The organism is uncultured Shewanella sp. (assembly GCF_947501665.1).
GTDB lineage: Bacteria > Pseudomonadota > Gammaproteobacteria > Enterobacterales > Shewanellaceae > Shewanella.
Window position 1 is genome coordinate 57,672 of record NZ_CANMWS010000013.1, and the last position, 57,671, is coordinate 115,342.

Consider the following 57,671-nt stretch of genomic DNA (forward strand, 5'->3'; position numbering starts at 1 on the left):
GTACAATTAACGCTAATGTGTAACAAACAAAGAGCGGCATAAATACCACCTTCATATAAATAAACACTAACGAAAACATGACAATTGTTAACAGCATCTTTACCGCTTCCCCCCAGTAAAAAGTCTTAATGACCTTTGCTGACGCACTCGCTCCCGTATGGGAAAAAGCGAGGGTTGCGAATACAAAATTAGGAAGCACAGCAATAGCAGCACCTGCTAGAGCAGAATAACCAAACTGGGCTCCCCACATCGCGAAAAAGAAAATTGAAGCAGTTACAGCTACCGCCGCCTGCATCATCACCAACTTGTAGGCTGATCGCCGGCCACGACGCGCTAAAATCTTACTCAACTTACCTCCTCCGCATTAGTACTTTTTGTTATCGAAAATCGAATGATAGTCATTCTTATAAACGCGATGGACAAAAAGCTTGCGAAAGTATACCGTTTCGGCACTTCAAAGCAAGTTTAACTGAATAAAATTGGAGACTTTTAACGTGATCCATGTCAAAAGTCCGAAATGATAAGATTAACAATTGTTACAAAGTTACATAATATAGCGTTAACTTGGCCTTTTTAGCCAATTTTCTCGATAATTCCATCGAGTTCTGCTAAATCTTGGTAATTTATTACCAATTTTCCTTTACCTTTTTTATTATGAGTAATTGACACTTTCGCACCTAAGCGTTCAATTAATTGGTTCTCTAAGCGGTAAACATCATGATCTTTATCCTGCTTATTGACTTTTTCGGTAGGAGTTAGCGTTTTATTCACTAATCGTTCCGTTTCCCGTACTGTCAATTCTTTAGAAACCACCAATCTTGCTAAAATCGTTTGTTCATCGCCTTCAATAGCCAATAAAGCACGGGCATGGCCCATATCAATATCACCATATTCCAACATTTTTTTAACGGCATCATTTAAGCTATTTAATCTAAGTAAATTAGACACAGTTACACGGGATTTTCCTACTGCATCGGCAATTTGTTGATGGGTTAATTCAAACTCATGCAATAATCGATGCAACGCCATCGCTTCTTCCATCGCGTTTAAATCTTCGCGTTGAATATTTTCAATTAATGCAATAGACATAGCCGCTTCATCGGCCACTTGTTTAACAATACAAGGAATGCTTGATAACTCGGCTAATTGAGCTGCGCGCCAACGCCTTTCTCCAGCAATAATTTCATAATTTGTGGCTGAAACCTTTCTCACCACAATAGGCTGAATAATACCTTGATTGCTAATCGACTTTGCGAGTTCTTCCAAGGCTTCAGGTGACATATCTTTTCTGGGTTGATATTGCCCAGGGATTAATAGATCCACATCCAAATTAATCAATGATTCTTGTTGTGTATTGATTTTTTCAATATCATCATGCACCACACTGCCTGATTGAGTATTAGCTGACTGCTCAACACTTTTACTGGTACTTAATAGTGCATCGAGTCCTTTACCTAAACCTCTTTTCTTTTGTGTCATAGTATTCCCTTAAGCTTGCTTGTTGCTCGCTTGATCATCGGCACGACGAATAATTTCCCCAGCTAAAGCAAGATAGGCTTTTGCTCCAGCACTGGATTTTTCATAATACATGGCAGGAGTGCCAAAACTAGGGGCTTCAGCCAAACGGACATTGCGAGGAATAACGGTACGATAAACTTTTTCACCAAAGTGCTGTTTTAACTGATCTGACACATCAGTAGAGAGACGATTACGTGGATCGTACATCGTTCGTAAAATACCTTCGATATGCAAACCAGGATTCACCATACTGCTGAGTTGTTCAATGGTTTCTTTTAAGGATGTTATCCCTTCCAATGCATAATACTCACACTGCATGGGAACTATAACAGAGTCCGCAGCGGACATCGCATTAACAGTCAACATGTTTAAAGAAGGTGGACAATCAATAAAAATAAAATCATATTCATCTTTAATCGGCGCTAATGCGTTACGAAGCCGTACCTCGCGAGCGAAAAAATTCATCAATTTGACTTCTGCAGCAGTCACATCCCCATTGCCCGCAATTAAATCATATTGGCCACTCGTTTCTCGACAAACCACATCATTAAATGGCTTTTCATCCACAAGTAAATCATAAGCAGTGTGCTCTACCTCATACTTATCAATACCACTGCCCATAGTAGCATTCCCTTGCGGATCGAGATCTATCAACAATACTCGACGTTTTGTCGCCGCTAATGACGCAGATAAATTAACGCATGTTGTGGTTTTCCCAACACCGCCTTTCTGGTTGGCTACGGCAATCACTTTTCCCAAAATATCATCCTATCTTTTTACATCGCCTAACTGCAGTCCATATTGTCATCACTGTTGCTATGACTACAGCGGTATTTTTGTACAATTATAAGTACAAATTGCTTGAAGCGGCGGCAGAAAGCAACTGTTCAATACTACTTTTGCTTCACAACGCGTAGCAAATGCCTTTGCTCATCCAATTTAGGAATAGTTAATTCAATCACATTGGTGAGTTCAAACCCATTAGGTAAATTTTCCATCTCTTGGGCTGATAGCTGACCTTTTAGCGCATAAAAGCAACCTGAGTCAGCAGGCAAATGCTCACACCAATGCAACATGTCTTGTATCGAGGCAAATGCACGGCTTAGCACACCATCAAATTTCTCTTCAGGTTGATAGGCTTCCACACGGCTTTCAATAGAACAAATATTATGAATGCCTAAATCAAACTGCACCTGCTTTTGAAAACGAATACGTTTACCTAAACTATCAAGTAAAACAAATTCTTTGTCAGGATTTAAAATGGCCAATGGGATCCCTGGTAACCCAGGACCCGTTCCAACATCAATAAAACGTTGACCTTGTAAATGCTGTGATACCGCTAAACTGTCCATGATATGTTTAATTAACATTTGCTCTGGATCGCGGATCGCCGTTAAATTATAGGCTTTATTCCATTTATTTAGCATTCCAACAAAATCAAGCAATTGTTGTTTTTGTTTTGCCGTCGCACTCAGCCCCATGGCCGCCAAATAATTATCTAATTGTGTTGATAACACAGAATACACCCTCAAAGAACACGCGGATTAATCCATTCAAGACGCTAAGTTTACTATCATTGCTGTATAAATATAAGGAGCAGCCATGAGCTCCTCCAATATATTTAGTTAAACTGTATATTTATTAAGCACTCCTTCTTAATAAACCCCGTTTCTTTAAATGTACCAATAAAATAGAGATTGCAGCTGGCGTCATACCAGAAATACGTGATGCTTGCCCTATTGTTTCTGGTTTATGCTGATTCATTTTTGCAATGACCTCATTGGATAAACCGGGTACTTCTTGATAATCTAAGTCTAGGGGTAAGCCGGTTGTTTCATGACGGACCGCTTTATCAATTTCATCTTGTTGACGTTGAATATACCCTGAATATTTAACCTGAATTTGTACTTGTTCAGCAGCTTGCTTATTTTCAATACCTGGACCAAACCCTTCTAAAGCCATCAGTTTAGGGTAGTCCATCTCAGGTCGTCTTAATAGTTCTTCAAATGAAGCTTCTCTAGCAATAGGCGTATTTAATACAGGATTTAATACATCAATTAAAGGAGAGTTAGGGTGAACCCACTGACTACGAAGACGTTGCAGTTCAGATTCGATTGCTTCTCTCTTTTCATTAAATTTAGCCCAACGATAATCATCAACTAAACCTAATTCACGTCCTTTTTCCGTTAAGCGCAAATCGGCATTATCTTCACGTAGTAATAAACGATATTCCGCTCGGCTAGTAAACATACGATAAGGCTCTTTTGTTCCTAAAGTAGAAAGATCGTCAACCAAGACCCCTAAATAAGCTTCATCACGTCGTGGGGACCAAGCTTCTTTTCCTTGCACTTGTAGCGATGCATTCATTCCGGCCAATAAACCTTGTGCACCGGCTTCTTCATAGCCTGTTGTTCCATTGATTTGACCAGCAAAAAATAAACCATTAATGGTTTTGGTCTCTAAAGAGTTTTTAAGATCACGCGGATCAAAGTAGTCATATTCGATCGCGTAACCCGGTCGAATGATCTGAGCTTGATCCATTCCTTGGATCGATCGCACTAAATTCAATTGAACGTCAAAGGGTAAACTCGTTGAGATCCCATTTGGATAGATCTCATTGGTATTTAACCCTTCAGGTTCAATAAAGATCTGATGTGAATTTTTATCGGCAAAACGATGGACTTTATCTTCAATTGATGGGCAATAACGCGGGCCAATACCTTCAATGACTCCTGAATACATTGGGCTTCGATCGAGCCCACCACGAATGATCTCATGGGTTTTTTCGTTGGTATGTGTAATATGACAAGAGACTTGTTCAGGGTGTTGTTCAACATTACCTAAAAAGGACATCACAGGTAAAGGGTTGTCCCCTTTTTGCTCTGACATTAAATCAAAATTGATACTATTAGCATCAATTCGAGGTGGAGTACCTGTCTTTAAACGGCCTACTCGAATAGGTAATTCACGTAACCGATGAGCAAGTGCGATCGCAGGTGGATCACCCGCTCGGCCACCGCTGTAATTTTCTAAACCAATATGAATTTTGCCCCCTAAAAATGTGCCTGCAGTTAAGACAACAGCGGGGGCTTCAAATGCTAATCCCATTTGAGTAATAACACCGATAACTTTTTCATTTTCAACAACTAAATCATCTACTGCTTGTTGAAAAATGCGTAAATTGGGTTGGTTTTGTAAAATATTTTGTATTTTTTGTCTATACAAATTTCTATCGGCTTGTGCACGGGTAGCTCGAACTGCTGGGCCTTTACTGGAATTTAAGGTTCTAAATTGAATTCCAGCAAAATCTGTAGCAGTTGCCATGGCACCGCCTAGTGCATCGATTTCTTTGACTAAATGTCCTTTACCAATTCCGCCAATGGCTGGATTACAGGACATTTGTCCTAATGTGTCAATATTATGGGTGAGTAATAGTGTTTTAGATCCCATTCTAGCAGAAGCTAAAGCCGCTTCTGTGCCAGCATGACCACCACCTACAACGATCACATCAAAGCGTTCATGAAAAAGCATTAAATAACCTTCAATTGGTAAAAGACTAAATTTATTTCGAGCGGGGTATTTTAGCATTGGATCGTCAGAAGGTGAACGATCTATTTCATTTGTTTTGATCGAGTGCGATCGCTTAATAGATCTTAAGATCTTTATATAGATCTCTTATTATGGTTATTATTAAGATCGCCATATTCTGTGGATAAGCTATTTTCTTATTTATATTCAATTAGTAATAGAAAATTTATCCTGTGATCAGATCGGGATCAAACTGGATATAAGATGGGGATAGATCGCTTACTTATCCACAGGAGTGATCTTCTTAGTGATCGTGTGTTGAATAATACAGAGTTATAATGGGATAAAATAATACCTTATCCACACATCTATACAAAAAGTAAATAATGTGTGGATAAATATGATCTAACCTGTGCATTGTTTTATTTGCGATCGGAGATTTTCGATCTTAAAGTCGATCGCACCATTGGTTCAACCAAGATATAGCGGCTTTTTCTGGAATGGGATCGCGCTGAATGTCTATTTCGATCTTATCCACATATGCCTTAGCTGAGCACTGTTCTAGCAAGGTGCTTAGCTTGATAGGGCCATGGCAGAAGGTGTCATAGCTAGAATCACCAATGGCACAAAGAATGAACTTTTGATGACTCAGATCGGGTTTGTTTTTCTCGATCTCATCAAAAAAAGGTTGAATATTATCGGGGAGATCGCCTGCGCCATGAGTTGAAGAAACGAGAAACCAAAGTGATTCAGGCGTGAGTTCTGTTCTGTTTGGTGTTAAATGAAGCTGGATTTCATGACCTAATTCGAGGAGTTTTGATGCTATTTCATCGGCAACATATTCGGCACTCCCTAAGGTTGTTCCAATGATAATATCTATTTTTGACACAGTACTTCCTGACTTTTTTGGCTAATTTGAGTGGATGATAAGTGAAATGCAGCTATCAAGCTAGATTGATATTGATGGTTTGGGGTTTTGAGTCTTAGTTGCATAGAGGAGGTAGTTCACCTTGGTGTTACTATGCGTTCGCCATTTTTGAGTAAAAGGATTTAAACTCATTCCTTCTGTATAGAGTAATGTGACCTGATTAAGATGTAGCTGAATGATGATTTCACTAGGTTTGACAAAGTGTTGCCATTGATGTGTGCCAATTGGGAGGTAGCGCATGATGTATTCGGCACCAAGGATCGCGACAAGATAGGATTTTAGCGTACGGTTTAATGTCGCCATGATTAATAATCCTTCAGGGTTTAATAATTGGCAACAAGTATCAATAAGCTTATTTTTTTCAGTCACATGTTCAATAACTTCAGTATTCAAAATAACATCATATCCATCCACACTTGCTTTATTTCTACCTTCCTTTATTAGGTTTTCGGCTAAGCAATGTGAATAATTTATTTCAATGTTTTTTGCTGCAGCATGTTGTTTTGCTATCTCAATATTGATTGCACTGGCATCTATTCCGGTTACATGTGCACCTTGTGCGGCCAATGGCTCAGCAAGGAGCCCTGCTCCGCAACCAATATCAAGTATGTTGATTTTTTCAAAGGGATGATCGTGTGTGAGATCGCGATCAAAATGATTGGCGATTGCCGATCTTATATTATTGAGTCTCGCTTGATTAAAAGTATGTACATGTTTGAATGCTCCATTGGGATCGCGCCATTCTTTTGCTAGCTGATCAAATTTTTGTATTTCCTTATGAGAAGTGATGGGTGAGGATAGCTGACTTTTATCTATCATATTTATCTCATATAAAGGAGGATAACGTGAGTATTCAGTATAGCTTCTTATTGGTTATAGGATAATAATAAACAATGAATATTAATACGTTATACTTGTTTCTTATCATTGAAAGGGATTGATTACTATTTTGCCTCATCTATTGTGCTTGAATGGACTCTTATATTCATTTGATTAAACAAATGGTCATTCAGCGGAAAATAAAAATACGATAGGTTCAAACATCGCTCTACCTACCTTATCTAATGTTTAGGCTTTTGTTGTTCTAAAATACAATAGACATTTTCTATACCTATATTAGGTTAATGCAACTCTTGTTCATATGGATGTGAATGGGCCGTATATCTAAAATGATTAAAGCTGGGTAGCGTTTTTTGAAACCTTCATTGGAATAGCGTTTTAATGGAGAGGGAATTTTTTGATTAGGGATTATCAATGATTAAAACAACGGATATATTTTTATAATCAACCTGTAAACTTAGCTCAAAATTATCCATTGTCTAATAATTAAAATAATATTGATATTTTACATTTTTTCTTATTCAATAAAAATTTAAATTAATCGCATGAAATTAAAATAGAAAATTATTTTCTTGTTATTTTCTATATCTATTTTATTTATAAAAATTTGATTGTATATGCTTAAAAATTCTTAATATAGGGCGAAATTTAATCAAATGCATAGTAGTATGGATTTGTAACAAATTATTTTCCATTGCGTTTGAGATCAAAAACGCCATTGTTTTATTAATATCATGTTCTCGTCATTAAAAAATAGGGAGATTCAGTTTGGCGGTTTGATTGGGGTCATTATGCATATATATCAACAAGAATTCGGCCAAGATTTTGATTTAGGTTTTGATATCACAATATTTCCTTTCTTAGAGGATTTAAGTTTCCATCTGGATGAATGTCCTAGCTTTGTATTTCATGCATTGGAGCCGAACGATAAAGAATATCTTTTACTGTGGGTTGAACATAAGGATACTTCAAAAAGAAATTGTAATTTTCCTCGTTATTCGGTGTTAACAGCGACAAACTTTGGTACAGAAGCCGAACCCGAAATAGCACATGATGAAAATAGTAAAATTATATTTTCGAGTGAAAATATTAATGAGCTCTATCGATTTTTAGCGCCTTTTCAGATACTAGAAGATTTAAAAGTGGGTTAGAGGTCGGTATATAAATCATTTATTTTTCACTTTTTATTGTCATTTTAAAATCGATGAACGATTGTTGAGCGAGTGGCTCATAACCTGAAGTTATTTGTCAATGACTAATCAATCTAATAGAGTTGACGTAATTCAGAATAATGGAGAGTAGAATCAAGTCTAGGATTTTTATTCTATTTTGGGTGTTTTTTGATAACACGATGAATATTAAGAATGAAAATTAACTTTCTAAACATTCAGAGTTGAGGTTTATATGTATCAATTTCAGGATGAATTTGGAAGAGATTTTGACTTGGGATTTGATTTGTCTGATTTTCCATTTTTACATGATAAAAGTTGGAATGATGATGATTGTCCAAGTTTTCTGTTTCATTGTGAAAGTCGTATAAAATTGGGAGAATATTTGGTTTTATGGGTTAACCCTGTAAAGAAAGAAGCACGTTTAAATGATTTTCCACGTTATATTGTAAGAACGGCTAAGAATGTAGGAACTGATAATTTACCTGAAATAGTACATGATGAAACCACTGAAGTGGTTTTTGAAAGTGAGTCTGTTGAAGGGTTATATCGGTTTCTAGTACCTTTTCAAGTATTGGAAAATATGAAGCCGAATAATTAATAGGTATTATATTTGAAGAAAAAGACTTGATTTTTTAGGTCGTTATTGAAGCGAAAATGGATAATATGGATTAAGATGAGGGATTACTATGTTTGAATTTACCGATAATGTCAGCCAAAAAGATATATTTTCTGTTGTATCTTATCCTTCCGTTTTAGATGAAGCGATTACCTCGCAGTACAGTTTTGTTACTGAAAATGCTTATCTTAAATTACAGATTGATTATATTGCTTCTCCAATGGGTAATGAGTGGAGTCGTCCTTATTATACTGTATTAAGCATTAATCATCTCGGTGAGTTTTCTTCTGGAGAGGAAGGATACGTTGAAGAGTATCCTGATGTATTTCATGATGAAGACAGTGAAATTATTTTTGAAAGTGACAGTATTGATGAGTTGTACCGTTTTTTACAGTCTCAATCAATTCAAGGTTAAGGAGCTTAATACTGAGAGGATTAGAGACTTGATATTTCACGTTAATCGTTTAGTGTGAAATTGAGTTGTTGTGCCTATCTGTTTTGTTCATTCATCGAATTTCCTACACATTCTAAATGCTATCAATCTACTTGTGCTTCTGCGGCATCTAAATGACCATTAAATTAACTATTAATCTCGATAGTCAGTGTAAACTAAATGAGGGATGCTTTTTTTAAGATGATAATTTTTTTGGAGATTAAATGTTAGAACTATCTGTCGTCTATTTAGCTGCTGCAATTGTCGCAGTACCGATAGCTAAGCGTTTAGGTTTAGGTTCTGTACTCGGTTACCTTCTCGCAGGGATTTTAATTGGTCCTTTTTTCTTGAGTTTAGTGGGTGACCAAACTGAGGTAATGCATTTTGCTGAATTTGGTGTGGTAATGATGCTTTTTCTTGTTGGCTTGGAGCTACAACCGAGTCGGCTATGGACATTACGTCGTTCCATTATTGGTCTTGGCGGGCTACAACTTATTATCAGTACACTATTTATATTTATTATTTGTTTTTATTTTTTATTATTGTCATGGCAAGCATCTTTAGCGTTAGGCCTAATGTTAGCCTTATCTTCCACTGCGATTGTGTTACAAACTTTGACTGAGAAAGGATGGATAAAACAAGAAGCTGGGCAGAATAGTTTTTCGGTTTTGTTATTTCAAGACATTGCCGTGATCCCTATCCTTGCATTATTGCCTTTATTAGCTTTAGGTGAGCCAAGTCACCTTAAAAGTTCTGAGAGTTTAATCGACAGCTTTCCTTTATTGTTGCAAGTTGTGATATCAGTATTGATGATCGCATTTATTGTTTTTTTTGGTAAATTTATCGCTGGGCCTGCTTTTCGTTATATTGCTGAAACACGCTTAAGAGAAATTTTCACTGTATTTGCATTATTTTTAGTGATAGCCATTGCATTGTTGATGCAAAAAATTGGTTTATCTCCTGCGTTAGGGACTTTTCTTGCTGGAGTCGTATTGGCTGAAAGTGAATTTAGGCATGAGCTTGAAGCTGATATTGAGCCTTTTAAGGGGCTGTTACTAGGATTGTTTTTTATCACTGTGGGTGCATCTATCGATTTTTCACTCTTATATGAATATTTTTTATTGGTGTTAACTTGTGTGATTGCATTGATTATCATTAAAGCGACAGTGTTGTTTATTCTAGGCAGCGTTTTCAAATTACAGGGAAATCAAAAGTTACTGTTTACGCTTGCTCTAGCTCAAGGAGGTGAGTTTGCTTTTGTATTATTATCTTTAACAGGCAGTTTATCAATTTTATCCCCTGAACAAGTTAACCTCACAACATTAGTGGTTGCTATTTCAATGTTATTAGCGCCAATCCTTTTACTTGGATATGAGTATTTTGAAAAACGAGATCAGTCGCTTAAAGATGAATTTGATAGTCCAGGTGAGATAGAATCAACGAATAACGTTATTATTGCAGGCTACGGACGGTTTGGACAAGTTGTAGGGCGTTTGCTTAAAGCGCAAGGGTATCAATTATCAATTTTAGATCATAGCCCGACACAAATAGAGCTTGTTCGTCGATTTGGTTCTAAAGTTTTTTATGGTGACGCTGCACGTTTTGACTTATTAGCGGCATCAGGTGCTGCCGAGGCTAAGCTGTTAGTTATTGCTATTGATGATCCTGTTAAAACATTGGTTATAATAGAATTATGTCAAAAATATTTTCCTAATTTAAAGTTAGTGGCTCGAGCAATAGATAGGCGTCATGCTTATGAATTATTACGACTTGGTGTCAGTTGTTTTAGGCGAGAAACATTTGATTCTGCTTCAAACTTAGGTATTGATGCATTAAAGTTATTAGGTCACAGTGAACTTGCTTCAAACAGAGCGGGGGAATTATTCAGGCAACATGATGAAGATTCTTTAGAGAGTTTGTCTCACTTATGGGGAGACGATCAAAGTTATGGTGTTGCATTTAAGCAAAGATTAGAAGATTTAACACAAGTCTTAGAGGAAGATAGAAAACAACAAGGTAAGTTAAATGCTTGCAAAGGGGAAGATTGTCCATAGATTTAGGCCCGCAGTTTAACACAGTGCTTAAGGGAAAGTGATCTCTACTCAATCTTGTCCCTTGAGTCTAACAATATGAAACAGTGCAGTTTGTTCTGCACTGTTGAGTTGAATTGTTATTGATTGAACACATCTTCACAAGCGAAGGGACCACTAAATTCTAATAAAGCTTGCGGCATTTGAATGGTTTCTTTTAACTCTCCAAAATGATACAGATCAAAGTTTAAATTTGCCTTCATTGTTTTCATATATCTTTGCTCTCCACCAAATATTATGACTGAAGGGAAATTCAGAGGATAGAAACTATTAATATCTGCTTGCGCCTCTAAAATCAGTTTGTGACTTATTTTATTCAATTCAACTTTCAGGTATCCAGCACAAGCATCAATTTCTCGTTTTACAGATAAGTTATTAAAGGCTGGATGGAAAATAAGATCGTATTCTTTTGAAATATAGCGGCCCGCCCACATTTCTAAAGTTGAATCTCCAAATACCGCGCCGGTAAACATGTAAAAAAGATCATCAGACAAGCCCATGGTGTACATCATACCACTGCTAGATTCTTTATCGTACCAGCCTTTATCCAATTGGGCGTAACCTGTGCCTGATAAGAACTGATTGCCATTATCAAAACTGTATTCAATGGGAGTACCTACAGTGTATAAAAACCATTTTCCACCCACTCCTGGTAATTCAGGAATGATACCGAATGGAGTTTGTCCTGGATTTAAACCATGCCAGTAGTGATGATGTTCTCCATTCCAGTTTAGGGTGAATTTGAAGTTTTCATGGTTGATATCAAGGCGATTTTCATCGGCGATAATGACTCCTGGTACTTCATAATAAAAATTATTTGAACCATCTGGGTGTGTTAGAATGACATCATCTAAAAACAAATCATATTTAGTGGTTGTGCCTTCAATGGGTGTAAAGGCAAGATGAATATAGGCTTTTGGTTTGGGAAGTTCAAAGTCTGGAGCAATATAAGTTTGAAAGCTTATTTTAAAGTAACCCACATTTGGAACCGCAACATTATAAAACCATTGTTCAGCCCATGTTTTATCTGAAGTGGGAGTGTGTGCTTTTAAATCATTAAGTGTGGTTGCACTAACGGAGGTGGAAAATAACACCATAACTAACGTTATCAATAATGATAAATGTCGCATATACCTTTCCTTGATTAATTGTTATTGAGTTCAGATATTATTGAGGTCGTTCAAAATGCTCTTTTAAGCCTAAGAGTTCATTCGTCATGCCATTAAACATTTGTTCTTTATATAGCAAGTAACTGAGTCCTGAAATCCATCCGTTAAATTGAAAGCTTCCAGAGACTTGCGTGGTTCCATCGTCTTGCTGGGTTAAATAGCGGCAACGCTCCCCCCCTGCTAGAAAGCTATACCACATTTCATCTCGCCAACAGAAAACTTGATTCTGTTCGAGGTGGATTATTGTATGATTTGACTCCATTTCCTTTTCATCTAATATCAATTTAGCCCACACATTACCACCTAAACTGGGATCGCCTGACGCTTCAAATAACCAAGGATTCCATAAGTGATAATCATTGAAATTAAGTAAGGTGTTATAAAGAGGTGCTGCTTGAGATTGGATAATGACGGTATCGGTTTTAATTAAAGGTACATTTCCTGCCTGGGCTGCTAAGGGGAAGATACATAGTATTATCAAAGGTATTGTTTTGATGTTTAATTTGATACTGCTATTTTTTAAAATATTAAACAACATTCGCAATCGACAGGTGAGCAACATAATAGGGTCCTTTATCAGTACAAAGTATATTGAGACTTCATTCACTGATTGCACAAGCTGCCAGAAATTGTTTTAGGATTGAAGCCCCCTGTTTGGGCTATTTTATGTTCTGCTAATAAAATGATTTAAGAATGAGATGTTTTTTTAAATCATATTGATTTGGTGCTTATTGGTTCCCAAATAACATAAGGCTCAACTAATTCATTATTAATATATACGTTTTTTGCTGATAACATTAATTGCTTTTGGTTCCACTTTATTGTTCGTCGTTGATCTGTGTTAGCCCAATTGGGGAGTGAACTATAAGTAACATGATGAATGATGTCATTGTCTTCTATATGAAAAGTACCTGCATAAGAAAAATAACTACGATAACTCCTTTCTATTTCTTCTAATGTACCACTTAATAAGTTATTTTCTTTATGAAATGGACGATTATTAGCCATTAAATGAATAAAGTAAAATCCATTGGCGGTATAATTTAGTATGCCAGTTGCATCGGATCCTAACGGATAAGTTATTTCCCCTGTAACGTGCCTGTTTTCAAGTGAAATGAGTTTATAGGTATTGATTAAGCTTTCTTTTTGTATTTTCATCATTTGTGCGTGTCGTTATGATCAAGATCTAATATTAATATAGTCTATTTTTAAGGGGAAAAGTTTGCATTTACCTATTGATAGCCTGCGAAGTGAGTTCTTGTATTTACTCAAGAATCATCACTTAGTTGTTGAGTCTGAGACTGGATCAGGTAAATCAACGCGGTTACCTCTTTGGTCATCTCAATTAATGATTGCTGGCAAAAAAGCGCGGGTTTTGGTCATTGAGCCTCGAAGAGTCGCATGCTTGGCTTTATCTGAATTTGTGAGTTCTAAAGATGCACAAGCAGATTTGGCTCTTGATACTGCCATTAATGTGGGGTATTCCATTCGATTTGATTCAACAGTGGTACCTGCCACACAAGTGGCTTTTGTGACGCCTGGTGTCGCACTGCGCTGGTTGAATGAAAATGATTTAGCTGATTTTGATGTTATTGTTTTTGATGAATTTCACGAACGTCGTTGGGACACGGATCTTTTATTGGCAATATTAAAACAGCGAGGAAAACATAAACTGGTACTTACGTCAGCCACCATGAATATTGCTGCTTTAATCGTATATTTAAAAACAAATCAAGATGTTGAAGTTAGACATTTAAAGGTTAGTGGACGTCAATTTCCAGTTGAAACTTTCTACCAATCATCGAAAAGTGATGTATTACCTGAACTCAATGATATTGAAATAAAAGTTAAAAAAGCGATCGAACAGATTATTAATATTGAATATTTGACAGGAGATATTCTTGTTTTTTTACCCGGTAAACGAGAAATCAATAATTGTGAACAACATTGTCGGTCTTTACTTTATGAGGCCGGTTTTTCTTCAGCTATTTTACATGGTGGTATTAACCATGATAAGCAAAAAAGTGTATTGGTCCAAGCGTCGAGTCGCAGGGTCATTTTTTCCACCAATGTTGCTGAGACATCTTTAACGATTCCAGGTGTTGCTGCGGTTATTGATTCAGGACTTGAGAGAAGGACATTACAAAGAAATGGACGGACGGTTTTGTCATTGTCTCGAATTTCTCATGTGAGCAGCGAACAACGTAAAGGGCGAGCTGGGCGCACACAACACGGTGTATGTATTCGATTGTGGGGACGTCATGCCGTTTTAGATGTGGATTCCCAGCCTGAATTAATGCGAAATGATCTTGTGGAACCTATGCTTGCAGCGGCCGCAATAGGTTATAAGCTTTCAATATTAGAGTTTATTGATGTGCTGCCTAAAAAAACACTGTCAAAAGCCTATGAAACTTTGATTAAGATGGCGGCTATTGAACAAAATGGAAAAATAACATTACATGGTAAAAAGCTTTTCCCTCTGCCTATTGATACTTTATTTTCTCATTTAATCAGTGCGATGGATAATGAGATCCATAAGGGGATAATGATTGATCTTGTTGCGGCATTGAGTGTTGGGAAAAAACTGATTACTTTGCCCTCATCGATACAAGATAGGCAAGCATTAATACAATGGGAACCATTAAATTGTGATGCGATGTTATTGATCAAAGTGATGAGGCAAGCCGTACCTGATTATTTGCGAGTTGATCTCATTTTATTAAACGAAGCAAAACAGTTGGCGAGTCAAATTTGTCTACAACTCAATGTAGACAAGCAAGAAATGATCATTAATGAGACCTTAAGAGAAAAGTGGTTATTAAATGTGATTAAGGCTTTTCCTGAATTAGCTTTTGTGCGCAGAGAAAAGCGTTATCAATCATTAGGTAATGGCTTCAGTGAAATACAAATTGGTCAATCAAGTCGATTTATGGCTGAACTCATCTCCGAAGAAGGTCAAGCGAATCCTTTAGCTGCGGTCGTTTTCGATCAATTTTCACTTGTGGGTAAAGGTGTGAAACAAACCGTTAATTTTGCGAACTGTATGGCACCTATTTCACTTAATATTTTAGTTGAGGCTGAGGTAGGAAAAGAATGTGTGAGTGATTCCTCAAGTGCTCATCAGCCCGATAAGGTATTTTTTGTTAGGCATTATGCAGGAAGAGTGATTGGATCGCGAATAGGATCAGTGAAAGGCGATCAATTACTTGAGTCTATTGTTGGATCGATTTTATCAGGCACTGTTTTTCCTCATTTAGCCATTAAGATCGAGCGAGATATTGATGCTTGGAATATTTGGCTGCAATTGAAAAGAAAACAGCAGAAACACCCTGTGGATAACTTTTTAACAGTACAAGATCCATTATGTGTAAAAAGTCATTTAAAACGAAAACTTTTGGAATTGGGTGTTGAGAGTGTTGATGACCTCGAACTGCTCGATGAAAGTGATTTGTTTTTTGATGGTATTCCAGATTGGGAACGTGATGAGTTTGATAGTTTATATCCACAGATATTAATTTTGCCAGAATTAACACTTGACGTTGAATATAGCCCTAATAATAACTGCGTGACGCTATTGTATGTTAAAGGTTCACGTAAACGGGGACCTAAACGATGGGAGTTACCCCGCTGGTCAGGGTGGCGTATAAAATATAAAAAAGCGAGCCGTGTGGTAGAGATAAAGTAGCGTCTGGTAAACCTGAACTCGGTATTAAGCCATATTAAAAACAAATAAGCATGGGGTTGTTTTTAAGTTATTGACTTATAATTGATTAATGAAGTTACTAAATTTCATTATCCCGAGTTCAGGTAAATATAGGTAAGTGTTTCGCCTCCTTGATGTTGATTAACTTTTCATTTGTTGCCACTTATCGACAATCACTGAGGCCACTAAATCACCTTCTACATTCACTGCAGTTCTAAAGGTATCAAGGGGTCTTTCTATGATTAATAAAATCGCAATGGCTTCAAGTGGTATTCCTGCAGCGAGTAAGACTAATTGCATACCTGACATTGAGCCTGAAGGCATACCGGGTGCACCAATGGAGGATACCATCGCCATTAAAAAGATGACGACGAGTCCAGAGGTGCCTAAATCTATTCCATAGAGTTGGGCTAAGAAGATAGCCGCTACACCTTCAAATAGGGCGGTACCATCCATGTTCATAATAGAGCCTAGTGGTAATACCATGCTGCTAGTGGATTGAGAAACGCCCAGTTCTTCTTCTGCCACACGCATGGATAAGGGGAGAGTTGCGGCGCTTGATGAGGTGGCAAAAGCCATTGCCATTGGGGTGGAAATCGCTTTAAACATGGGAAGTAACTTACGGCCTGTGAATATTTTTGCGAGTAGGGGTAAAGTGACTCCTCCATGAACAAGAGTGAGAATAAATACTAATAAGGCAAAGCTGGCGAGTTCACCAAACAGCTGCGTGTTTCCTAGGCTCGTGTATTCAAAAATAATGCTAAATACGGCGATAGGTGCCAATTTTATAATCGCGGAAATCAGTTTTGTTAAACTTGTATTAATGGCTTCGATAACTTGAAATACGGCATGTTTAGCAGGAAGACTCACCAGTAACGCAATGCCAAACATAATGGCGAATAATACGATAGCGAGTAAATTACCACTGGAGAGAGCATTAAAAGGATTGGTCAGTGCCATCGTGAGTAATTTTGTACTGATACTGCCACCCGTTGCTGCGTCTTGGGAGATAAGTTGTACATTACTGGCATCAGGTGTAAACATTAAAGCAGGCCAAGTTGGCATCAGTAAGGCGGCACTTAGGCCTAAACTAATAGCAAGTATTGTTGTGAGGGCGTATATAGCAACGGTTTTACCACCAAGGGATTTTAAACTGACAATAGAGCCAATATGAGTAATGCCTTGTAGAAGTGAGAATAAGACCACTACTCCCACGAGCATTTTTAGTAAGCCAATATATATCAGTTTACCTAAGCCAATAAACTCGAGTACTCCAGAGTGAGTGTTTAGCCAAGCTATTGGCACCGCATAACCCAGTAATGCGGCTAATAAAGCGGCAATAACTAATTGGCCAGGGAGTGTGAAAGTGAGTTTTTTCAGCATAATAACTCCTAGTATGCTTAATATTTTTATGGCGTAAGGATGTTTTTTGAGTCGCTAATGCAATGACCATAGCGTTAAAGTGAGTCGTATTATGCGGGTTGCTTGCTGGATATTATAGTGATTTTTTATTTTTCATTAATGTCACTTTTATCTGTGATAACTCTGCTATTTTTAATGTGCATTACATGAGATGCCATTTATTTAAAAGGAAAGAGATAATGAAAAAAATCATATTGTTATTAGTTGGACTTATGTATTTAGGTATGGCTAATGGAAGCGATGAAGTGAAGTTTGATGCTGTCGGTCAATGGGTATATGACACTGGAATGACACCGAGTTTATGGCAAGATAAGGCACTATGGGTGGATGTTCTTGTTAAGGATTTAGCTTTTGATAAAAGTGTTGGCATTCGTTGGACTGATGATCATTGGAATACTCATCAGGACAGTTTGTTGTCATTTGAACAAGCTTATAATAATGGTTATGAGCGTTGGGGGATTGATTTTGCGCCATTAGGGAGATTAACGAGTTATTATATTGGCAGTTGGTATAACTATGTGACTCGAACGTATCGAGCGGGTGGAACCAGTGCGACCATTGAATTTGCTATTTTTTATGAGGTCAACGGCCAGACGTATTGGGATAACAATCAAGGTGAAAATTATACACTTGAATTGAGTTTATTCTAATAAATAACAAGATAAGAGGATAGAATATATCCTCTTATTGTGTTTTAAATAGCGATTACTTTCCGATACAGAATGAACTAAAGATTTTTCCTAACAGATCATCAGAAGTAAATTGACCTGTAATTTCAGATAACGCCATTTGAGTCATTCTCAGTTCTTCTGCTAATAGCTCTCCAGCTTGATAGACTTCTAATTGCTCTTTACCTAATAGTAAATGGCTACTGGCGAGGTCAAGAGCTTGTAAATGGCGCCTACGAGCTATAAATCCGCCTTCTAGGTTACTTTGGTAACCCATCAATGATTTTAGGTGTTGTTTTAATTCATCGATGCCTAATCCTGTTTTTGCTGAGATAGGAAAGACCGGCGAATGACCGTTGTCGGTGATAAGTACATTTTCTTGAGTGATATCGACTTTGTTACGTACAACACTTATGCCTAAATTCTTAGGTAAACGTTCGATAAAGTCTGGCCAAATATCATGGGGGTCAACCGCATCCGTTGTTGTGGCATCAACCATAAATAACACTCTATCAGCTGTGGCTATTTCATCCCAAGCCCGTTCAATACCCATTTTTTCTACGATGTCATCAGTATGACGTAGACCGGCAGTATCAATAATGTGTAAGGGCATACCATCAAGGTGAATGTGCTCTCTGAGTACATCTCGAGTCGTGCCTGCTATCTCCGTGACAATGGCGGATTCTTTTCCAGCTAGGGCATTGAGAAGACTTGATTTACCTGCATTTGGTCGTCCGGCAATAACGACTTTCATGCCTTCACGAATAATGACACCTTGCTGGGCACTTTGTTGAACATCATTGAGTTTATCGATAATGCTATACAACGCCGTTGCGATTTTTCCGTCATTAAGAAAATCGACTTCTTCATCTGGAAAATCTATTGCTGCTTCCACGTATAAGCGAAGGTTAGTTGTTTGCTCTACCAGTTCATGTACCTGAGTCGAAAATTCACCTTGAAGTGAGTGTAGCGCGCTTTTGGCGGCTTGTTCGCTGGTAGCATCAATCAAATCGGCAATGGCTTCTGCTTGGGTTAAATCTAGCTTGTCATTTAGAAAGGCTTGCTCACTAAACTCACCAGGTTTGGCAATGCGCACGCCTTCTGTTTCCATGATGCGTTTGATTAGCATATCAAGCACAATCTGCCCTCCATGACCTTGTAATTCAAGAACATCTTCACCCGTAAAGGAATTAGGTCCTTTAAAATACAGTGCTATACCTTGGTCTATTACTTCTCCTTGAGCGCTTTTAAAGTCACAATAGTCTGCATAGCGGGGCTTAGGTAGATGTCCCAGTACGGTCATAGCGACCTGGGTGGCGAGGTCGCCAGAGACTCGAATGATACCCACCCCCCCACGTCCAGGTGCTGTGGCTTGTGCCACAATCGTATCGGTTGTCATTATTTCCCCTTTGTTTTTATTGAAAAAGCGGCTTAATACTGAGTATTAAACCGCCTTTGACTATGTTGCTTATTATGTTTTATTTCAGGCCTTTTTTCTCAAGTCCTGAATAAATAATTTTTTGTTGTGTAATGGCCACAATATTACCGACTAACCAATACAGTACCAAGCCCGCTGGGAACCATAAGAAGAATACAGTAAACATGACAGGCATCCAGCGCATAATCTTAGCTTGCATAGGATCCATTGTGGGGGCCATTGGTTGCATCTTTTGCATAATGAACATAGAGACACCCATCAAAATAGGCAGTACATAGTAAGGGTCTTGTACTGACAAATCGGTGATCCAGAACATGAACGGGGCATGACGTAATTCAACGCTTTCCATCAATACCCAATACAAAGCAATAAAAATAGGCATTTGCAGCAAGATAGGTAGACAACCCCCCATAGGGTTGACCTTTTCCTTCTTGTACAGCTCCATCATGGCCTGTCCCATCTTTTGCCTATCATCCCCGAAACGCTCTTTAAGTTCGGTTATTTTAGGCTGTAGATTACGCATTTTAGCCATTGACGTGTATTGTGCTTTGGTAAGTGGGTATAACAGTCCACGTACCGTTAGCGTAATCAAGATGATTGCTAAGCCCCAATTACCCACTAATGATTGGAAGAACATCAATAACTTATTGATAGGAACAGCCAACCACCATAAGAAGCCGTAATCCACCACTAGATTCAATGTATCTGAAATTGCTGATAAGGCTTTTTGATCTTTAGGGCCCACATAGAATTGTGAGTGAATGGTTTGTTCCGTACCTGGTGCAATGGTATGTACATTTCCACGGAAGCCTATATTTGCAAGACCACCAGCACTGATGCTAGAAAATAAGGTATTTTTGTCTCCAGCAGGTGGTATCCAAGCTGACACAAAGTAGTGTTGTAACATGGCAACCCATCCACCTAAGGTCGATTGGTCAAGATTTTTATCTGCCATGTTATCAAAGCTATATTTTTCATAACGCACATTGGCTGTTGAGAAGGCGGCGCCAAGATAAGTCGGCATCATCATGCTACTGCCACTTTTCTTGATACTGTGCTTGATTTGCCCGTACATCTGAATTTGTAATGGTGCCGATGTGGTGTTATTTATTTTGTAGTCAACATCAATATCAAACTTTCCACGATGGAAAATAAATTCTTTTGTGTATTTGGCACCATCAGCGGCAGTATAGGTCAAGGGCACTGTCAGTGTATCTTGCCCTGACGCTAAGTTAAATTTTTGGGCTTCGGCGCTAAAATGCGCTCTGCCTTTAGTGCTATCAATACCATTACGGCCTATTAAGCCACTTTGTGCGATATAAGTAATATCTTTATTTTGATTAAGTAGCACAAAGGGTTCGTTTTTACCTTCTTCCAACTTATGTGAAAGTAGGGCTGAGTAAACGATATCACCACCAATAGGATTAATCTTTATTTCCAATTGGTCAGTTGTAACAGTGATTAACTCTTTTGAGGCGGTTACTGCTGCAGGTAATGCTGTATCGGCAGTAGGAACGTCGGTACTATGAGAGTCTGTCACAGTTGAAGCAGCCACTGATTGTTCAGTTGCTACAGTTTTTGGGGCTTTGTCAGTTTGCCATTGTTGCCACAACAAAAAGCTGACAAATAGCAGACCTATTAGCAGTATATTGCGTTGAGATTCCATAGCCTATTTTTTGCACCTATGTTTTTTTAAAGGAACGGGGTCATCACCACCCGGATGTAGAGGGTGGCATCTTAATATACGTTTCGCTGCAAGCCAACAGCCTTTTATCAATCCATGCAATTGAATTGCTTCTATGGCATAAGTTGAACAGGTTGGCGTAAATCTGCATTGAGGACCCAGCATGGGACTGATAAAAATTTGATAACCACGAATAAACTTAGTGGCTAGCCATTGTAACGGCGACTGAGTTTGCGCCATAACTTTTCTACCAGTTTCTTGAGTTCTGCATTATCCATTTCCAATACGCCATTTCTGACTAACACCACAATATCTACGGGTGGTAAGTCATGTTGATGCAAACGAAAATTATCTCTAATGACACGCTTAATTCTGTTGCGCTGATTGGCTCTTTTTACATAACGTTTAGCAACGGTTAAACCTATACGAGGATGGGCCATTGTGTTGGGCTTTGCAAGTAATGTAATTTCAGCAGAAGAAGCTTTGACGGGATTGGAAAATACAGATTTGAATTGCGCGGGAGTTAGCAAACGTAACTCCCGTGTAAAGGTGTAGCTAGTCACCTGAATTCCTACTTAAAATTAAGCAGAAAGGCGAGCACGACCCTTGGCACGGCGGCGAGCCAATACCTTACGGCCGTTTGCTGTCGCCATGCGAGCGCGGAAGCCGTGAGAACGCTTGCGCTTCAGGTTGCTTGGTTGAAAAGTACGTTTACTCATTGAGGCAATCCGTCTTTGTGTTAGTGAATAATACTTACTTGCTAAATTTTTTTAGAAGTAAGGCTAAAAAAGAGGCCGAATTGTAATCACTTTAGGCTGTCTCGTCAATAAGCAATCGCCTCAAGTGATTAAATAGTACCTGAGTAAAAATGGTCTTAATCTCAAGGAAATAAAAAAAGCTATAATTATCAGGTTGTTATGGATACCATGCTGTTTTTTTTAACTGTCTGATATTTATAGGTTTTACTAAAATTAATTTAAATGATTTTTTGCTTAAAATAAGACGATAAAAGTGTGGAGTAAGCACTATACTATGTGGATAACTCTGTGAGTTACCACTATATCTAGTGGTCTAATATAGGTACGATCACTAGCGTATTTTTTGGGGAGGAGACCAAAGAAGATCGTCTTATCGTTCGTATCTGGCTATAGTTTTTGTTATATCGATCAATTTGGATCATCTAGAGATCGACATTCGTCGATGAAAAGTGATCTATCTGGGGATAAATATATTATAAGGATAGCGATCCTTTGGTTCTCATTATAGAATACCCCTCTTTTGTAGGATCTTTTTGGGGATAAGTACGTGGCGGTTTCACTTTGGCAGCAATGTATAAGCAGATTACAAGATGAACTTTCTGCTCAGCAATTTAGTATGTGGATTAGACCATTGCAGGCCGAAATGGAGGGAGACGTGCTTGTGATTTATGCACCTAATCGCTTTGTTTTAGATTGGGTGAGAGATAAATATATTAATATCGTTTCGCAATTTTTCATTGAACAAATGGGAAATGATGCGCCTCAATTACGTTTTGATATTGGTAGTCGTCCATCGGCTAAACCTCAAGCTCCTGCTAAGACTATTGCTAAAACGCCTCGTGTAGCAGCTTCTCGTTCAAGTAATAAACCTGCGTTCAATACCCCACATTCTGATCCTACACCAAATGCCAATCATCGCAGTAATATTAATCCTACTTACCAATTTAGTAATTTTGTCGAAGGTAAGTCCAACCAACTGGGAAAAGCGGCGGCATTACAAGTGGCTGAAAACCCAGGGGGTGCCTATAATCCATTGTTTTTATATGGTGGAACGGGGTTAGGTAAAACCCACTTATTGCATGCGGTAGGTAACGGTATTATTAAAAATAAGCCTGATGCTAAAGTGGTGTATATGCATTCAGAGCGCTTTGTACAAGATATGGTGAAAGCATTACAGAATAATGCCATCGAAGAGTTTAAGCGCTATTATCGCAGTGTTGATGCCTTATTTATTGATGATATTCAATTTTTTGCCAATAAAGATCGTTCTCAAGAAGAGTTTTTTCATACTTTTAATGCACTGCTTGAGGGAAATCATCAAGTTATTTTGACATCTGATCGTTACCCAAAAGAAATTGATGGTGTAGAAGATAGATTAAAATCGCGTTTTGGTTGGGGACTCACTGTGGCAATTGAACCGCCGGAGTTAGAAACCCGTGTTGCGATTTTAATGCGTAAAGCACAAGAAAGTGGTTTTAACTTACCTGATGAAGTGGCTTTCTTTATTGCAAAACGTTTACGTTCCAATGTACGTGAATTAGAGGGGGCGCTCAATCGTGTTATTGCTAATGCGAATTTTACTGGCCGTCCTATCACGATCGATTTTGTACGAGAAGCATTACGCGATTTGTTAGCGTTACAAGAAAAATTAGTGACGATCGATAATATTCAAAAAACCGTTGCTGAATATTATAAAATTAAGATGGCAGATATGTTGTCTAAGCGCCGTTCTCGCAGTGTCGCCAGACCGAGACAAATGGCGATGGCGTTGTCTAAAGAGTTAACTAATCACAGTCTGCCTGAAATTGGCGATGCTTTTGGTGGCCGTGATCATACGACTGTGTTACATGCGTGTCGTAAAATTGCACAGCTCAGAGAAGAAAGTCACGATATTAAAGAAGATTATGCTAATTTAATTCGTACCTTATCTTCTTAATACAGGGAATTGAAACCAATGAAATTTTCAATTGATAGGGACGCCCTATTAAAACCATTACAGCTGGTGACTGGGGCTGTTGAAAGAAGACATAATCTCCCTATTTTAGCTAATTTATTACTTGTTGTCAGGGGTGATGCCTTGAAGATGACAGGGACTGATTTAGAAGTTGAGCTTGTCGGTCAGGCTATACTTGAAGGCGATATTGAGCAAGGACAAACGACGGTTCCAGCAAAGAAATTTTTAGATATTGTGAAGTCTTTACCTGAGCAAGTTTTGGTTAACATTGAGCAGCAAGAAAATCGACTCTTGCTTCGTTCGGGTCGAAGCCGTTTTACATTAGCTACATTACCTGCGAGTGAGTATCCTAATGTGGAAGCCTTTGAGGCTGATATTGAATTTACGCTTAAACAAGGCACGATGAAATCCTTGATTGATGCGACTCAGTTTTCTATGGCGAATCAAGATGTGAGATATTATTTAAACGGCTTGTTGCTCGAAACTGAAGCCAATATGTTACGCGCCATCGCGACCGATGGGCATAGGTTGGCAATGAGTAACAGAGAGATTGAAGCTCAATTACCTGAAAAACAAGTCATTGTCCCACGAAAAGGCGTCATTGAATTATTGCGCATTTTTGATGGCGATGATGCTGATGTGAGTATTGCTATTGGTGATAATGCCATTCGCGCAACGACAACTCGAGCTGTATTTACCAGTAAGTTAGTGGATGGGCGTTTTCCTGATTATCGTCGAGTATTGCCTAAAGGTGGCGATAAAATTGTCATTGCGAGTCGCCAACAATTAAAACAAGCCTTGTTACGTGCGTCCATTTTGTCTAATGAGAAGTTTCGAGGTGTGCGAGTATTACTGGAAAATAACCTTATTAAAATAACAGCGAATAATCCAGAGCAGGAAGAAGCGGAAGAAATTTTAGATGTTGAATATGAACATCCTGCGTTAGAGATTGGCTTTAATGTGAGTTATTTACTGGATGTCTTGAATAACCTTCAATCTGATGATGTTCGCATTACGCTTATTGATGGTAATTCTAGCGCACTGATTGATGATCCTGTTCAACAAGATTCTATGTATGTTGTTATGCCAATGAGGCTTTAGGTTTTCATTGTTGTTTTTCATATTGATTGATCAGTTGAGCGGAATAAACCACTTAATTGATATACTGTCGATTGATTCAATGGGCAAATGCAATGCTTGTTCATTATCCCTTTTTTTGTTTTTCTACTGTAGAGTGAGAGAACGATGAGTTTGACACGTCTACATATTGATACCTTCAGAAATATTGTTTCTGCCCAACTAGTTTTGGGGGAAGGGGTGAATCTTATTTATGGCCAAAATGGCAGCGGTAAAACCAGCCTTTTAGAAGCGATTTACTTTTTAGGGATGGGCCGCTCTTTTCGCAGTCATTTGTCTCAAAGGGTCATTCAATATAATGAAGAGCAATTGACATTATTTGCCGAGCTTAATAATGGCCATCAACAAAAAGATAAAATTGGCTTACGCCGCCTGAGAAATGGTGATATTCAGGTTAAAATGAATGGTGAAAAGGTCAAACGTTTATCGACGTTGGCCGATAGTCTTCCTATTCAGGTGATCACACCGGAAAGTTTTTCTCTATTGTTTGAAGGCCCTAAATCGCGCCGGCAGTTTATTGATTGGGGCGCTTTTCATACTGACCCTCACTTCTATCAGGCTTGGGTCAATGTAAGGCGTATTTTAAAGCAGCGAAATCAACTTCTTAAAAGTGAAGCGTCTTATTCTGGTATTCAAGTTTGGGATAAAGAATTGGTGAAATATGCCCAATTAGTGACGCAAATAAGAACTCAATATATAGACTCGTTAAATGAGCAACTTAAAGGTATAATCGAAGAGTTTTTACCGCGAATAGATGTCAAAGTTTCATTTACGCGGGGCTGGGACAGTAAAACCGAGTATGCACAGCTACTCGAGTCTCAGTATCAGAGGGATTTATCAATAGGTTATACCATTAGTGGTCCCCATAAAGCAGATTTAAGATTACGGGTAGGAACGATGCCCGTTCAAGACGCCCTGTCTCGAGGCCAATTAAAATTATTGGTTTGTGCATTACGTATTGCGCAGGGAAAGCTGCTTAAGCAGCAAATAAACAAAAGTAGTATATATCTGGTGGATGATTTACCGTCAGAGTTAGATGCACAGCATAGGAAACTATTGCTACAGCAGCTTCATGATACGGGGGCACAAGTGTTTGTGACGGCCATTGAACCTGCGGCAATAGTCGATTCGTTAGGTACACCAGTGAGTAAAATGTTTCAGGTGGAACATGGGTGCGTAACGCAAATTGAATAACCGATGAGAGAATAATATGTCAGAGAATAGTTACGATTCTTCGAGTATCAAGGTATTAAAAGGCCTTGATGCAGTCCGTAAGAGACCTGGGATGTATATTGGTGACACAGATGATGGCACAGGTTTACATCATATGGTATTCGAAGTAGTCGATAACTCTATCGATGAAGCTTTAGCCGGTCATTGTCGAGATGTGATTATTACTATTCATGCCGATGGTTCAGTATCAGTACGTGATGATGGTCGCGGTATTCCGGTTTCTGTCCATGAAGAAGAAGGTGTTTCCGCTGCTGAAGTTATCATGACCGTACTTCATGCCGGCGGTAAGTTTGACGATAACTCTTATAAAGTTTCCGGTGGCTTACACGGTGTAGGTGTCTCTGTGGTGAATGCATTATCAGAGAAATTGCAGCTTACCATTCGCCGGGAAGGCAAAGTTCATGAGCAGTTTTATACTATGGGCGTGCCAGACTCGCCGATTAAAGTGATTGGTGATGCGACTACGACAGGAACTCAGCTGCGTTTTTGGCCGAGTAAAGACACCTTCAGTGATGTGTTGTTCCATTATGATATTTTAGCCAAGCGTGTTCGTGAGCTGTCGTTTTTGAACTCTGGTGTGGGCATTCGCTTGATTGATGAGCGGGATGACAGAGATGAATTCTTCCGTTATGAAGGCGGCATTAGTGCGTTTGTTGATTACTTAAATGTCAATAAAACCGCTGTGAATAAAGAAGTGTTTCATTTTATTCAAGAGCGTGAAGATGGCATTACTGTTGAAGTGGCAATGCAATGGAACGAAGGTTTTCAGGAAAATATTTTCTGTTTTACCAACAACATTCCTCAGCGGGATGGTGGTACTCACTTAGCGGGGTTTAGAAGTGCGTTAACCCGTAACCTTAACAGTTACATGGAACGTGAAGGTTATAACAAAAAAGGCAAAACCAGTGCCACAGGCGATGATGCGCGTGAAGGATTAACCGCTGTTATTTCTGTGAAAGTACCGGATCCTAAATTTAGCTCACAAACCAAAGATAAATTGGTGTCGAGTGAAGTGAAAAGCGCAGTTGAACAAACCATGGGTGAACAATTAGGTGACTACCTCATGGAGCATCCTAATGAAGCTAAGTTGATTGTCGGCAAAATCATCGATGCTGCGCGCGCGCGCGAAGCGGCCCGTAAAGCCCGTGATATGACACGTCGTAAAGGTGCGCTTGATTTAGGTGGTTTACCTGGAAAACTAGCCGATTGCCAAGAAAAAGATCCCGGTCTTTCTGAAATTTATATTGTGGAAGGGGACTCTGCTGGCGGTAGTGCTAAGCAGGGACGTAACCGTAAAAATCAAGCTATTTTGCCGCTAAAAGGTAAAATTCTAAACGTTGAAAAAGCCCGTTTCGATAAGATGCTATCTTCACAAGAAGTCGTTACTCTTATTACTGCATTGGGCTGTGGTATTGGCCGTGATGAATATGATCCTGATAAAACGCGTTATCATAACATTGTGATCATGACCGATGCTGACGTGGATGGATCGCATATTCGTACTCTCTTATTGACCTTTTTCTTCCGTCAAATGCCTGAGCTTATTGAACGTGGCTATGTGTATATTGCTCAGCCGCCTTTATATAAAGTGAAAAAAGGCAAGCAAGAGCAATATCTTAAAGATGATCCAGCATTGACTGAGTACTTAACGACTCAAGCCTTGGATAATGCGTTTATTTATCCTTCGCAAGGGGCGCCTGGCTTCTCAGGGGCTCCACTAGAAAGTTTAGTTAATCAGTACCGTGAAGTGGAAGGAGTGATTGCCCGTTTAGAGAAGCGTTATCCAATGAACATGCTTAATCAGATGCTCTATCATCCTGAAGTGACCGATGCCATGCTGAATGATGAAGCAAAAATGAAAGCCTGGTTAGAGGTTTTTGTTACTGATTTAATTGAGCAAGAGACTGGTGGTATTCTTTATACTGGTGAAGTGAGCTTTGATCCTGAGCGTCAAGTGTATTTACCTGATGTGGTGATCCGTAAACATGGTATTGATACTCATTATGCGTTTAGCTTTGATTTTTTCCACTCTAATGACTATCAACGTATTGCTAAGTTAGGTGAGGCGATTAATGGTTTAGTCGAAGAAGGTGGTTATGTTAAGCGTGGAGAGCGAATGAAAGAAGTGGATAGTTTCGCAACAGCGCTTGATTGGTTGATTAATGAGTCAAAACGTGGTCTTTATATACAGCGTTATAAAGGACTTGGTGAGATGAACCCTGAGCAACTTTGGGAAACCACTATGGATCCTGAGTCTCGCCGTATGTTACAAGTGACCATTGAAGATGCTATTGCTGCAGATCAGTTATTCACAACCTTGATGGGCGATCATGTTGAACCGCGTCGTGACTTTATTGAAAGTAATGCCTTAAATGTGGCCAACCTTGATGTATAAAGCATAAGGTTATTATTTTCTAAAAAATCGCCGTCAATTGATGGCGATTTTTTTATGATTAATCAACCATGATAATAGAGCTATTTTTGAGTAATGAAGCTGGGATCGATGATAACCAGCCACTTTCTCGAATGAAGCTTTGAATGTTAAAGGTATCGAGTCGTAATACATCACAAGCTCTTTCAATTCGACCTTGAACGGCACTTTTTGAGATGTTGAGCCTGATTGAAATCTCATTGTATGAGAAACCTAAGCAAAAAAGGTACAAAGCTTCCCATTGCTCATTGGTTAACACCTCTGTTGGGCGTTGTAAGATCCATGAAGCCGTCTTCTTGTGGTTGACCTTAGAGGGAGCCAACATATTTAATTTACCTAAAATAATATCGGAAAATAATAAAATACTATGATGTTGAGGAATGCCATGAAAAAGGGTGCCTAAGATCGTGCCGTTGTCATAATACAAAGGGGTTTTATTAAAAATATATGGCTGAATGAGCTGCTCTTTTCCAAATCTATGTATTTCTAAGGATTTTACGGTTTTTCCTTGTTGCTCTGTTTTTCTATCATGTTGTTTAAATAATTCAGCAAACTCTGCTGTTGCGACTGGTAGTTCACAGTCTTTTTTACCTTCGATATTAAAATCTTTTGGCAGGTTGAGTAAGGCTAGATAGGCTTCATTGGCCATGACAAAAATAGACTGGTTATCTTTAATTCCCATAGGATCGGTACTATTGAGGATCATGGCTTTAAACATGGTAGGGATCATGATGCTACTCTTATTTCTTTATGGTTTTTCATGTTTAAGTGGCAAGTAGAATAAGTCTGTTTCTAAAGGAAGTGCGGTTTGAAGGTGCCGTGATATAACATAAAATTGCCGCGTTAGTAAGATACATATTGTATCTTAAGTTATTAAAGTATTAATAATAAGCTTACCAGTACAAGATAGAAATTTATCTCATTGATTATAGGTGAATATTAACTTTATATTTTTTCGGAGTTAACCTTGTGATAGCTTTATTAACCTTTTTAGCTTGTTTTGCGTATTTCACTTTTCTTATTATTTTATTTATGTGAACGTCTGTTTTTGGCTTTGTGTGAAGCAAGTTTGTTGCTAGTATTTGTTTTATGAAAATAAATACAGATCATGTCGATACAATTTTAACGCAATGGGCTAAAGAAAGGCCGGATCTTGACTCCAGCCCTATGGCAGTCACTGGACGTCTGGCGAAGCTGAATCACATTGTTAGTCAAGCTCAATCTCAAGTGTTTTCTGAGTTTAGTTTGAACATGGGCGAGTTTGATGTGTTGGCGACGTTATTGCGCTCCGGCTCACCCTATTCTTTAACGCCGAATCAATTACTACAAACCTTAATGCTGTCATCGGGTGCAATGACAAACCGTGTTGACAGGCTAGAAGCAAAATCCCTTGTTTATCGACAGGCCGATCCCAATGATCGTCGTGGTGTGTTAGTCACATTAACAGAGACAGGTGAAACCTTAATTAATCAGGTTATCAAAAAACATGTTGATCGAGGCCATCGTTTACTTGAACCGTTAACGGTTCAAGAACAAGAGGCGTTAGCTGATTTACTTAAAAAATTGCTGATTGAATATGAGCGATGAGCTTTGGGGTCAGCTCAATATCTAGGGATTTGAGCTGATTTTCGTTTTGTTTTTATGCAGATTGCATTGTTGGATAATCAGTATATCCTCGATGATCGCCACCATAAAAAGTACTGGGGTCAAGTTCATTGAAAGGCGCATTCACTCTAATTCGTTGAACAAGATCGGGGTTTGCAACAAAAAGCGCTCCAAAGCAAACTGCATCGGCAAGTCCATCTTTTAACACCTTTGCTGCGATTTTTGCAGTGACAACTCCTGCGCTGTCATTTTTATGAGGGTTTAATATGAAGGGTCCTTGCCATTGTCTACGTAATTGCTTTGTTTGCTCTCGGTTATTGGCTTCCATCACATGTAAAAAAGCGAGTTTAGGTAAGCGAGAAAGTAAATTTTGGTACAGTTTAGCAGTATCGACTTCTTCTATATCGTTATAAGGGTTATTGGGTGATATCCTTATGCCGGTTTTATTGACGCCAATGGCATTTACGACGGCATGTATGACCTCTATTGCAAATCGATTGCGATTTTCAATATTGCCACCGTATTCATCGGTTCGAGTATTGGTATTACTGGCCATAAATTGATGTAATAGAAATCCATTACCGGCATGAATTTCAACGCCATCAAATCCTGCTTCAATGGCGTTGCGTGCAGCGTTTACAAAATCTTGAATGCAAGTTTGAATGTCTTTTTTACTCAATGTCTTGGGCGTGAGGTAGTCTTGCATGCCATTAGGCGTAAAGGTTTGCCCTTTAGCTACAATTGCTGATGGAGCAACAGATTGATGTGCACTTTCATATAATGACGGATGGCCTATGCGTCCAGCATGCATGAGCTGTGCAATGATAAGCCCTCCTTTTTGATGCACTGAGCGAGTGACTTGTTTCCATGATTCTGTTTGTTGGGCGTTATGTAGTCCAGGTGAGTTCATAAAACCTTGTCCTTGAACACTGGGTTGGATACCTTCGGAAATGATGATGCCTGCACTCGCTCTTTGCCCATAATACGTGGCCATCAACTCGGTTGCTAAGCCGTCACTTGTTGCCCTGTTGCGGCTCATTGGAGCCATGATAAGTTTATTTTTTATTTCGAAATCACTCAACTGACTTGGGGCTAATAATGTGTCCATTTTATAAGTTCCTTTTATGTCTTATTTTCTAATGGTTTTAATGGTTATTTAATTAAACTGGTTTAAGTCATTTTAGATAAGGGAGTATCAAGTTTGGGAAGAGAGGACTGGGGCTCTCTTTTGTTTTTAGGCTGAGATAACCAGATAGCGATAATAATGATAATGGCGCCAATACTTTGCATTAGGCTGAGGCTTTGGTTGAGAAAGACAAAGCCTAAGATGCAAGCGGTCAGCGGGCTGCCAAATGAAATGAATGACACTGTGGCGGCGGGTAAGCGTTCAATACCTCTAAACCAAATCGCATAGGCAACTAAGGCGCCAAAGAGACTCAAATAACTAAAACCTATACCGTTTAATAATGTGATTTCAGTGGGTAAGGATTCCGTGAGCAGTGCGATGGGCAATAACACTAGCCCGCCAACGGTGAGTTGCCAACCGGTTAAGGTTAATAAGCTGACGCCTTGTGGCCTCCCCCAATGTTTACTTAATACTATGCCTGTCGCCATACACAAGGTGGCAGCCAAACCTGCTAACACACCCGTCATATTTAACTTGATTGTTGATTGAAGGACTAACATAGCAATGCCAGCGGCCCCAATGATACACGCCAATAGCTGATTGGTGTGGATAGGTGCTTTGAGCACGATTAAGCCTAATAACAATACCAGCATGGGTTGAAATGACATGACGAGGGCTGCAATGCCACCAGGCAAGTGATAGGCAGCAACAAATAAAAAATAGAAGAAGGCGCCAATATTCAATACCCCTAAAACCAGTGCACGGCACCACCAAATTCCGGTAGGCAAGGTACGTCCTATTAGAAGTAATATTAAGCCTGCAGGTAATGCGCGGATCACCGATGCCAATAAAGGGCTGTTGCTTGGCAGTAATTCTGTGGTGACTAAATACGTACTGCCCCAGATGATTGGCGCTAAGGCAGTAATTAAATAATCAGTGATTTTTGGATGATCCATACCCATATCCTATGCAGTGTCAATAAAGTTCCACGTTAAGTATCTTTATGTGGAGGTTGTTTTTATAGCATGACGATTATTTATGTTTAAGTCAAGTATCTTTATGTGGAGGTATTTGCTTGACGTGAGATAAATCGATTATTTCATCAGGACTTGGGATAATGAGTTGGCTCTTTAGGTTATTGTCGATTGAGGCTTATTTTTAATTTAAAGTGACTCCTTTATGGCTGTTAGTAGGAATACGGGATAGTCGCCTTGTGGCTTTTTTACATGGCTGATTTGTTGAATATCAATATTGATAAAGCCAGATCGCGCCGCGAGTGCACTTATTTCTGTAGGATCAAATCCGTAATGGTAGATGCCACTCTCTTTCGTGTGAAAGCTGCCATCTTCTGTAAATAGATCTGCCAGTGCAATAAAGCCATTTGGTTTTAGTGTGGCGTAGAAGGTATTGAGTAATGGTTGAATATCTTTTATGTGGTGTAATGTCATTGACGAAATAATGCCATCAAATTGATTGTTATGATGATTTTTCCATTTATTGCTATCTATGTTTATAGGTAATATTTCTAGTTCGCACTGAAGGGTACACCGTTTATTTTCTAGCTGTTCATTCATTGATGGCGATATATCGATAGCGGTTATCTTGTTGACGAAAGGGGCGAGTCGCTCAAGTAATAACCCCGTACCCGAGCCAAAATCCATTATATGCATGGTGGGCATTAATTGAATGTGATTGATGATGCCATGAGCAATATTATCGACATTATCTCGTCGTCGTTGTGCTTTATCATAAGTACTGGCTTTATTTTTAAAGCGATCGTTTGCCATAGGGCATACATACATTTTTATTGAAGCGATAAATCAAGTATAGCGTTTAGCGTATAGGCAGGATAAAGCCGTTTAAATAACAGGAGGCACTGTTGTGACTCCTGTTATTTATCAGCTTAAACAGGTGAGTTGATTATGAGACAATGTTTATAAGTACTGCACTAACAGCATTAAACTGCCAAAGAGTAATAAGGTAAACATGGCGGGCATACCGCCTCCTGCTTGGTAAATATGCTCGCTAAAAGCTTTTTTTCTGACGTTTATGACCATCACCATAGGAATGAAAATCGCTAAGAAAACCAAAATAATTCCCGCGTAGCTTAATGTATTTAAGAATTGCTCTGGGGCCAATATTGCTCCTGCTAATGGCAAAATAAAGGTCATTATAAAGGTGATGACCTTGGTACTTTTTATCACATCGGTATTTTGATCAAACAGTGCTAACGCCACTCCAAGAAAAGAGGTCAATAAGGCTAATGCTGTAAAAACTGAGAGGATCAGTTCAAGATTTTTATATTGGATACTCAAGGCTGTGATTAGCTCTGATACATTGGCAAAGTGTAGTAATTGCTCTGGTGCTAGATTGCCAACAACGGCATAAAGCCACAATAGATAGCATACGAGCGGAATGATGGAACCTAGCAGTAACATATTTCTGAGTTCATGTTTACTGGATTCTTTGTTATAAGTGGCGAGGGATGGGATCACCACTAAAAAACAAAAACTGGTAAAAAGCACTGAGCTGGTTTTAACTAACGCCAGATTATCATGGGTGACCACTTGGGTTAGGCTGCTCAATGATAGGTTAGGCGCTAAATACATTAAAGTGGTGAGTAGGGCTAATAACATGGCTGCAAAAAGCAGCCTATTAAACTTGTCGATGACAGCTGTGCCGCGGGATACGATCAGGCCAGTGATCAGGGTAAAGCTGATCTGGGCGGTGGTTTTGCTTAAGTTAAAGTCAAAGCTGGTGGCAATGTTTTGAATAAGATCGCCAGCGCCAATAATATACGCCATCATTAGGCAAACCAATAATGCATAGAGTAATATGTTAGTGACGAGCTGCCCGCTGACTCCGAGGGTATCTCTGGCGACGTTACTCATACTGACGCCACGGCCGACTTTCACGCTGGCTTCTAACAATAGCAATGCCGCATAAGTGGTGCCAAGCCAAATAAATAACATGAGTAGTGTGGCCCATAATAGGCCAAATTGCGCCAGTACCATGGGAATGGCGAGCATGCCTGCCCCTAATGCGGTTCCTGCAATGATCAGCGAGCTGCCGACAAGTTTAAGTTTCACGAAAAATACTCCGAGGTGAAATTGGCGATAATTAAGCATAAAAGGCGGCTAATCTAGCATGCCTTGGCGGGTTGGGATAGGCGCGATAGGTCTGAGTTTATGTTTTTAACTGTGTTAAAAAGTGTAAAACGGCAGATTAACAATCTCGTTGAGGAGTGGCCTTTTCAATGAAGGTTGGTGGTTATTTTTTGTTGATTAAGCTTCGCTTAATGGAAGATCGTGAGTTCCCACTCACACTGGGCCAAAAGGGGATCAACAGCAATCCCCTCTTGGATCACCTTTGCCGTCCCAGACGAAGTTAAGCACCTCACTATTTTATTCTCAGTCAACGCTATCGCCTCATATTCGTCTCTGATGTTTAGGACTAACAAATGTCGTGGTGACAGGGACGTCAAGGAACGACCTTGACTCAACTAAGGCTATCTCGGCATCCCTGCCGAGCTCACGCTATGACTGATAAAATAATTTCGGAAACTTCGATGGGGAATGAAGAGCAAAAGCTGTGAATTGCTTCGCAACGGGTATATTTTAAAAATGGTATAATTTAATTTATTGTTTAAAACAATTGCTTATTTCGATTTCAATGATGTTATTTAACACAAGTGTAAGAATAAATACTTAGAAGGTTATTACGGGTAAGTCATGAAGCTTCAGGAGAACAAATGCTAAATTTCATTCTAAATTTATTTGGTGATAAGACTAAGTTTAACGAGCTTAATCTCATAGTTAATGAAAATGAAAATAGTGAGCGATTACTCAATCAAAGACTATTGGAAAAAGTTAATGAATTAGAAAGAGCTTTAAATAAACATTTCGGTACACGTGGCTTGATTAAATTTTTTGACATAAATGAAAATCGATATCGCAGAGTTCCTCCAATCCATATTGAAGCCAATTACCAAGATTGGAAAAGTTTTTCTAAAGAGAAAAATATTAATTTAATGATTTTCTTTAATCTTAAAAAAAAGATCCATACAGAAGTTTTTGTTGCTGAATATCATGAAGTTGATATTGATTTAAAGTTAGGAAATTTTACAACCAGTGATACTCATGAGTTTGTTTGTGCTTTAGAGGAATTGGTATATGATAATTTACAAGCTCAAAATCCAAAGTAATGATTTTTATAATCATCAATCTTGAATGTGAAGCGTATAAAAATATAAAGTTTGCGCATTTTATACGATTGCACCAAGTTCAATTAGTCGTGATACCTTGCCATTATCAATAGCTAGCGCAATGGCTAAAAAATTACCACGTTATCCTATTCCTGTTTTTCTTTTAGCTCAACTTGCCGTTCATAAAGCGTTCCATGGAAGTGGCTTAGGGAAAGTCAGTCTAATCAAAGCATTGGAATATCTTTGGGAAATAAACGCTCATATGAGAGCTTATGCCATTGTTGTTGATTGTTTAACTGAACAAGCGGAATCATTTTACGCAAAATATGGTTTTGAGATCCTGTGTGAAATTAATGGTCGTGTCAGAATGTTCATCCCCATGAAAACTGTGGGTCAGTTATTTTCTTAGTTTAATTGATTGAGTATGGTTTTGTAAAAAGCACATAATGAAAACCCCAGATGAGCTTTCGGCTTCGGCTTTTTATTAGCGTTTCACTTTTCGGCTTTGGCTCTTTGTTAGCGTTCCACTTTTCGGCTGAGGGCTCGCTATTTACACGCTGAAGGCTCTTCACTTGGCTGAGGCTCCTGCTTATTAGCGTTCCACTTTTCGGCTGAAGTTTTTTACTTAGTTGAAGGCCTTTTATTTAGCTGAAGGCTCTTGCTATTGATACGCTGAGGGCTCTATATAGAAGGCTCACTTTTTATGATTAAAAGTGAGCCTGACTCTGCAATGATTAAAAACTAGCCTTGCAAGAGGGAGATATCGGCGGCGTGTAAGAACTCGTTACGCAGCTGAGTGAGTAACGCTAAACGATTATTCTTAAGAGCGATATCATCCGACATGACCATGACATCTTCAAAGAAGGTGTCGACGCTGTCACGCAATGCCGCCAATAAGCTTAAGGCTTGTTGGTAATCACCCGATGCAAACAAAGGGGCAAGCTGTGGTTGCAGCGCGGCTAATTGTTTAGCCAAGGCGATTTCAGCGGCTTCGTTAAGCAAACTGGTATTAATACTGCTGGGTAGTTCACCTTCCACTTTTGCTAAGATGTTCGATACACGCTTATTCGCAGCAGCGAGTGATGCGGCCTCTTCAAGTGCTCTGAAGTGAGTGACCGCTTGAATACGGCTATCAAAATCAGCAGGCTTGGTCGGGCGACGCGCCAGTACCGACAAAATAACATCGACATTGATGCCTTTATCTTGATACCAAGCACGAAAACGTGCCATGAAGAACTCTAATACTTGTTCGCTGGTTTTTTCGTTGCTTAAGTTGGTACCGTGCAGCTCCTGAGCTTTGGCAATGAGCTCGACTAAATCAAGGGGCAGCTTGTTGTCGACGATAATGCGCAAAATACCGATGGCGGCACGTCTGAGTGCGAAAGGATCGGCGGCGCCTTTAGGGGCTTGGCCAATACCGAAAATACCCACTAAGGTATCGAGTTTTTCAGCGAGTGCTAGGGCAATGCTCACAGGCTCTGTCGGCACAGTATCACCAGAGAACTTAGGCTTGTATTGAGCTTCAATCGCTTTGGCGACGGCTTCAGTTTCACCATCGAGGCGAGCATAGTGCATGCCCATTGTGCCTTGAATATCGGTGAACTCCATAACCATGTTACTCATCAAATCAGATTTTGAGAGTAATCCGGCGCGGACGGCGTCGGTTTCATTAGCATTAATGAGTGGCGCAATAAACCCCGCTAGCGCTGATATACGCTCAACTCTTTGCTTTAATGTGCCAAGCTGTTTTTGGAAGACCACACTCGTTAAGCTGTCAAGACGTGACTCAAGGCTCTGCTTTTTGTCTGTTTCAAAGAAAAATTCAGCGTCGGCTAAACGAGGACGAACCACTTTCTCGTTACCTGAGATAATTTGCTCGGGATCTTTGGACTCAATATTAGTGACAAAAATAAAGTGCGGTAATAATGCGCCTTTGTTATCAAAAACTGGGAAATACTTTTGATCGCCTTTCATGGTATAAACCAAGGCTTCTGCAGGCACATCGAGGAACTTTTCTTCAAAGTTGGCCGTTAATACCACAGGCCACTCAACCAATGAGGTGACTTCCTCTAGTAAGTCATCTTCAAGATCGGCGACACCATTGATTTTTAATGCAGCGGCTTGAGCATCGGCTTGGATGATCTGTTTACGAGCCTCATAATCGGCGAGCACTTTACCTTGCTCTTTTAGGGCGTGTAGGTAGTTGTCGGCATGATCGAGCTCAAAGCTTGATTGCCCCATGAAGCGATGGCCACGAATGATACGGTTAGACTTGACGCCTAATAGCTCACCTTGAATGAGCTCCTTGCCAAGTAACATAGTGACTGTGTGAACTGGGCGAATAAACTGGGTCTTGTTACTGCCCCAACGCATGGGTTTAGGTATAGGCAATTTATCCAGTGCGCGCTGGGCCATGGCAGGAACCAGTGATTGAGTTGCAACACCCACCACAGCGGCTTTGTGAAGTAGCCATTCTCCTTTGTCTGTCACTAGGCGTTCAGCTTGTTCAACATTGATGCCATTACCACGGGCCCAACCTTGAGCGGCTTTAGTAGGATTCTCTTCACTATCAAATGCTTGTGCGATTGCTGGGCCACGTTTTTCAACGATTTTATCTTGTTGAGCGGTAGCCAAGCCTTGAATAGAAAAAGCCAAACGGCGCGGCGCAGCGTACCATTGACTGGATTCAAAATTAAGCTCAGCTTTACCAAGTTCTTCTTTGAAGTTATTCAAAAAAGCTGTAGCGAGCGTGCGCAGCGCTTTTGGTGGTAATTCTTCGGTTCCTACCTCAATGAGTAAGTTTTCAACGTTCATTTATTTTACCTCTACTTACACATTGGGAAGCCAAGGGCTTCACGGGCTTGATAATAAGACTCAGCAACACCTTTTGCCAATGTGCGAACACGTAAAATATAACGTTGGCGTTCAGTGACTGAAATAGCATGACGGGCATCGAGTAAGTTAAAAGCATGGGAGGCTTTCATCACTTGCTCATAAGCAGGTAACGGCAAAGGTTTTTCTAGTGCTAATAATTTTTGGCAGGCTTTTTCGCAATCATCAAAGGTGCGGAACAACACATCAACATCGGCATGGTCAAAGTTATAGGTAGATTGTTCTACTTCATTTTGATGAAAAATATCCCCATAAGTTACGCGACCCATTGGGCCGTCAGTCCACACAAGATCGTAGACACTGTCGACTTCTTGAATGTACATGGCAAGGCGTTCTAAGCCATAGGTGATTTCACCAGTAACGGGGCTACATTCAATACCGCCAACTTGTTGGAAGTAAGTGAATTGTGATACTTCCATCCCGTTAAGCCAAACTTCCCAGCCTAGACCCCAAGCGCCAAGGGTAGGTGACTCCCAGTTATCTTCGACAAAACGGATATCGTGGACTTGTGTATCCACGCCGAGTGCTTCAAGAGATCCTAAATACAGTTCTTGAATATTGTCTGGTGACGGTTTTAAAACCACCTGAAACTGATAATAATGTTGTAAGCGGTTAGGGTTTTCACCATAACGGCCATCAGTGGGGCGACGACACGGTTGGACGTAAGCGCTGCTCATTGGCTCTGGGCCTAATGAACGTAAGAAAGTTTGAGGGTGAAATGTACCCGCGCCTACTTCCATGTCTAAGGGTTGTACTATTGCGCAACCTTGCTGCGCCCAATATTCTTGCAGGGTAAGAATAAAGCCCTGAAATGTTTTTACGTCGTGTTTGGTCGTCATTGTTACTGCGCCAGGCCTTAATAGAAAATGGGACTGATTATACCCTATGTCGGTTATTTTTTACCAGATGTGGCGGGAGTAAGTTCGATATAGATCAATAATGAGAGCAAGGGGTTCTTGTCGAAGGTGTTAGGGTGACCTCATTTGGCTGTTTGATATTGTTTAATAGACGTAAAGGTTAACGTTTGATTCGGTATTTCAACTCCCTTCGTCATTGTATATTGATTTAGCTATATATCATTCAATGTAATTGAAACTTAAGGTTACACTATAGAAAACTCAATATTTTTTTATCTTATATAATTAAAGTGTGGTGAATAATATAAGGTTTAAACCATTATGTTTAGCGTTCATTGTTGTCAGTTCACTCATACAATCGAAAAAATGAGTCAATATTGTCGTAAGCATCATTGGGGTATTGCTCAATGGTGTGTATCTAAGCATAAATTAACCTATGGAAATGATGCTTTTACTGAATTATTTCATCTTCCAAGCGATTTAGTTGTGAATGAGTCAAATGAAGCTGATAAACATAATGATGAAGAAGTCGCGGATAGCGAATCTTTGCATTAGCGTTTTTATTTTCAGTTAACTGAGTTATTTTAGAGGGATGATTTTGATAATGAGTCAAGGAAGCTTAAATGGATGTAAAACGTTGCGGTTGGGTGAGTTCAGATCCTCAATATTTAGAATATCATGACAAAGTGTGGGGAAGACCCGTTTATGATAGTCGAGAGTTATTTGAAAAATTATGCTTAGATGGACAGCAAGCCGGTTTATCTTGGTTGACGATTTTAAAAAAACAAGCGAATTATGAAGCGGCTTTTGCGCAATTTTATCCTGCTAAAATTGCTTTATTTGATGATAAGAAAGTTGAAGAGTTAATGCAAAACGCAGGCATTGTGCGTAATCGTTTAAAAGTGAATTCAATTATAAAAAATGCACGGGCTTATATGGCCTTCACAAATGCAGGCAATGATTTTTCCGATTTTTTATGGGATTTTGTTGGTGGTGAAGTCAGATATAATGCTTTTGTTCATGGCTCTGAAATTCCTGCGCAAACGTCTGAATCGGTTGCGATGTCAAAAGCGTTAAAAAAATTAGGTTTTAATTTTGTTGGTCCGACAATTTGTTATGCATTTATGCAGGCTGTGGGTATGGTGAACGACCATACTTTAGATTGTTTTTGTTATAGCGAAGGTTAGTTTTTCATTTAATATACGAAACATGAGTGTAAAAAAGCAGAATGTTCCACGTGGAACATTCTGCTTTTCAGTCTCTACTTGAATGAGTACAGGGTATGCTTATTTTTCAAAATAGAAAGGCTGACGCTTCATTTCATTATTGTGATTAATTAGGTTCATGGTTTCACTATCATAAAGCTTACCATTCACCATGGTATAAACCACTTTATCAGTCGTTCGAATATTCTTAAGCGGATCGCCATCGATGACAATTAAGTCTGCTAATTTACCGACTTCAATTGACCCTAACTGTTTATCCATGCCAAATGTTTTTGCTGGGTTAATGGTGGCTGTTTTCAGTACCTCGAGATTATCCATTCCGCCTTGGGCGAACATCCACATTTCCCAGTGGGCAGCTAAACCTTCACGTTGTCCATGTGCGCCTATGTTAGGGTTTATACCGACATCATTGAGTTGCTTGGCAACTCTCGCTACAGCAAAGTGATTATAGTGCTCATTCGGTGCTTTAGTGCGGCGCATAGAGCGCGCATTAAGGATATCGGCTGGCACATATTGAGATAATCTTGGATGACTCCAAACATCCGTTTTATCATACCAGTAATGTTCTCCTGAAATTCCCCCGTAGGCGACGACAAGTGTGGGGGTGTAGCCCACCTTTGTTTGGCTCCAAAATTGTTCTATATCTTGGTAAATTTTGGCCACCGGTAAAGAGTGTTCTACCGTAGTATGACCGTCGGCTACCATTGTTAGGTTATGTTGCAATAAACTGCCGCCTTCTGGCACGACCATCATTTCGAGTTCTCTTGCCGCTGCAATAACCTGTTGACGTTGATCACGTCTTGGTTGATTGTAGCTTTTGACGCTGAAAGCGCCGACTTTTTTCAGTCGTTCGAGATGGAACTTGGCATCTTCCAGTGAATCAACATGAGAGGTGTAGCCAGGAAGATTTGCACCATACAGAATTGTGCCTGTTGAGAATAGTCTTGGGGCAGTGATCAATCCGGCTTTTTGTTGCTCAGCTGCCGCAAAAATCTCAGTGGTGTCATTGGAAGGATCGTGGATACTGGTGACGCCCAAAGACAGATTAGAATATTGTTGCCAGTTTTGCTGAGGAATGATTTCATCCTCTGCTTGTGGTCCATGTGCATGAGCATCAAATAATCCAGGCATTAATGTTTTGCCACTAATATCGATGACTTGAGCATAAACAGGTACGTCGATATCGCTGGCTTTACCGAGTTCAATAATATGATTATTCTTGACAATAACCGTGCCGTTTTCGATAACGTTATCGCCTTGCATGGTAATTATTTTCCCACCAACAAATGCAATTGTTCCACGTGGAACATCTGCTTTTTGCGTGAAGCCGAGCGCTGTTATTGTCGGCTTAGCAGCTTCATTTTTAGCATCTGGTTTAGCATAATAATTATCAATGTTAACTTGATAAAGCTCAGGTCCAAGTGTCCAATAGACTTGTTGATTATCACCGCTCCAACTGATGCTTTCACCTGCCCTGACACTTAATTGTCGTACGGGAAGGTTAGTGGCTTTTGGGCCGATTTCAATGGTTTCAGCATGTTGAGCAAAGGGAGTGATCCAGACTTTAAACCGCTCTGCAAAGGCAAGTTCTTTGCCGTTGGGAGAAAGCCTAAATTCGGTGGCATGTTTACTGGTGTAATGAACCTTTTTGTCAAAACCTTCCAGGTTAATAGAGGCAAATTCAGGAGTTTCCCCTGTATCCATAAAATAGACTCTATCAGAACTTGCACCAAACTGAGGTTGATGGCCGTGTGAGGTGATTTTGTTTGCTTGTTTCGTTTTGATGTCGAGGCGATAAAGACCGGTATTTTGAGACCATGTTGGCGATGTGAGATATCCGCCTTTTACTTTACGGTAAACGATGAATTCACCATTCGGTGCGAAAGTGGGTTCAACATATTTACCGGGTTCTTGAGTTAAGGTTGTGATTTTTTTCGTTTTTAGGTTAAGTAAACGAATAGTGCCTTGTTGTTTATCATCCCAAGTGGTAAAAACAATATGTTTGCCATCCCTAGACCACTGTGGATAAAGCTCTCGTAAATTAGGGGCTAATACTGTGAGGCGAGAGTGTTTCTCCCCATTCAGATCCCTTAGCCAAAGCTTACCTAAGGCTTCAAAGATGACTTGCTTTCCGTTAGGAGAAATCTGTGCCATTCGTAGCATTTTGACATCAAAATTGTCTTTATCGATGTTTTGCTCAAAGCGAACGGCGGGTTGAATAGTGCGTTCAACGTCAAGACTAAAAGGGATCACTTTAGCTTGATTGGAAGCGAGGTTGAATTGATTAATTTTACCGTTGGCCCAAAAGATGAGTGCTTGGTTGTCAGGTGTCCAAGACATGGTAGGGTAAACCCCATGAATAGCCCAAGTTTCTTGCAGATCCCTATCGAGCTTGTCATAGAGTTTTTGGGTTTTACCTGAGGCTAAGTCGAGTAAATAGAGTGAGGATTGAAAGCCATCGCGTTTGATATAAGCCAGCTTCTTCCCATCGGGGCTTGGTGTTGGTCTAACGGCGCCTCCTGTGCCTTCAATCAAAATATCAATGTCACCAGTTTGTGTATCGTAGCGCTTAATCTTATAAATGCCTTTTACTGAGTCTTTGGAGTAGTGAAAGGTTTTTCCTGGTGTGGCATCTTGGCTAAAGTAGATATAGCGTCCATCAGGTGAATAGGCGGGTTCACCTAAGTCTTTTTGTTCGTTAGGGCGCTCAGTGAGTTTAACGCCGTCACCACCTGCTACATGGTATAGCCAGACTTCCCCTGCGCCTAAACTACGGCTACCCGTAAAATGCTTACGTGCAACAAGGTATTGTGAATCAGGGCTCCAAGCTGGGCTGTTAAGGAGACGAAAGGTTTCTTTTGTAATTGGGTGTTTTTCACTGCCATCGGCTTTCATCACCCAAATATTATCGCCGCCGTCTTCATCGGATGTAAACGCTATCCATTTTCCATCGGGGCTATAGACAGGTTGCATTTGCCAAGCGATACCACTGGCCAACACTTTGGCTTTACCCCCAGTTATGGGCATTTGGTAAATGTCACCTAACATATCAAAAATGATGTGTTGGCCATCGGGACTGACACTGACATTCATCCATGTGCCTTCATTGACCGTGATGTTTATTGTTTCTAATGGTGCATCTTCAGGTGCATTAACTTGCCATTTTGGGGTGTCTTCTTCAGTGGCAAAACTGAGAGGTTGAATACTAAATTGGAGGCTGAGTGCGATAGCAAAGCTTAAGGGAGCCAATCTTTTTTTCATTATTAAAAAACCTAGTGACAACTTATTTATTTGCCGTTAGTTATCGCATAAATTCATTAACATTAATACCTCAAATTTGTTTCAATTCATTTTTATCATGGAAATGATAAGCGGGTGAGGGAGGATTCAGGTAGATTGAGAATTAAAGGCTATTGGCAATCTTATTTTAAGATTGCCTAGCTGCATGATTAGGCACAGCCTTTTTTTATCAGATAACGATAGGGCAATGTGGATGTATCACTGGCAATGAGTGTGTGATCCATAAACTCGCAAAAACTGGGTATATCACGTGTCGTGGCGGGATCATCGGCAATGACCAGTAATGTTTCTCCATCACTCAGGCGGCGCACGGATTTTCTCAACATCATAACGGGCTCAGGGCAACGAAGGCCCAATGCATCGAGTTGATGCTCTGCTGTGTCAAAGCTGTCAGTTTCAAAAATGTCGCTCATAATGTATTGTTCTTTATCACAGGAATAAAATAGAGAGGCAATTTTACGCTAGCTTGTGGTATTTTCCAACACTATAAAAAAGTATCAAAGGTTCAATATGATAAGTGTTCCACGTGGAACACTTGAATAATAATGATTGGGATTCGGTATATTTAATATCTGAACTTAATGATTAGAATTTATAAGTAAGGCTTAGGGTGACTTGTTCAATGGTAATCGTTCCAGCTAAAGCAAAAACATCCATGGACTGCATCCAATCATAACCAAGTGTAAGGGTTAAATATTCGGTTAAATTAACGTTGGCACCTAGACCTAGCAAATAAGCGAAATCGTCCTCAGTGTCAGAGATGTTGTCGGCAGTATTGTTATCGTACTTGAAGTCATATTTTAAGTTTATATAACCCAAACCTGCTTTTGCATATATTGAAAAAAGATCGTGAATTGGAATGGTGAACTTTGATGATAAAGAAAAAGAGGTAGTTGTTACTTTTTCTTTAGACTGGATATCATGTTTCATATGGAATGCACTGGATTCAATACTAAACCAATTATTAAATGTGTATCCGCCATAAAGCCCCCAACTTAACGCTGAGCTATCTTCAAACACTTTCTCTTCATTAAGATCAAAAAGGTTATCAAAGATACCATTTTGAGTAGATAGTGTTGAATCGCCTAGTGCTGCTCCTATGTAAAAACCTTTATCCTTGGTTTCTGCGATTGCTGTCGTAGAGGTGACTAAGGTGGTTAATAATAAAACAGTGGTTGTGAATCCTTTCATTACAGCTCCATACTTTAATTATATCAGTAACTTGTGAGTTACATTGTGTCTTTTCTTGTTGGTTATGTTTTGTTGTTGTTTGTTTTGAAGGTTTTTATTCTGCTTTTGTTTTCTTTAGGGTGTTAATATTCACATATTTATCATTCTTTGGTTGTATTTTGTTTTTTTTGTAAAAAAATATTTTTATTTCGCTGTTAGGTATATAGACTCTCGCACTTTGTTAATTTCAATATAAATCATATGCCTACATTTAATTGTAAATCTATTACTTTTTGTCTATCACTCTCTTTATTGACACTATTCTCAAGTTTTTCCGCTTATGCCTTACCTGAAGAATGTAGTTACTCTGATGTAATCGATAATCAAGAAATAGATAGATCGCAAATAGCAGCGTGCCCAACACCATGGCTTTCTCGTGCTATTTCTCGATTTGTTAAACATCAATATTGGGAAAACCAGCCAACACAATCCTATAGTAATTTAGGCGAAAAAGTCTCATTGGTGAGTTTTTTCGATGAAACGCTTTTTTTTAATACATTAGTAAAATCAGATCCAGATGCACCGGTGTTTAAGAATTTTATTGAGTTAGATTTGCAGCAAGGTTTGGGAAGCCGTAGTGGTAATATGCAACAAAAACGCATTGAAACTGAAATGGCGGCAGCAGGGGTTAGATTACCAAAACCTCTTTTTGCAAGTAGCGATGAATATGCGAATTTAGATTCGACTATTGAGCAGCGTTTACAGGATAAAATTAACAGTCTTTATCCTAAATACTTTAGAGTATTTTCATGTCGTGGTCCTTACTTGATGAGAGGGAGCTTTGGCTCAATTGGCTTAGTGCTAAAAGATTCATTATTTCAACGAGCGACCATGACACTATCTGGCAACTTAAAAGAAGGTAAAGAGACAAGTTCTATCGAGTATTTAAGAAATGCTGAATATGATGAGCTAAAAGCGATTTATGAAGCGCATGTTTGGGGACCGTTAACCTTTAATGATTTTCATTCTATTCTTGTGCCTAAGGGACAAAAAGAGCGTATTCATGCTGTTTTAGTTGAGAATCATCATCACCAATTAGCTGACAATATCGTTGAGTATGAGATAGAGGCTTTACAAAGTCAGACTCAGTTTGGCAGTTATGAATATGATAGAAAATTCTCATTAACTGGCCACTATTTCTTAGATGATGATGGTTTTTGTAAAAATCAGATGTAGGTTTATGTGCTAAAACTTGATCTATAATGACATGAGGTTAAAGGGAGTTAACTCATGCCATGCTTTGATATTGGAATTATTGGCCTAGGGCCTGCGGGCTTGAGTGTATTGCAAAGATTATTATCCCGCGCTCAATCTTTGCAATATAAAAAAATACGGATTGCATTGTTTGAGCCTAACTCTCCGGGTTGTGGTGTGCATAGTCCTTTTCAAGATAAATGTCTTTCTTTACATACGATAGCAGGACAAGCAGATCTATTCCCTCAAGCTGAATATTTTATTCATCATGGATATCAATTAAAGGAAGATATAAACAGCATAAACGGCTTAAGCTTTTTTCAATGGTGCCGTGAACAGAAAATAAAATTGAATGAGTTTAATCAAGTTGTTGCTAGAAACGGCCAATGGTTACAAAAAGAAGCTTGTATTACTGCTAGAGACGTAGCAAAAACAGATTGTCTTCCACGTTATTTGGTCGGGGAGTATTTAACTTACTGTTATTGGAGATTGATGAGTCAGGTTCCAGAAGGTGTTGAATGTGTTTTGTGTCCCTTTTTAGTTACCGATCTTGAATCAATTAATGTCAGAGATGGTCAACATTATGTTCTAGTTCACGAAAATAAGAATATTATACTTAAATCCATAGTCTTGACTCTGGGGTATACCGGAAAAAAAAGCACTCACTTTTTTCCGGAGATTTACCTTATCAAGGTTTGCATTATCCTTTGCCTAATTTTAAATATGTGTTGCCGGAACATACCATAGCCGTTAAAGGGGTTGGATTATGCGCACTGGATATTGTCTCCTTATTAACCCTAGGCCGTGGGGGGAGTTTGCACCATGGAGAGGATAAGTGGGTGCCTGATTATATTGCATCGGGTCATGAACCTAATATTTTGCTTTTAACTCAGTCAGGGCTTTTATATCGATCAAGGCCGGATTTTTCTTTACCGTATAAACCTTATCATAGTTTGCTGTTTTCATCTGAAAGACTCTTATATTGGAAACAAAAACCCAATTACAGCATAGACTTTAAGGAGGAGTTACTTCCCCTGATCCATTTAGAAATGCGAGCATGTTATGTATTGACCGCAGCCGAAGACCATTACGATAAAGTCTATGAATCTTTGAGTTCTTCGCTTCGATTTGAGTCGGGGCTGAGTCTGTTCTGTACGCAACTTGAATATTTTGAGAAAACATATGGGCAATTTGATCTGGAACAATACCTGTATTCCCGTTTTCCTGAAAAAATGGAGAAACAGGCATTTTCTCTGTGGGCCAATGCTTTTTTGCTAGATGATTTAATTATGGCTAAGCAAGGGGTATCCCATCCGGTAAAAGCGGCTTTGGAAGTATGGCGATTTATCAGACCTCAACTCAGAGAGCTGATTAATTTTGATCGTTTAACATTGGATTCAAATATGGATGTTTATAACGGGTTATACAGTTTAGTTCGCCGAAGTGTTGATGGTGCTGAGCTGATGCGCCATCAACTATTACTTGCATTAATAAAACAAGGCATTGTAAAAATTGATCGTGTAACTGATTGGCAAAGAGCTGAGGGGAAATGGAAAGTAATTTGTACTGATAAAAAAGAATATGAAGCCGAACATTTCATTTATGCTCAGTTAAATAAAAGTGGTCCCCTGCATACCAACTCATCCTTGTTGCAATGCCTTATAAGGCTTGGGTTGATGGATACCTGTGACTTAGCAGAGGGAAAACGGGATAATATTCAGGTGAATAGAGAGTTTCAGCTAATTTCATCTTTAAAGCGGGGGGGAATAATATCTGGTGCATGGGGCCGGGATTAGAAGGATTAACTTACCTGAATCACCATTTACCTTCGACTCAACGGCAATCGATTGATTTTATGAATGCAGACAGTATTGCTCGGCAGGCATTGGCTAAGTGGTGAGTGTTGCCCATTTCGCTTGAATGACACGATATAAATCATTTGGACTTAGCTGGATATCTAGGCCTCTACGTCCGCCACTTATATACATCTTAGTGAGCTGACTGGCAGAACTATCAATAAAAGTGGCGAGCTGTTTTTTTTGGCCAATAGGGCTGACACCACCTAATACATAACCTGTGCTGCGCAGTACATCTTGAGGTTTTGCCATGTGGGCTTTTTTACTGTTGGCTGCCTTTGCAAGCAGCTTTAAATTAAGCGTCGAATTCACGGGAATAATGGCTACCACTAATATGTTATTATCAGTTTGAGCCACTAAGGTTTTAAATACATATTCAGCCGGCACCCCTATTTTTTCAGCGGCTTCTAATCCATATGATTGGCTTTGTGGTGAGTGTTGGTACTCGTGAAGGGTAAAAGGAATATTATCTTTGGTTAATTGTTTGATTGCGGGGGTCATAGGCTTTTTTCCATGACGAGTACATCAACATTATGATAATTGACTTGTTCGATGGCTTTCCAGCCTAGTTGTTTGTATAGGCCGCCGCTATGATCTTCTGTTTGTAAGTATAAGTGACTCACTCCATGTCGTTTGGCGAGTTTAATGATTTGATTGATCAATATGGTTGCTATGCCTTGACCTCGATAGGGTTTATCAATATAAACACCTCCTACCCAATGTTCTTTGTCGGGGTAAATGTCCATTTCATGGAATCTGAGTTGCGCTGCGCCTAACAAGTTGTCATTTTCAATAATAAGGACAATAAGCGGTAAGGTATCGCGATTAAGATAGTCGGCTAATTTTAGCGCCAAGACTTCAGCGCTGCGGCCTGTATCTATACTTTCACCTATGCTCTCACTTATATAGCCCCATTCATCATTGTACCATTTGGCTATTTGGGATATGTATTCCGGTTTATCGGCGAGTAAGTGACATTCCATTTCATACTTAACTTTTTAAAAAGGTAGTATGTCATGTATACCACCTTTTATTACTTTAATACAATGTGTTGGTTACAAATTTGCGGCCAATTCACTGCCTTGTTTAATGGCACGTTTAGCATCGAGCTCTGCTGCCACATTGGCCCCGCCAATGAGATGTACGTTTTGTTTAGCGTCGAGGAGTTGGGTTTGTAGTTCCCTTAATGGTTCTTGGCCAGCACAGACAATGACATTATCGACATCGAGTATTTGTGACTCGCCAGCAACGCGAATGTGTAGCCCGTTATCATCCACTTTTGTATATTCCACACTATTGAGCATGTTTACTTTTTTAGCCGCTAATCCTGCCCTATGAACCCAGCCGGAGGTCTTGCCAAGGCCGGCGCCTACTTTGGTTGGTTTACGTTGTAATAAATACACTTGACGGTTTGTGCTGGCAGGTTTAGCAGGGATTAAGCCGCCTCGATGCTCCATGTTTAAATCGACGCCCCATTCACGCATAAAGGTATCAATATTTAAGCTGGCAGACGAAGACGTGTCGTGCTCATGGGTTATATACTCAGCGACATCAAAACCGATCCCTCCTGCGCCTATAATGGCAACGTTTTTTCCTACTGCTTTTTTATGCTGTAAAACATCAATATAATTAATGACTTTAGAATGTGTTATACCTTCTATTTCTGGTGTGCGAGGAGTAATACCCGTCGCCAGTATAATATCATCATAGCCTTGTTCTATGAGCTCTGGTGCTGTGATACGCTTATTTAATATTGTTTCTACATTCAATTTAGTTGTCATGGTTTTGAAGTAGCGTAAGGTTTCAAAAAACTCTTCTTTACCTGGTATTTGTTTAGCAATATTAAACTGCCCACCCACTTCAGCCTTATCGTCAAATAAGGTGACACTATGGCCTCGTTGCGCTGCGACTGTGGCAAAAGCAAGGCCCGCAGGACCTGCGCCAACAACAGCAATACGCTTACTCATGGGCGCTTTGAGATAAATGAGCTCGGTTTCATGGCAGGCTCGAGGATTGACCAAGCATGTAGTGAGTTTCATACTAAAAGTGTGATCTAAACAAGCTTGATTACAGCCTATGCAAGTGTTGATTTCATCGGCTTGATTGGCGGCGGCTTTGTTGACAAATTCAGGATCGGCCAAGAAGGGACGGGCCATTGACACCATATCGGCATGGCCTTGTGCTAAAACAGATTCTGCAATATCAGGCGTGTTGATGCGATTGGTGGTAATAAGCGGAATAGAGACTTCACCTTTAAGCTTTTCAGTGACTTTAGTGAAGGCTGCTCGAGGCACTTTGGTCACAATGGTGGGAACGCGGGCTTCATGCCAGCCAATTCCCGTATTAATTATCGTCGCACCCGCTTGTTCTATGGCTTTTGCCAGTTGAACCACTTCTTGCCAAGTACTGCCTTTTTCAATGAGATCGAGCATGGAAAGGCGATAAATAATGATGAAGTTAGGGCCGACTTTTTCTCTTACTTGACGCACTATTTCAAGTGGAAAGCGAATTCTGTTTTCAAAGCTGCCGCCCCATTCATCATCACGCTGATTGGTTCGTTCAACAATAAACTGATTAATAAGATAACCTTCAGAGCCCATAATCTCGACGCCATCATAGTTAGCGTATTGAGCAAGGCTGGCACAAGTAACAAAGTCATTGATTTGTTTAAGGACTTCATCATGAGCCAGCGCTCGTGGTTTGGCTGGATTGATAGGTGCTTGAATGGCTGAAGGAGCTATGGGTTCTTTGCTATAGGCATAACGGCCTGCATGTAAAATTTGCATGCAAATTTTACCGCCAGCGTCATGAACGGCTTGTGTGACTTGTTTATGTTTCTCAGCTTCTTTGATTGAATCCATTTTGGCACCACCTTGAAAAACGGCGCCTTCAGGATTTGGGCCAATCCCTCCAGTGACAATGAGTCCCACCCCGCCTTTTGCTCGTTCAGCAAAGTATGCCGCCATTCGTGTAAAGCCGTTGGGCATTTCCTCTAAGCCTGTGTGCATTGAGCCCATCAGTACTCGGTTTTTTAGCTGAGTAAATCCGAGATCTAAGGGGGTAAGTAAATGTGGGTAAGGGGTCGTTTTTTGCATGCTTCACTCAATAATGTCTTTATTCTTTTGAGTTAATTTAGCGAGGAGAAGGCACTTAAACAAGATATTGATGGTACAATTTATTATCTTTAGTTAGCATATTTTTTATGGCTAAATATTTTAGGTGGCAAAGTTTGAGTGATATTAAAACGGGTTTAGGGGATATTTCGGTGAATTTTATTCAGCAAATGGCCTTTACTGTGGATCAACTAGGTTTTGATTTAATGCCTATTTTAGACAAATATCACGTTTCCATTAAACAGCTTTCAGCTCATAACGGTAGGGTGGCTATTCCCAAATACATGCGTTTAGGCTTTGAAGCCTTGACCTTAACAAAGCGTCCTGATTTAGGGCTGGAAATGGGACGGAACAGTGGCTTTCAGTATTATGGTGTATTAGGTTTTGCTGCTATGGCTGCAAAAAATATGGCGGATATGGCCAGTCTATTTGCTGATTATGAAATCTTGCTGAGTCATAATATTCGTGGCCAGTCTGATTTCAACTTTGCTGAGGCTAGATTGTCCTTTTATTCTATAGCCCCTTACAATAATTACAATTTTTTTGTCGTGGATTCAGTGTTAGCCAGTTGGTATTGTTTATTTAATACTCGCTGGAAATCACAATCTCAACAGCCTGAGGCATTTTTAAAAGCGGTACATATTGAATACCCTGAACCCAGTAATAGTGCACTTTATTATGCTTTTTTCCCTTGTCCTGTGATTTTTAACTCAGACTTTAATGGCATCATCTTTAATAAAGAGGTGTTACTTACTCCGTTATTAGATGATTGTGAAACGAGTTATTTATCGTTAAAAACGATCTGTGAAACGCAAAGTGCACGCCTTATTGCTAACCAAACATGGCAAGACAAGGTGGCTGATAAAATCAGTCAGCATTTAGTGGGAAAGATGCCTGATATTGATGATATGGCCGTATTATTGGGGACGACGCCTTGGACATTAAGGCGACGTTTGTACAGGGAGTCAACGAATTATCAAACCATTATGGATACCACACGGCAAGGTTTAGCATTAAGCTATGTGCGTGAAACCACACTTACATTTAGCGAAATTGCTTATTTGCTGGGCTTTTCTACTCCAGCAGCGTTTTATAAGGCCTTTAAACGTTGGACTGGAGAGACGCCTAAACATTTTAGGAAGCAATATCTTAATCGATAGCTTGTGTGTGAGTGCTTACTAACTTCTGAGCCGTATCTTGTAGTGTGGGCTTTGTGCTTGAGTTGTTTTGTATTTTTCTTAATAAATATTCTATTACTTCCAATGTATTGTCCAGCTGAGTGTGACTAACATAGGGGGCGGGACCGAGTCTCAATTGATTGCCACGGCTGTCACACAAAATATTATGTTTGGCGAGCTCTGTAACCCAACGTTGTGCTTGGGGGGTTGTGAGCGATAAAAATCCACCGTTATTTTCAATACTGTGTTGCGGTAAGCAAAGGGTATTTTTGTGGACTTTCATCGACTTGATACCTGAATAGAGTCGATTTATTTGTGTGTAATTAATGTGATGTAAGGTTTTATCGTTGAGCTTATGCTTGTTAAAAAAATCAAAAACGGCTGCAGCGCGATAGTGACTGGCAGGATCGTAGGTGGAGCCAGAAAAAGCGCTATGACCTTGGCCATAACCCACAGATGAAGCTTGTTGGCTTAAGTTTTCAAATTCGGCAAACCAACCCGTAATTAAGGGGCTGCCATGATAACCTTTGGGTAGACGCATAAAGCAATTACCTTCACCTGCTTGGCAGTATTTATAGCCACCACCTATGATAAAAGCTGAACTTAACTGCCAATCATTGAGGTTAAAAGGAATAACATTCAGTGCGTGGTAGGCATCGACTAAGCAAGGAATGGACAAGTCTTTAGCGGCTTGGGCGACTTGTCCAATATCTTGAAATACTTCACTGCTTGAAAAGAACACTGCTGATAGCATTACAGCATCGGTTGTGTTATCGAATCGCTCAATAATACGTGTTGCTAAGGTTTCACTAGGGGATACGGGGATTTTTTCGATGATAAAGTTAATATCTTGTAGTCTATCGAGTTGCCTGCGCATCGAATGAAATTCACCGTCAGTGGTAATAATCTTAATGGCTCTGTGTGGTTGCTTGATTTTTAATTGAGGTAAATCAGATATAAACCGAAGCAGGAGCTCATGGGTTGAGGCGCCGAGTGTTATTTCACTTGCTGTTTCGCCGAGCAGATGACCATAAAAGCGTTTTACTTTGTCTGCTTTTTTAAATGCAGCCTGCCATTTATCGTCTATGTGCAAGGCAGCATCATTAAAGCTATCAAGCAATCCTTGTTTAGCAATATTGGGCCATGCTTGATGTGAATGACCCGATAATAAAATGCGACTGTCTACTTGAAAGTCGCTGTAGTGAGATTGTAATGTATGACTGGTTGTCAATAGAGCGGGGTTGTTAAGTCTCATATTATCGATTCACTTTAGTCAATTATAATTTGGCGCGAATATTCCAAAGACTCGGGAATAGCGGCTTAAATAAGGTTTTAGTGAGATATTCTGCACCACTTGATCCTCCCGTTCCCATTTTGGTTCCTATGGTTCGTTGAACCATTTTGACATGACGATAGCGCCATTCTTGCAGCCCTTCATCAAGATCGACGAGGAGCTCACATACTTGTGATAGTGAAAAGTTACATTGATATATTTCAATGAGCAGGGCTTCTAGTTCGTCATCTTGATGTTGAGAATTACTCTGCCATTCTGTCTTTATTTGATAATTCTCGGTTGATAATAATGATAAAAAGTCACTCCAAATTGAAGGCTCTTCTAGTCGTTGAGTGAGTTTTTGTTTGCTTATTTCATCATGGATATGGATTAAACTTTCACGTTTATAGCCTAGTATAAATTCAATTTCACGAAATTGGGCGCTTTCAAAACCGCTGGCTGTATCGAGTCTGTCTCGAAAGCTTTTAAATTCCAAGGGGGTCATTGTTTCTAGAATATCCACTTGACCGACTAAGGTCTTCAATATGGTTAATGTACGCTTAAGTGTATGCAATGATTTAGGGATATTACCTTGAACTAAGCTTGTTTTGAGAAAGTCGAGTTCATGTAGAATTTGTTTAAACCAAAGCTCATAGGTTTGGTGGATCAAAATAAACAGCATCTCATCATGCTCTTCGGATTTAGGCTGTTGTAGTGTAAGCAGTTCATTGACTTTAAGGTATTCAGGGTAGTTCATTTTATTATTATTGTTTGTGAGTGTTACCTTAATGTTTCATATTTACAGGAGAATACCAAGAGTTGAAATGATTAGAGTAAGGGGGGAGCTGTAACGATTTCTGAACTTTGACATTATGTAGATTAATAAGAATTAATGTTTTCTCAAGTTAGAATGTTTTTTGATATATATTTTAATTATTCGACGATATATTAATTTTTAAATGTATTGTGGATGGATTGATATGCCAGTTTTAAATAGTGTAACAGTGATAGATAATTATTTTATTAATAATACGGTGGACATAAAAAATCAGGTCATACCAGAATATTATAAAATAAAAGATGAGGATATGAACCATCCTCTTATTAGACAAAAAGCTCCTGACTGTATTAATTTAAGTCAAGTGCGATCGGTTATTGAAAACCTTCAAAAGATGAACTTAAGTTTATTAAGGGACTGGGCGTTGATGAAAATGTACTACTTGAGCAAGGAAATAAGTACATACGTTACCAAGAGCATTTTGATAATCAAGAGAGTTATTTGAAATTTCTTGTAACGCCACAAAATTATAGTGTGGGTACCGTGCGTGCAACGTTTAGTAATGAATGGATTGGTAATTTAGGTTTTCGTCACGTTTTTATAGGGTTAGAGAAATCTTCACTTTACAAAAATCAGGACCGATCATTAGAATTAGGTTGGGATCCTACTAAAGTCAATGATAGGTTTAAGGAAGATGATGTTGTGACTAAAGACTTTACCGTGCCTGGGTTTATGATTTGTGCAATTGATGAAGCCCACCATGAAGAAAGAAAGTCGTTTAGTTTTTTAGGCTATTTCCCTCCTTTTAAGGATTGTCATACTTTTAATGAGAAGGTGTTAGACAGAGCCAATCATAAATTGCCTAATGATATGAACTTACCTTCAAATGATGTTAAAACACAAAGACATGATTCTAAACTTGCTAGTATCAAAGAAATAAAACAAGAGCAAGAGAGGGTTATAAAGACACGTATAATGGCTGACAATAATTTGATTTTAAATAATCGTATACCTATCTATGGAACAAGGTAGATTTGTATTAACCTCTAGAGGAAATAAATTTAGGAAAACACAATTAAAACAGTGTGTTATGTTAATTGACCTAACATTTCAAATGCAATTTTAAGATGCTTTTAACCAAGATACTTAATTATTCTTATATAGCTAAATCAATATAAAATGACATACTCAGCTGGAATGAAAAGTGATTTAGGCTAGGCGAATTGTTAAAAGCATAGTCATTCTACGGTAAGACAAATCAACAACGCATAAATCACTTTTAAACCAGCCTTTTAGGAGCTTCATTTGAGCGACACTTCTTTGTTGCATTATCTAGAAAGGTGCCTACATTCCATCATTAATGCGCCTTAAATTGCCGCTCAATTGAGCGCTCTGAGACTATCATTTCATATTGATTTAGCTATAGTTAAAGCAGTGGAGTAACCACTGCTTTAACTATTAATACAAGGTGAGTATTACACTCTTTCAAATACCGTAGCAATACCTTGACCTAGACCAATACACATGGTGGCAAGGCCTAATGTGGCATCTTTGCTTTCCATAAGATTGATTAACGTGGTTGAGATCCGTGCGCCAGAACAGCCTAATGGATGACCCAGTGCAATCGCGCCGCCGTTTAGGTTAATTTTCTCATCGACGACATCCATCAAGCCGAGATCTTTGACGCAAGGTAAAGATTGTGCCGCAAAGGCTTCGTTGAGCTCAATGACATCTAGATCATTGATTGCAATACCACCTCGAGTTAAGGCTTTTTGTGTTGCTGGAACAGGGCCATAACCCATAATTGCGGCGTCACAGCCCGCCACAGCCATAGAACGAATTCGCGCTCTTATCGGTAATCCAAGTGCGCGAGCTTTTGACTCTTCCATGACTAACATGGCTGAAGCACCATCAGATAATGCAGAAGAGCTACCTGCTGTAACGGTACCGTTCACAGGGTCAAAGGCTGGGCGCAAGCCAGATAGTGATTCTATTGATGTCTCAGGGCGGATCACTTCATCATGTTGCACTTTTATTAGTGCACCCATAGCATCATGGCCTTCAATGGCATGAATTTCGTTAGCGAATCGACCTTCAATGGTGGCTGCATGGGCTCTTTGATGAGAGCGAACGGCAAATTCATCTTGCATTTGACGGCTAATGCCATGCATTTTACCCAGCATTTCAGCCGTTAGACCCATCATGCCTGAGGCTTTAGCGACATTGTTAGCAAGGCCAGGATGGAAATCAACACCATGAGTCATAGGGACATGACCCATGTGCTCAACACCACCGATAATAAAGGTGTCTCCCATGCCCGTCATGATGGCACGGGCAGCTTGATGCAAGGCATCCATGGACGATCCACAAAGGCGGTTAACGGTAACCGCACCTGCTTGTTTCGGGATCCCGGCTAATAAGGAGGCGTTGCGAGCAATATTAAAACCTTGCTCTAATGTTTGTTGTACACAGCCCCAGATAACGTCTTCGATGATATTAGGATCGAGCTGTGGATTTCGAACCAGTAGGGCTTTCATTAATTCTGCAGATAAGGTTTCTGCGCGTACATTTCTAAATACTCCAGCCTTTGAGCGGCCCATGGGAGTACGAATGCAATCTACGATAACGGCTTGTTTCATTATTTTGTTCCTTCCCACTGATTAGGCTTGGTAATAGCTACCGTTATTGGCTGCCAATTCACGCATAGCGTCTGTTACCTGATATAGGCCACCTAAGTGAGCATATTTGTCGGCTAATGCGACAAAATTAGCAACGCCCATAGTATCAAGGTAACGGAATACCCCTCCTCTAAAAGGAGGGAAACCAATACCATAAACAAGACCCATATCGGCTTCAGCGGGTGAAGCTATGATGCCTTCTTCTAAACAACGTACAGTTTCAATGATCATTGGGATCATAGTACGGGCAATAATTTCATCACTTTCAAATGTTTTTGTATCGCCAAAAGCAGTGTTGAGTAATTCATAACTGCTTGGGTCAATATCTTTCTTAGGCTTTCCACGGCGATCAACAGAATAAGCATAGAAGCCTTTAGTGTTCTTTTGACCTAAGCGATCATGGTTGAATAAGACATCAACGGCATCTTTACTTGGTTTT

The 57,671-nt window shown here is 39.5% G+C and carries 52 protein-coding genes and 1 pseudogene (2 of these 53 cut by a window edge); 20 read left to right on the top strand and 33 right to left on the bottom strand.

The window, feature by feature from the left end:
• The 7 genes from Q0976_RS11495 to ubiG form a co-directional block, all read right to left on the bottom strand.
• Positions 1-349, bottom strand: partial view of an ATP synthase subunit I gene (locus Q0976_RS11495; protein WP_299493961.1) — the 5' portion only. The gene continues 35 nt to the left of window position 1, outside the view; the window shows 349 of its 384 coding nt (coding positions 1-349); it begins with the start codon at positions 347-349; its stop codon lies off the left edge, out of view.
• A 224-nt stretch (positions 350-573) separates the two neighbouring features.
• The gene (locus Q0976_RS11500) at positions 574-1,479 is read right to left on the bottom strand and encodes a ParB/RepB/Spo0J family partition protein (RefSeq protein ID WP_299493962.1); all 906 of its coding nucleotides are present in this window, start codon (positions 1,477-1,479) and stop codon (positions 574-576) included.
• 9 nt (positions 1,480-1,488) lie between these two features.
• Positions 1,489-2,277, bottom strand: coding sequence for a ParA family protein (locus Q0976_RS11505; RefSeq protein WP_299493963.1), 789 nt, complete (start codon positions 2,275-2,277; stop codon positions 1,489-1,491).
• A gap of 134 nt (positions 2,278-2,411) precedes the next feature.
• Positions 2,412-3,035 carry a 16S rRNA (guanine(527)-N(7))-methyltransferase RsmG gene (rsmG, locus tag Q0976_RS11510; protein ID WP_299493965.1) on the bottom strand — a complete coding sequence of 208 codons (624 nt, stop codon included), beginning with the start codon at positions 3,033-3,035 and terminating at the stop codon, positions 2,412-2,414.
• A 124-nt stretch (positions 3,036-3,159) separates the two neighbouring features.
• Complete coding sequence (gene mnmG, locus Q0976_RS11515) at positions 3,160-5,049, bottom strand: tRNA uridine-5-carboxymethylaminomethyl(34) synthesis enzyme MnmG (protein ID WP_299493967.1); 1,890 nt, start codon at positions 5,047-5,049, stop codon at positions 3,160-3,162.
• Positions 5,050-5,494: 445 nt separating this feature from the next.
• Positions 5,495-5,935: an FMN-binding protein MioC gene (gene mioC / locus Q0976_RS11520; RefSeq protein ID WP_299493969.1), complete on the bottom strand. Its 441-nt coding sequence runs from the start codon at positions 5,933-5,935 to the stop codon at positions 5,495-5,497.
• Between the two features lie 60 nt (positions 5,936-5,995).
• Positions 5,996-6,793 carry a bifunctional 2-polyprenyl-6-hydroxyphenol methylase/3-demethylubiquinol 3-O-methyltransferase UbiG gene (gene ubiG, locus Q0976_RS11525; RefSeq protein WP_299493971.1) on the bottom strand — a complete coding sequence of 266 codons (798 nt, stop codon included), beginning with the start codon at positions 6,791-6,793 and terminating at the stop codon, positions 5,996-5,998.
• Between the two features lie 812 nt (positions 6,794-7,605).
• Between ubiG and Q0976_RS11530 the strand changes: the two genes are divergently transcribed.
• The 4 genes from Q0976_RS11530 to Q0976_RS11545 all read left to right on the top strand — a co-directional run bounded on the left by Q0976_RS11530 (position 7,606) and on the right by Q0976_RS11545 (position 11,089).
• Positions 7,606-7,965 carry a hypothetical protein gene (locus tag Q0976_RS11530; RefSeq protein ID WP_299493973.1) on the top strand — a complete coding sequence of 120 codons (360 nt, stop codon included), beginning with the start codon at positions 7,606-7,608 and terminating at the stop codon, positions 7,963-7,965.
• 304 nt (positions 7,966-8,269) lie between these two features.
• A complete protein-coding gene (locus Q0976_RS11535; RefSeq protein ID WP_299493975.1) occupies positions 8,270-8,584 on the top strand; it encodes a hypothetical protein in 315 nt (104 codons plus the stop codon).
• Between the two features lie 88 nt (positions 8,585-8,672).
• Positions 8,673-9,017, top strand: coding sequence for a hypothetical protein (locus tag Q0976_RS11540; RefSeq protein WP_299493977.1), 345 nt, complete (start codon positions 8,673-8,675; stop codon positions 9,015-9,017).
• A gap of 242 nt (positions 9,018-9,259) precedes the next feature.
• Positions 9,260-11,089, top strand: coding sequence for a monovalent cation:proton antiporter-2 (CPA2) family protein (locus Q0976_RS11545; RefSeq protein WP_299493978.1), 1,830 nt, complete (start codon positions 9,260-9,262; stop codon positions 11,087-11,089).
• 116 nt (positions 11,090-11,205) lie between these two features.
• Here the strand turns inward: Q0976_RS11545 and Q0976_RS11550 are convergent, their stop codons facing one another.
• From Q0976_RS11550 to Q0976_RS11560, 3 genes are all read right to left on the bottom strand, one after another.
• On the bottom strand, positions 11,206-12,255 hold the full coding sequence (locus Q0976_RS11550) for a hypothetical protein (protein ID WP_299493979.1): 1,050 nt from the start codon (positions 12,253-12,255) through the stop codon (positions 11,206-11,208).
• Between the two features lie 37 nt (positions 12,256-12,292).
• The gene (locus tag Q0976_RS11555; RefSeq protein WP_299493980.1) at positions 12,293-12,856 is read right to left on the bottom strand and encodes a hypothetical protein; all 564 of its coding nucleotides are present in this window, start codon (positions 12,854-12,856) and stop codon (positions 12,293-12,295) included.
• Between the two features lie 149 nt (positions 12,857-13,005).
• Entirely contained in the window at positions 13,006-13,455 is a 450-nt protein-coding gene (locus Q0976_RS11560) for a lipocalin-like domain-containing protein (RefSeq protein WP_299493981.1), read from the bottom strand.
• A 61-nt stretch (positions 13,456-13,516) separates the two neighbouring features.
• On the opposite strand from Q0976_RS11560, the gene Q0976_RS11565 reads away from it, so the two are divergent.
• Positions 13,517-15,979 (top strand): helicase-related protein, encoded by a 2,463-nt coding sequence (locus tag Q0976_RS11565; RefSeq protein WP_299493982.1) that lies wholly within the window; start codon positions 13,517-13,519, stop codon positions 15,977-15,979.
• A 159-nt stretch (positions 15,980-16,138) separates the two neighbouring features.
• Here Q0976_RS11565 and Q0976_RS11570 read toward each other — a convergent pair whose 3' ends face one another.
• A complete protein-coding gene (locus Q0976_RS11570) occupies positions 16,139-17,380 on the bottom strand; it encodes a dicarboxylate/amino acid:cation symporter (protein ID WP_299493983.1) in 1,242 nt (413 codons plus the stop codon).
• Positions 17,381-17,598: 218 nt separating this feature from the next.
• Here Q0976_RS11570 and Q0976_RS11575 point away from each other — a divergent pair, with 218 nt between their 5' ends.
• Positions 17,599-18,069, top strand: a complete 471-nt coding sequence (locus Q0976_RS11575; RefSeq protein ID WP_299493984.1) for a hypothetical protein — start codon at positions 17,599-17,601, stop codon at positions 18,067-18,069.
• 55 nt (positions 18,070-18,124) lie between these two features.
• Here Q0976_RS11575 and mnmE read toward each other — a convergent pair whose 3' ends face one another.
• The 5 genes from mnmE to rpmH form a co-directional block, all read right to left on the bottom strand.
• Positions 18,125-19,486, bottom strand: a complete 1,362-nt coding sequence (gene mnmE, locus Q0976_RS11580) for a tRNA uridine-5-carboxymethylaminomethyl(34) synthesis GTPase MnmE (protein WP_299493985.1) — start codon at positions 19,484-19,486, stop codon at positions 18,125-18,127.
• 79 nt (positions 19,487-19,565) lie between these two features.
• Positions 19,566-21,191 (bottom strand): membrane protein insertase YidC, encoded by a 1,626-nt coding sequence (yidC, locus tag Q0976_RS11585; protein WP_299493986.1) that lies wholly within the window; start codon positions 21,189-21,191, stop codon positions 19,566-19,568.
• A 3-nt stretch (positions 21,192-21,194) separates the two neighbouring features.
• Positions 21,195-21,449 (bottom strand): membrane protein insertion efficiency factor YidD, encoded by a 255-nt coding sequence (gene yidD / locus Q0976_RS11590; protein WP_299493987.1) that lies wholly within the window; start codon positions 21,447-21,449, stop codon positions 21,195-21,197.
• Positions 21,416-21,772, bottom strand: a complete 357-nt coding sequence (gene rnpA, locus Q0976_RS11595; RefSeq protein WP_299493988.1) for a ribonuclease P protein component — start codon at positions 21,770-21,772, stop codon at positions 21,416-21,418. Before rnpA ends, yidD begins: the two co-directional genes overlap by 34 nt.
• An 18-nt stretch (positions 21,773-21,790) precedes the next feature.
• Positions 21,791-21,928, bottom strand: coding sequence for a 50S ribosomal protein L34 (gene rpmH / locus Q0976_RS11600; RefSeq protein ID WP_011758135.1), 138 nt, complete (start codon positions 21,926-21,928; stop codon positions 21,791-21,793).
• Between the two features lie 586 nt (positions 21,929-22,514).
• Here rpmH and dnaA point away from each other — a divergent pair.
• The 4 genes from dnaA to gyrB all read left to right on the top strand — a co-directional run bounded on the left by dnaA (position 22,515) and on the right by gyrB (position 28,686).
• Entirely contained in the window at positions 22,515-23,903 is a 1,389-nt protein-coding gene (gene dnaA / locus Q0976_RS11605; RefSeq protein ID WP_299493993.1) for a chromosomal replication initiator protein DnaA, read from the top strand.
• Between the two features lie 18 nt (positions 23,904-23,921).
• Entirely contained in the window at positions 23,922-25,022 is a 1,101-nt protein-coding gene (gene dnaN / locus Q0976_RS11610) for a DNA polymerase III subunit beta (protein ID WP_299493994.1), read from the top strand.
• Positions 25,023-25,166: 144 nt separating this feature from the next.
• A complete protein-coding gene (gene recF, locus Q0976_RS11615) occupies positions 25,167-26,252 on the top strand; it encodes a DNA replication/repair protein RecF (RefSeq protein WP_299493995.1) in 1,086 nt (361 codons plus the stop codon).
• Between the two features lie 16 nt (positions 26,253-26,268).
• Positions 26,269-28,686 (top strand): DNA topoisomerase (ATP-hydrolyzing) subunit B, encoded by a 2,418-nt coding sequence (gene gyrB / locus Q0976_RS11620; RefSeq protein WP_299493996.1) that lies wholly within the window; start codon positions 26,269-26,271, stop codon positions 28,684-28,686.
• A 58-nt stretch (positions 28,687-28,744) separates the two neighbouring features.
• On the opposite strand, the gene Q0976_RS11625 is transcribed toward gyrB, so the two are convergent.
• Positions 28,745-29,452: a PAS domain-containing protein gene (locus Q0976_RS11625; protein ID WP_299493997.1), complete on the bottom strand. Its 708-nt coding sequence runs from the start codon at positions 29,450-29,452 to the stop codon at positions 28,745-28,747.
• A 359-nt stretch (positions 29,453-29,811) separates the two neighbouring features.
• Between Q0976_RS11625 and Q0976_RS11630 the strand changes: the two genes are divergently transcribed.
• A complete protein-coding gene (locus Q0976_RS11630; RefSeq protein WP_299493998.1) occupies positions 29,812-30,309 on the top strand; it encodes a MarR family transcriptional regulator in 498 nt (165 codons plus the stop codon).
• 52 nt (positions 30,310-30,361) lie between these two features.
• Here the strand turns inward: Q0976_RS11630 and Q0976_RS11635 are convergent, their stop codons facing one another.
• The 4 genes from Q0976_RS11635 to Q0976_RS11650 form a co-directional block, all read right to left on the bottom strand.
• Positions 30,362-31,435, bottom strand: a complete 1,074-nt coding sequence (locus Q0976_RS11635) for an alkene reductase (RefSeq protein WP_299493999.1) — start codon at positions 31,433-31,435, stop codon at positions 30,362-30,364.
• A 62-nt stretch (positions 31,436-31,497) separates the two neighbouring features.
• Entirely contained in the window at positions 31,498-32,409 is a 912-nt protein-coding gene (locus tag Q0976_RS11640) for an EamA family transporter (RefSeq protein WP_299494000.1), read from the bottom strand.
• Positions 32,410-32,616: 207 nt separating this feature from the next.
• Complete coding sequence (locus Q0976_RS11645; RefSeq protein WP_299494001.1) at positions 32,617-33,240, bottom strand: class I SAM-dependent methyltransferase; 624 nt, start codon at positions 33,238-33,240, stop codon at positions 32,617-32,619.
• A gap of 147 nt (positions 33,241-33,387) precedes the next feature.
• On the bottom strand, positions 33,388-34,542 hold the full coding sequence (locus tag Q0976_RS11650; RefSeq protein ID WP_299494002.1) for an aromatic amino acid transport family protein: 1,155 nt from the start codon (positions 34,540-34,542) through the stop codon (positions 33,388-33,390).
• Between the two features lie 662 nt (positions 34,543-35,204).
• Here Q0976_RS11650 and Q0976_RS11655 point away from each other — a divergent pair.
• Both Q0976_RS11655 and Q0976_RS11660 read left to right on the top strand, forming a co-directional pair.
• Positions 35,205-35,657, top strand: coding sequence for a hypothetical protein (locus Q0976_RS11655; RefSeq protein WP_299494003.1), 453 nt, complete (start codon positions 35,205-35,207; stop codon positions 35,655-35,657).
• A 40-nt stretch (positions 35,658-35,697) separates the two neighbouring features.
• Positions 35,698-36,066: pseudogene (locus Q0976_RS11660) on the top strand (GNAT family N-acetyltransferase); the annotation flags it as partial.
• A gap of 332 nt (positions 36,067-36,398) precedes the next feature.
• Here Q0976_RS11660 and glyS read toward each other — a convergent pair.
• Both glyS and glyQ read right to left on the bottom strand, forming a co-directional pair.
• The gene (gene glyS / locus Q0976_RS11665; protein ID WP_299494004.1) at positions 36,399-38,471 is read right to left on the bottom strand and encodes a glycine--tRNA ligase subunit beta; all 2,073 of its coding nucleotides are present in this window, start codon (positions 38,469-38,471) and stop codon (positions 36,399-36,401) included.
• A gap of 11 nt (positions 38,472-38,482) precedes the next feature.
• Positions 38,483-39,388: a glycine--tRNA ligase subunit alpha gene (glyQ, locus tag Q0976_RS11670; RefSeq protein ID WP_299494005.1), complete on the bottom strand. Its 906-nt coding sequence runs from the start codon at positions 39,386-39,388 to the stop codon at positions 38,483-38,485.
• Between the two features lie 339 nt (positions 39,389-39,727).
• Here glyQ and Q0976_RS11675 point away from each other — a divergent pair, with 339 nt between their 5' ends.
• Together Q0976_RS11675 and Q0976_RS11680 are read left to right on the top strand one after the other, a co-directional pair.
• The gene (locus Q0976_RS11675) at positions 39,728-39,961 is read left to right on the top strand and encodes a hypothetical protein (protein ID WP_299494006.1); all 234 of its coding nucleotides are present in this window, start codon (positions 39,728-39,730) and stop codon (positions 39,959-39,961) included.
• A gap of 68 nt (positions 39,962-40,029) precedes the next feature.
• A complete protein-coding gene (locus Q0976_RS11680) occupies positions 40,030-40,593 on the top strand; it encodes a DNA-3-methyladenine glycosylase I (protein ID WP_299494007.1) in 564 nt (187 codons plus the stop codon).
• 99 nt (positions 40,594-40,692) lie between these two features.
• Here Q0976_RS11680 and Q0976_RS11685 read toward each other — a convergent pair whose 3' ends face one another.
• From Q0976_RS11685 to Q0976_RS11695, 3 genes are all read right to left on the bottom strand, one after another.
• Positions 40,693-43,896, bottom strand: a complete 3,204-nt coding sequence (locus Q0976_RS11685) for an amidohydrolase family protein (RefSeq protein WP_299494053.1) — start codon at positions 43,894-43,896, stop codon at positions 40,693-40,695.
• A gap of 185 nt (positions 43,897-44,081) precedes the next feature.
• Positions 44,082-44,345 carry a sulfurtransferase TusA gene (gene tusA / locus Q0976_RS11690; protein WP_299494008.1) on the bottom strand — a complete coding sequence of 88 codons (264 nt, stop codon included), beginning with the start codon at positions 44,343-44,345 and terminating at the stop codon, positions 44,082-44,084.
• Positions 44,346-44,517: 172 nt separating this feature from the next.
• The gene (locus tag Q0976_RS11695) at positions 44,518-45,123 is read right to left on the bottom strand and encodes an outer membrane beta-barrel protein (protein ID WP_299494009.1); all 606 of its coding nucleotides are present in this window, start codon (positions 45,121-45,123) and stop codon (positions 44,518-44,520) included.
• Between the two features lie 240 nt (positions 45,124-45,363).
• Between Q0976_RS11695 and Q0976_RS11700 the strand changes: the two genes are divergently transcribed.
• The 3 genes from Q0976_RS11700 to Q0976_RS11710 are packed head-to-tail and all read left to right on the top strand — an operon-like array spanning position 45,364 to position 48,152.
• Positions 45,364-46,338, top strand: a complete 975-nt coding sequence (locus Q0976_RS11700; RefSeq protein WP_299494010.1) for a hypothetical protein — start codon at positions 45,364-45,366, stop codon at positions 46,336-46,338.
• A gap of 54 nt (positions 46,339-46,392) precedes the next feature.
• On the top strand, positions 46,393-47,103 hold the full coding sequence (locus Q0976_RS11705; protein ID WP_299494011.1) for an FAD/NAD(P)-binding protein: 711 nt from the start codon (positions 46,393-46,395) through the stop codon (positions 47,101-47,103).
• Entirely contained in the window at positions 47,064-48,152 is a 1,089-nt protein-coding gene (locus tag Q0976_RS11710) for a hypothetical protein (RefSeq protein ID WP_299494012.1), read from the top strand. Before Q0976_RS11705 ends, Q0976_RS11710 begins: the two co-directional genes overlap by 40 nt.
• Before the next feature lie 93 nt (positions 48,153-48,245).
• Here Q0976_RS11710 and ybaK read toward each other — a convergent pair whose 3' ends face one another.
• The 3 genes from ybaK to Q0976_RS11725 form a co-directional block, all read right to left on the bottom strand.
• A complete protein-coding gene (gene ybaK / locus Q0976_RS11715) occupies positions 48,246-48,713 on the bottom strand; it encodes a Cys-tRNA(Pro) deacylase (RefSeq protein WP_299494013.1) in 468 nt (155 codons plus the stop codon).
• The gene (locus Q0976_RS11720) at positions 48,710-49,195 is read right to left on the bottom strand and encodes a GNAT family N-acetyltransferase (RefSeq protein ID WP_299494014.1); all 486 of its coding nucleotides are present in this window, start codon (positions 49,193-49,195) and stop codon (positions 48,710-48,712) included. Before Q0976_RS11720 ends, ybaK begins: the two co-directional genes overlap by 4 nt.
• A 72-nt stretch (positions 49,196-49,267) precedes the next feature.
• Positions 49,268-51,307 carry an NADPH-dependent 2,4-dienoyl-CoA reductase gene (locus Q0976_RS11725; protein WP_299494015.1) on the bottom strand — a complete coding sequence of 680 codons (2,040 nt, stop codon included), beginning with the start codon at positions 51,305-51,307 and terminating at the stop codon, positions 49,268-49,270.
• A 134-nt stretch (positions 51,308-51,441) separates the two neighbouring features.
• Between Q0976_RS11725 and Q0976_RS11730 the strand changes: the two genes are divergently transcribed.
• Positions 51,442-52,485: an AraC family transcriptional regulator gene (locus Q0976_RS11730; protein ID WP_299494016.1), complete on the top strand. Its 1,044-nt coding sequence runs from the start codon at positions 51,442-51,444 to the stop codon at positions 52,483-52,485.
• Here the strand turns inward: Q0976_RS11730 and Q0976_RS11735 are convergent.
• Positions 52,475-53,758: a kynureninase gene (locus tag Q0976_RS11735; protein ID WP_299494017.1), complete on the bottom strand. Its 1,284-nt coding sequence runs from the start codon at positions 53,756-53,758 to the stop codon at positions 52,475-52,477. The two genes, Q0976_RS11730 and Q0976_RS11735, sit on opposite strands and share 11 nt — an antisense overlap.
• A 22-nt stretch (positions 53,759-53,780) precedes the next feature.
• Positions 53,781-54,533, bottom strand: coding sequence for a tryptophan 2,3-dioxygenase family protein (locus tag Q0976_RS11740; protein WP_299494018.1), 753 nt, complete (start codon positions 54,531-54,533; stop codon positions 53,781-53,783).
• A gap of 522 nt (positions 54,534-55,055) precedes the next feature.
• On the opposite strand from Q0976_RS11740, the gene Q0976_RS11745 reads away from it, so the two are divergent.
• Positions 55,056-55,586, top strand: coding sequence for a hypothetical protein (locus Q0976_RS11745; RefSeq protein WP_299494019.1), 531 nt, complete (start codon positions 55,056-55,058; stop codon positions 55,584-55,586).
• Between the two features lie 443 nt (positions 55,587-56,029).
• Here Q0976_RS11745 and fadA read toward each other — a convergent pair whose 3' ends face one another.
• Positions 56,030-57,193 (bottom strand): acetyl-CoA C-acyltransferase FadA, encoded by a 1,164-nt coding sequence (fadA, locus tag Q0976_RS11750; protein WP_299494020.1) that lies wholly within the window; start codon positions 57,191-57,193, stop codon positions 56,030-56,032.
• A 21-nt stretch (positions 57,194-57,214) separates the two neighbouring features.
• Positions 57,215-57,671, bottom strand: the 3' portion of a protein-coding gene (fadB, locus tag Q0976_RS11755; protein ID WP_299494021.1) for a fatty acid oxidation complex subunit alpha FadB. It continues 1,694 nt past the right edge of the window; 457 of the gene's 2,151 nt are visible here — the last part of the coding sequence; its start codon lies off the right edge, out of view; it ends in the stop codon at positions 57,215-57,217.

Excerpts from the sequence above, each read along its gene's own strand:
- Q0976_RS11500 (WP_299493962.1), bottom strand. The coding sequence starts at position 1,479 with ATGACACAAAAGAAAAGAGGTTTAGGTAAAGGACTCGATGCACTATTA.
- mnmG (WP_299493967.1), bottom strand. The coding sequence starts at position 5,049 with ATGCTTTTTCATGAACGCTTTGATGTGATCGTTGTAGGTGGTGGTCAT.
- ubiG (WP_299493971.1), bottom strand. The coding sequence starts at position 6,793 with ATGATAGATAAAAGTCAGCTATCCTCACCCATCACTTCTCATAAGGAA.
- Q0976_RS11530 (WP_299493973.1), top strand. The coding sequence starts at position 7,606 with ATGCATATATATCAACAAGAATTCGGCCAAGATTTTGATTTAGGTTTT.
- Q0976_RS11540 (WP_299493977.1), top strand. The coding sequence starts at position 8,673 with ATGTTTGAATTTACCGATAATGTCAGCCAAAAAGATATATTTTCTGTT.
- Q0976_RS11545 (WP_299493978.1), top strand. The coding sequence starts at position 9,260 with ATGTTAGAACTATCTGTCGTCTATTTAGCTGCTGCAATTGTCGCAGTA.
- Q0976_RS11550 (WP_299493979.1), bottom strand. The coding sequence starts at position 12,255 with ATGCGACATTTATCATTATTGATAACGTTAGTTATGGTGTTATTTTCC.
- Q0976_RS11555 (WP_299493980.1), bottom strand. The coding sequence starts at position 12,856 with ATGTTGCTCACCTGTCGATTGCGAATGTTGTTTAATATTTTAAAAAAT.
- Q0976_RS11560 (WP_299493981.1), bottom strand. The coding sequence starts at position 13,455 with ATGATGAAAATACAAAAAGAAAGCTTAATCAATACCTATAAACTCATT.
- Q0976_RS11570 (WP_299493983.1), bottom strand. The coding sequence starts at position 17,380 with ATGCTGAAAAAACTCACTTTCACACTCCCTGGCCAATTAGTTATTGCC.
- Q0976_RS11575 (WP_299493984.1), top strand. The coding sequence starts at position 17,599 with ATGAAAAAAATCATATTGTTATTAGTTGGACTTATGTATTTAGGTATG.
- mnmE (WP_299493985.1), bottom strand. The coding sequence starts at position 19,486 with ATGACAACCGATACGATTGTGGCACAAGCCACAGCACCTGGACGTGGG.
- yidC (WP_299493986.1), bottom strand. The coding sequence starts at position 21,191 with ATGGAATCTCAACGCAATATACTGCTAATAGGTCTGCTATTTGTCAGC.
- yidD (WP_299493987.1), bottom strand. The coding sequence starts at position 21,449 with ATGGCGCAAACTCAGTCGCCGTTACAATGGCTAGCCACTAAGTTTATT.
- rpmH (WP_011758135.1), bottom strand. The coding sequence starts at position 21,928 with ATGAGTAAACGTACTTTTCAACCAAGCAACCTGAAGCGCAAGCGTTCT.
- dnaN (WP_299493994.1), top strand. The coding sequence starts at position 23,922 with ATGAAATTTTCAATTGATAGGGACGCCCTATTAAAACCATTACAGCTG.
- recF (WP_299493995.1), top strand. The coding sequence starts at position 25,167 with ATGAGTTTGACACGTCTACATATTGATACCTTCAGAAATATTGTTTCT.
- gyrB (WP_299493996.1), top strand. The coding sequence starts at position 26,269 with ATGTCAGAGAATAGTTACGATTCTTCGAGTATCAAGGTATTAAAAGGC.
- Q0976_RS11625 (WP_299493997.1), bottom strand. The coding sequence starts at position 29,452 with ATGATCCCTACCATGTTTAAAGCCATGATCCTCAATAGTACCGATCCT.
- Q0976_RS11630 (WP_299493998.1), top strand. The coding sequence starts at position 29,812 with ATGAAAATAAATACAGATCATGTCGATACAATTTTAACGCAATGGGCT.
- Q0976_RS11635 (WP_299493999.1), bottom strand. The coding sequence starts at position 31,435 with ATGGACACATTATTAGCCCCAAGTCAGTTGAGTGATTTCGAAATAAAA.
- Q0976_RS11640 (WP_299494000.1), bottom strand. The coding sequence starts at position 32,409 with ATGGATCATCCAAAAATCACTGATTATTTAATTACTGCCTTAGCGCCA.
- Q0976_RS11645 (WP_299494001.1), bottom strand. The coding sequence starts at position 33,240 with ATGGCAAACGATCGCTTTAAAAATAAAGCCAGTACTTATGATAAAGCA.
- Q0976_RS11655 (WP_299494003.1), top strand. The coding sequence starts at position 35,205 with ATGCTAAATTTCATTCTAAATTTATTTGGTGATAAGACTAAGTTTAAC.
- glyS (WP_299494004.1), bottom strand. The coding sequence starts at position 38,471 with ATGAACGTTGAAAACTTACTCATTGAGGTAGGAACCGAAGAATTACCA.
- glyQ (WP_299494005.1), bottom strand. The coding sequence starts at position 39,388 with ATGACGACCAAACACGACGTAAAAACATTTCAGGGCTTTATTCTTACC.
- Q0976_RS11675 (WP_299494006.1), top strand. The coding sequence starts at position 39,728 with ATGTTTAGCGTTCATTGTTGTCAGTTCACTCATACAATCGAAAAAATG.
- Q0976_RS11680 (WP_299494007.1), top strand. The coding sequence starts at position 40,030 with ATGGATGTAAAACGTTGCGGTTGGGTGAGTTCAGATCCTCAATATTTA.
- tusA (WP_299494008.1), bottom strand. The coding sequence starts at position 44,345 with ATGAGCGACATTTTTGAAACTGACAGCTTTGACACAGCAGAGCATCAA.
- Q0976_RS11695 (WP_299494009.1), bottom strand. The coding sequence starts at position 45,123 with ATGAAAGGATTCACAACCACTGTTTTATTATTAACCACCTTAGTCACC.
- Q0976_RS11700 (WP_299494010.1), top strand. The coding sequence starts at position 45,364 with ATGCCTACATTTAATTGTAAATCTATTACTTTTTGTCTATCACTCTCT.
- Q0976_RS11705 (WP_299494011.1), top strand. The coding sequence starts at position 46,393 with ATGCCATGCTTTGATATTGGAATTATTGGCCTAGGGCCTGCGGGCTTG.
- ybaK (WP_299494013.1), bottom strand. The coding sequence starts at position 48,713 with ATGACCCCCGCAATCAAACAATTAACCAAAGATAATATTCCTTTTACC.
- Q0976_RS11720 (WP_299494014.1), bottom strand. The coding sequence starts at position 49,195 with ATGGAATGTCACTTACTCGCCGATAAACCGGAATACATATCCCAAATA.
- Q0976_RS11725 (WP_299494015.1), bottom strand. The coding sequence starts at position 51,307 with ATGCAAAAAACGACCCCTTACCCACATTTACTTACCCCCTTAGATCTC.
- Q0976_RS11735 (WP_299494017.1), bottom strand. The coding sequence starts at position 53,758 with ATGAGACTTAACAACCCCGCTCTATTGACAACCAGTCATACATTACAA.
- Q0976_RS11740 (WP_299494018.1), bottom strand. The coding sequence starts at position 54,533 with ATGAACTACCCTGAATACCTTAAAGTCAATGAACTGCTTACACTACAA.
- fadA (WP_299494020.1), bottom strand. The coding sequence starts at position 57,193 with ATGAAACAAGCCGTTATCGTAGATTGCATTCGTACTCCCATGGGCCGC.